Raw genomic sequence first — 41610 nt, forward strand, 5'->3', positions numbered from 1 at the left:
AGAGTATTTTGTCCTCGATATCGGAAATATCCCGACTGCCTTTAGGAACTGCCTGAGGCTGGAATGTACCAAGGCGATCACGAGGAATACGAAAAAGTTCAGACCAAACTGAGCGAAGAATACAATGCACTGGAAAACCCGGATGAAACGTTCGTTCTTCGCTACTCGCTCAGTGAAAAAAACAATCTGGCCAATACGCAGTACGAACCGAACACGGATATAAGTTCTCGATTACGTACCGCATCTGGATCGTCTGCTGATCTTCAACTCGCCGCAGGAAACGGACGCTTACTACAGTGCAGCTGCCAGGAGGAGGGTCATGCCGTTAAGCCGCTGTCGAGTTTTGTCAACGTAGCCAAACCAGTCAACCAGCCAAGAAGAGATACAGTTTCGATTCCTGTAGAAAAACAATGGAAGGGAACGAAACAGCAGGAAGTCAACATCGAACTTTTGAGGGATGGCGTGCTTCAGTTCAATACGCTGACTCTGAACGATAAGAACGGCTGGAAAGGCACGTTCGAAAATCTGGATGCGGTCTATGAAAACGGCAACGCGTACGTCTATACCGTTCAGGAAGCCGGAGAAGAACCGAAAGAAAAAGCGGATCATCCGCAGGTTCTGCTCGAAGGCGTCCTGTATGATGTCGAAATCGCCGGCGATGCCCAGAACGGTTTCGTCGTTACGAATGCCGAAACGCCGCACACACCGAATAACGACATCGAGGACAGTGAGGACAGTAGTCACTCCTCTTCTCAGAGCTCCGAGGATTCCAAAAAGGACCCATCCGACAGCAAGTCCCCTACAGAAGATAAGTCCAGCACATCGTCTTCTTCTTCCAAATCGACTTCGCAAAGCAGCGATTCCAGCCAGCGTGATCCAAAATCGAGTGCGAACGCTTCGAAAAACAGCGTTCACACCGGTGTAGGAAACGACGTATTCGACTATGCGGCCGCCTTTGGCGTCAGCGCAGCCGTCCTGGCCTTTGCGGTTGTCGCGATGAAGAAACACTAAATCAAAATACAGTTTTTGATGAAAACAGAGAAATGCTCTTCTGGAAAGAACCTCCCGCATTGGAGCATGAATCTCTGCTGAATCAAAAACCAGACCGAAAGCCCCAGTGCAGCCGCGCTTTCGGTCTTTTATAATGCTGGAGATCACAGAAAATGACTATGGTCGGAAAATCGTACGAATAGACAAAAAAGATTTAACTTCCATACATAAAATCGAAATGACTGTTTCAGTTTATAGACGCACCCCGGTATACTGTTTTCAGGAAAACAGGAACCGCTATGAAGAAGAACAGAAAGAAAATCATTTTATTTCTGCTGAGTGCCGTGATGATGACCGGCTGCACGTCGCCTTCTGCCAGAACGGACGATTCAAAATCGTCAGACCAGAAGAAAACCGAAGAACAGATCGATAAAACGACATCGAGAGACGCATCCAGTACGGAATCTAAGACGGCTTCAAACACGGAATCCAAAAATGCGTCCGACAGGGAATCGAATTCGAAAACGGAAAGTATCGGATCGGATGAAAACGAGCCAAGCGATATGGAAAGCCCGATCGTTACTCCTGACGTTAGAGAACAGCCTGCCTCCGCCGATTCGATCCGGCTGGCCGTCCCGCAGTTCGTTCAGGAAACGAATTATTACTGTGCGGTTGCCTGCCTCCAAATGGTCCTGGCGTATCACGGTATCAATGTCAGCCAGAGTACGCTGGCAGCCGGTCTGAATACGAGTCCGGTTTCCGGTACCGAATATGCGGATCTGGCAAGAGAAGCATCCAAATACATTTTTGGAAAAGCACCGGAAAATGACACGGAGCCCGGCTATCGTGCGCTCCTCTGGACGCGCAATGCGGGCACAGACCAGATGAAAGAGCAGTTCTTCGCTCGAGCTAACGCAGATCTGCGCTCCGGCGATCCAGTCTTTGTTTCCATCAACCCGCATCTGGCGTATGGAGAAAGCGTCGAAACCGTCCATGAACTCGTTTTATACGGTGCAGACTTTGATGAACAGGGAAACGCGACGCATTACTACTGCATTGATCCGTATGGAAAATATCAGGACAGCGCGTTTGGCGGCAAAAAAGTATTTACAGCCGATGAGCTGTGGAATGCCATGAACAATAACCCGGAACCAGGCTACGTCTGGTAAAACCGGGATGACCCACTTTCTCAATTTTCATAAAAACGATAAAAACCCGATCAGAAGCAGCGGATCCTCGTGGAAGGAGGCGTCGCTTCTGACCGGGTTTGTTTTATCTGAAAATAAATCGTGTGAGGACTGGATAGATCCTGTATCCCAGGCATACCTGCATGTATTGAATTACATGTGCAGGAGATTGATCAGGAAAATCCAGGCCAGACCATAGTAGGTGACTACGCCGACCATATCGTTGACGGTTGTGATCAGCGGTCCGCTGGCTACGGCCGGGTCAATGCCGATTTTCTTGAAGAAGATCGGGATCGTCGTACCGGTCAGCGAAGAGATGATCATCGCCAGCCAGAGGGAGAGGCCGATGCAAAGAGAAATCGCGTAGGCAGGGCCCCAGGCATAGCTCTTCGCAAAGTGAACGTACAGACCGAGCAGAAGGAAGGCGCACGTTCCGATAATCAGACCGTTCATGGCGCCGACCCGGACTTCTTTCCAGATCAGGTAAAGCTTCTGCTTGCGCTCGAGCGTATCGTCCATCAGGACGCGGATGGTAACGGCCAGCGACTGGGTACCGACGTTACCGGCCATGCCGAGAATCAGAGACTGGAACGCCATGACGATTGTCAGCTGGGCGACGACGGTTTCAAACATCGAAACAACCGTCGAAACGCAAAGGCCTAAAAACAGCAGGATGAGCAGCCAGGGAAGACGCTTTTTCAGCGACTGGAACAGAGATTCTTCCAGGTCTTCTTCAGCGGCCAGACCGGCGAGTTTGGCGTAGTCTTCGCCCATTTCCTCATCCATGACTTCGAGCAGGTCCTGCGAGGTGATGACACCAAGAAGCAGGTTGTCGTTGTTTAGGACTGGAATGGAGTCTTCGTTATAGTCTTTCAGTTCTTCGACGACCCGGTCGATCGGTTCGCCGGCGTAAACGTACGGATAGCTGGTCGCAATGATTTCATCGAGCGGGAGATCCGCACGGGAAATGATCAGATCCTTCAGGGAAATGGCACCGTAGTACATGCCGTTTTCATCGCGAACGTAAATCGTTGTGATGTTGTCGTTTTCCTTTGCCTGATTGATGACTTCGCGCGTGGCCTGCTTTACGGTCAGGGCCTTGTCGACCTCGATGTAGTTGGTCGTCATGCGCGAACCGATTTCGTCTTCATCGTAGGAGAAGATGACCGAAATCTTTTTGCGGACTTCCGGTTCGAGCAGTTCGAGAATGATTTCGCGTTTTTCCTTATCGATTTCCTTAAGCAGATCCGCCGCTTTGTCCGTCTCCATTTCGTTGATGATGGCGATCGTCTTGCGGATGTTCATTTCGCTCAGGAACTTAGCGGAATCGTCTTCATCCATGTATTCGAGAATTTCGGTCAGACGTTCCGTTCCGAGCATGCGATAGAGCTTTTCGCGTTCAAACTGAGTCAGTTCGGAGAAGGCTTCGGCGATATCGTTGGCGTGGTAATCGTCGAGCTTGTCGCGAAGCAGCTTGGGCGAGTTGACGGTCCGGATAATTTCCAGAATTTTCTGCTCGTAGCGCGGGCGGGAATGAACGACTTCTTCGGCGGATGTTTCCTGTACGGATGGGGCTTTGTTTTCTTCCATACTTCTCGCCCTCCTTTAAATGTGCAGCATCTGAATCAGGAAGATCCAGACCATGGAATAGTACGTGGTGGCGCCGATCAGGTCGTTTAATGTCGTAATTAACGGACCGGACGCGGCAGCCGGGTCAATGCCGAAATGCTGGAAAAGAATCGGGACGGCCGTACCCGTAAACGAGGAAATGACCATACTGACGATCATCGCAACCGCAATGCAGCCGGAAATCGCATACGATTCCATCCAGCCGTACCCGGCGGACAGGTGAATGAAAATGCCAAGAACCAGTGCAGAGCCGGCGCCGATGATGACGCCGTTCACAAAACCGGTACGCATTTCTTTCCAGACCAGAAAGAGCTTCTGCTTTCTTTTCAGATCCGGATCGGCCAGAACGCGAATGGAGACGGCCAGCGACTGGGTACCGACGTTTCCGGCCATGTCAAGAATCAGCGACTGGAAGACGACCGCAATCGTCAATGCCGCAACAACGGATTCGAACATGGAAATCACAGCGGAAACGCCAAGGGAAAGTGCCAGCAGCAGAAGCAGCCAGGGGGTACGCTTTTTCAGAGATTCAAACAGAGTTTCTTCAAGATCTTCTTCAGCAGAAAGACCGGCCAGCTTGGCGTAGTCTTCGGAGTTTTCCTTTTCGGCCAGCTCAAGAAGATCCTGACGGGTAATGATGCCTTCGATCTGGTTGTCGTTGTTGAGAATCGGGATCGAGTCTTCTTCGTAGTCTTTCAGATCGTCCATGATCGAGTCGATCGTTTCCGACGCGTAGACAATCGGGAAGTTGACTTCGATGATGTCCTCAAGCGGTGTGTCCGCACCGGCCGCAAACAGATCCTGAATGTGGATGGCGCCGTAGTAGACATTGTTTTCGTCTACGACGTAAAGAATCGAAAGGTTATCGGTATTGCTGATGCGGGCCTGATCGCGCAGGGAGCGCATCGCGGCTTTTACATCGGAATTTTTACGGATCTTAATGAAATCCGTACTCATTTTCGAACCGATCTCATCTTCGCCATAGGCGGCGATACGGGCCAGCTTGCTGCGCAGTTCTGGATTGAGCAGTTCAAAAATGACATCCCGGCGAGTGCGGTTCATATTGCGCAGGACTACGCCAGCATCCTGGGGTTCCATTTTGGAAAGGATGGCGATCGCCTTACGGATGTTGATTGCCGAAAGATAGTCGGCCTGTTCGTCTTCTTCCAGATACGGAATGACTTCAGCCAGACGCTCGACATCGAGAAGACGGAAGAGCTTTTCCTTGCGCGTATCGTCGAGATGACTGAAGGCATCGGCGATGTCGCTGGCATGGAATTCTTCCAGCTTGTAGTGCAGCGCTTTGGGAGAGAGATTCTGGTCCATCAGCTGCACGATTTCAACGTCGTAATCGGGACGCACGGCAGGCTCTGCCGTCGTCACGCGTTCGTTTTCGCTCATAAAAACCTCCTTGGGGCAGAAGGTCCATGGGGAATACAAAATGGTCAGTCGGTTTAGAATCCATCTGGGAAGAAAAGCAGACACGGCGAAATACCGCAAAGGAATTTTGCCTGGAAACGAAGTATTTCCGTGGCTGCAAAGATTAAAAATTCTCATTTTCCTCTGGAAAAACGTTTTGCGAAAAGCTGGAAAAAGACCGGACGGCTCAAAAATTATAACGGCAGCCGGACCGAAAAATGCGCGATTTTTCAGAGAAAAAAGGAAGGATCGGATTTATCGATCGTTGAACAGATGGAAAAAGACCTGAGGTTCTGCCCCTGAATTTGTCGTGACAGGAACAGGGGCCGGATCATCATTTGTCATGGGGCATCACCTCCTTTACGCTCTTTTCATTATAGGTCACAAAATGGGCAATTACGGGTAAATTGCCGGGCGGAAATTGTTCTTTTTCTTGCCAAACGTGCGATCAAAAGAGAGCTCATTCAGTACGAGATCTAAATCGCTTTCTGTGCACAGTTTTGACTCGAAAACCGGGCAGAACGCGGACGAATGCCTGCCATTGAAAGTCGGATCACCGTTTCATCCTCGTCTTCCGACCGGGTTACGGCAGAGAAAAGGGCTAAATGAATTCGATTTTCTGCATCTATGTCAAAATAAAATCGTCTGAACCTCAGAAACGGGGAAATCCCCCAAACTGCATGGCGAAAACGGAAGGAATCTTGCCTAGTATTCCTCCATCCATTTTTTCGGACCATCCAGTTTTTTCTATGCTTCAGGACAGAAACGATTCAAATCTGGAAAGGATGAATATCCAATGTTTAAATGTCCCGTTTCCAAACAGTGCGGCGGCTGCGAACTGCTGCACGTTCAATATGAAAAGCAGGCTAAGCTCAAGCAGGAGCAGGTGCAGGATCTGCTTGATCAGGCACGGCTGAAAATGACGGCCATGCCGCCGATCATGGCCGAAACTTCGATGTACTACCGAAACAAAGTCATTTACGGCTTTGCCAAGGATAAAAATAAGAAAGTGTATTCCGGCCTGTATGCGCCAAAATCCCATCGCGTAATCCGCACTTCCGGATGTGCGATGCAGCCAAAGCTGGTAAACGACATTCTCGATGAAATTACCAAGCTGGTCGATTCGATGAAAATCGAACTGTATTCGCCAAAAACCGGAACCGGTCTGCTCCGGCATGTGCTGATTCGCTACGCACAGGAAACCGATCAGGTCATGGTCGTTTTCGTTACGTCGCGCAAGGAATTCCCGTCGCGCAAAAATATGGTCCGGGCCCTTCGTGAAAAATTCCCGCAGATCAAAACGATTTTGCAAAACGTCAATCCGCGCGATACGTCCATCGTCCTGCAAAACGAAACCCTGATTCTTTACGGAACTGGAACGATTACCGATATTCTCTGTGGTCTGCAAATTACGTTTGGACCGTCTTCGTTTTATCAGATCAACCATGACCAGTGTCAGGAACTGTACACCAAGGCCAGCAGCATGCTGCAGCTGAAGAAAACGGATACCGTTCTCGATACGTACTGCGGCGTCGGAACGATCGGTCTGGTCATGGCGGAAGACGCAAAGGAAGTTACTGGCGTTGAACTCAATAAGGACGCGGTCGAAAACGCGCGTCTGAACGCCCATTCCAACGAAATCGAAAACATTCGCTTCCTGGCCATGGATTCCACCCGCTACATGCAGGAAGCTGTCCGCAATCATACCCATTACGATGTGATCATTCTTGACCCGCCTCGTGCCGGTACGACCAGAGACTTTATCCAGGCGGCATCCCGTCTGAATCCGGAAAAGATTCTCTACATTTCCTGCGATCCGAAAACGCTCGTCCGGGATCTGGTCTTCTTCAGACAGAACGGCTACACATCCAAAACGGTTGAGCTGGTGGACATGTTCCCAAATACCAGTCACATTGAATCGCTCGTACTGCTTCAGAAAGATCCAAAAGCTGCAAAGAAGCCGGAAAAAGCCGGAAACGCTAACGGAAGAAGAGCCCAAAGAAAGCCGGGTCCATCCTGCGGCAATACAAAACCGGAATCCCGTCCGGCAAGAGAGCTCAATCCGTACGAAAAGGCACTGGCCGAATATAAAGCGTCTTTACGCAATAAGCGAAAGAAATAAGAAAGAAATAAAAGGAAAGAAATAAAAGAAGGAACAGAAAAGGAACTGCAAAACGGAATACAGAAAAAGCCGAGCCGTTTTGCCGTTCTGCTTTGAACTGGAAGACAATTCCAGGTTTTCTTTTCGTCTTTATGGCGGCAGAATTTTTCACCTGCTTTTTTAGGAAAGGACAAACGTTCGTTCCAATACAATCAGCACGTTTTCTCGGACAGATCCTGCCTCAGATATTCTGGAAAACCGTGCAGGAAAATCCGAAAGATAAAGGCGTTATGTATGATAAAAGCCGCTTTTTTTGATATTGATGGAACACTGCTTTCGCACGAGCTTCATGATGTACCGCAGTCTGCCAGGGACACGGTAGAAAAAATGAAGGAAAAGGGCATTCACTGCGTCATTGCTTCGGGCCGTTCGATGGTCGAATACGAAGCACTGAAAATCGGAAATATGAAATTTGATGCCTACATCCTGCTGAATGGGCAGCTGATTCTCGATGCCGGCAAGCAGGTTCTTTTTGAACATCCCATTACAGGCGAAAGCAGGGAGAAGATTCTGAAGCTTTTTAACGCGAAGGAAATTCCGATGGTTCTCGTGGAAAAAGAGAGGATTTACATCAGTTTCGTCAACGATCACGTCCGCTTTGCGCAAAAGGCGATTTCCACGCCGGTTCCGGAAGTCCTCGAATACACAGGCAATCCGATTTATCTCGCAATCGCGTTTATTCCAAAGGAAATGGAAAACGAAATGCGCGCTAAACTGCCGGACTGCATGCTGACGCGCTGGAATGACTACGCGATGGATATCGTTTCGAAAGAAGGCGGAAAGAAAGCCGGCATTCTTGAGTATCTGCGCCAAATGCACATTGATCCATCCGAGACGATCGCGTTTGGGGACGGTGAAAACGATTTTGAAATGGTTGAAAGCGCGGGAATCGGTGTGGCCATGGGCGATGCGGAACCCCATATTCGAGAAATCGCCGACTATGTTACCGCAGCGGTCGAAGACGACGGCATTGAAAAAGCCGCTCTGCATTTTGGACTGATCGGTCCAGAATAAAACAAAACAGCGGGAGGAGATTTTTATGATTTATGTCACAGGCGATACGCATGGGCGAAAGAACAAATGGACAGAACAGATTGAACCGGTTCTACACGATGGCGATACTGTGATTGTCTGCGGCGATTTTGGCGTCGGCTTCTGGGCTGAAGACAGAGAAGGGGAAGAAGCCTTTTACGATCATCTGGCCAGTCAGAACTATACAGTTCTTTTTCTCGATGGAAATCATGAAAACTTTGATCAGCTCAATGACTATCCGACGCAAGTGCGGTATGACGGAAATGTTCACGTCCTCCGAGACAACGTTCTTCATTTGATGCGCGGCGAAATGTATGAGATCGAAGGGGTGCGGATTTTTGTCTTTGGCGGCGGTCATTCCATGGATCAGGCGTTTCGAAAGGAAGGCGTTTCCTGGTGGCCGCAGGAAATGCCCAGTCTGACGGAATACGAATACGCTAGACAAAATCTGAAAAAGGCCGAAAATTGCGTCGATTATATCCTGACGCATACCGCACCGTCTCAATCCGTTTATTACCTGTCTACCATCCGCTCGCTTGGCATCAAAAGCGTCAATCCAAACGAGATGGAACTGACGACTTTTCTCGATGAAATTCAGCGCAGCGTCTCCTATATGCACTGGTATTTTGGCCATCTGCACGTCGATTTCGATTTATGGAGGGAGCAGACGGCTTTGTTCAACACGGTGCGCGAAATGAAAAGCGGCTGGATCGTTCGTAAATGGTCCGCCTATGAAGAGCAGTAGCACCCGAATATCGCTGCTGCAGACCTACAGCTCATTCGATCAGAATCCCGAATCCATATTTGAATCCTTAAAAGAACAGACAGAAAGGCGCCGGACGGCACGCTTTTTCATTGGAAAGCGAGAAGTCGGACGCACGTTTTCGTCTTTGAAGGGCAAAGGCAAAAAGGACTTCTTTCGCACACTCAAAACGAAAGAAGTCCTGGAGAAAAATTATATAAAAAAATTATATAAAAGGGAACAGGCCGTCAGACAAGTCCCTCGTAAAAGGAGATCAAAGAAAGCTTTCAAAATCAATCCAAGAGATTTCGTAAGCTTTCGAATCGGACCAGGATTGGACAGATTGGTCCAGGGCAAGCCGTCGGTTCGGGCAAAACCGGACGGTTTAAATTGAAATCTTGCAGATGATTAAAGGAAAAATGAGAAATTAACAAATGAGAAACAGAAAGGGTGGAAACTTCCATTTACGCTGCGCTCGGGCAATTAGCGCTGTACGCGTCCGGAACCGTCTCCGCCAGCGAGTTTGAGTACTTCATCTTCGCTGACAAGGTTGTAGTCGCCTTCGATGGAGTGCTTCAGGGCAGAAGCAGCTACCGCGAATTCGATTGCCTTCTGATCGTCGAAGTCGCTCATCAGGGCATGGATGAGGCCGCCGCCGAAGGAGTCGCCGCCGCCAACGCGGTCAACGATGTTCAGGTCATACTTCTTGGAGAAAACAGGAGTTTCTGTTTTGCCGTCGAAGAGCATGGCAGACCAGAGGTTGCGGTTGGCGTTGATGGACTCACGCAGGGTGATCGCAACTTTGTCGAAACCGAACTGGTCTTTCAGTTTTTTCGCTACATCGATGTAGCCTTCGTGGTTCAGAGCACCGCTTGTGATGTCTGTGTTTTCTGCTTCAATGCCGAAAACGTCTTTTGCATCTTCTTCGTTGGCAATGCATACGTTTACGTATTTGCAGATTTCGGACATAACTTCATTGGCTTTGGCTTTTGTCCAGAGCTTGTTGCGGTAGTTCAGGTCGATGGATACAGGAATGCCTTTTTCCTGGCATTTCTTAACAGCTTCCAGGGTGATGGCTGCTGCGTTGTCGCCAAGAGCAGGCGTGATTCCTGTCGTATGGAACCATTTAACGTCCTTGAGAATTTCATCCCAGTTGAAGTCAGCTGGATCAGCAAGCGCCATAGCGGAGTTTGCACGGTCATAGATGACTTTGGAAGGACGCTGAGAAGCACCTTTTTCAAGAAAGTAGATACCTACGCGATCGCCGCCGCGAACGATATCTTCGGTGTTTACACCGTATTTGCGCAGAGAGTTTACTGCAGCCTGTCCGATTTCGTGAACAGGGAGTTTGGTAACGAAGTGCGCATCGTGACCGTAGTTGGCCAGGGATACAGCTACATTGGCTTCACCGCCGCCGTAAGTTGCTCCGAAACGGTCAGCCTGCACGAAACGCAGGTAGCCTTCCGGAGCAAGACGAAGCATCAGTTCGCCAAAAGTAACAACTTTATCTTTGTTGGACATGTTTATAAACCTCATTTCAGACCGGATCATTGCCGGGAATCGATTCAGACTGGGCAAGTCTGCTTAGAGTATACACAATAGAAGGTATTCAGACTTGCCCGATGCTGAATCACAACTGGATAGTTCCAGAAAATCCTGACGGACTTACTTGTTTACCGCTTCGTGAACGGTTTTGCGGATTGCGCCTTTGCCGTTGGTCAGAGCGGTTACGTATTCAACGACTTTGTCGCCGAGTACGGTTTCGGTCAGATCCAGACCGAAGATTTTTTCGTTTTTGAGCAGCGGTTCGATAATGGACGCTACATCCTGATCTTCTTCCAGGCTCAGCTGATCGACGATCGGCTTCACTTCAGAAATCAGTGGATCCGGGGAAAGGTCGAAGACGTTTCCGTTGTCATCGAGACCCATCAGGTAACGAATCCATCCAGCCTGTACGAGCGGAATCAGGTTCAGATCGTTCAGGTCGCGGTTTTCACGCAGGTAGGACTTGATGGTTTCGCCGAAGCGAACAGCCAGTTTCTGCGAAGTATCGGTAGCGATACGCTGCGGAGTATCCGGCATGAACGGGTTCGGGAAACGAACGTTGATTACGGTATCGATGAATTCTTTCGGATCGAGTACGCCTGGGTTTACAACTACAGGCAGACCTTCGGTGTAGCCGATGCCGGAGATCAGTTTGGTCAGATCTTCGTCTTTCATTTCTTCGCTGATCTTGTCATAGCCAAGCAGGCAGCCGTATACAGCCAGAGCGGTATGCAGCGGGTTCAGACAGGTGGTAACCTTCATCTTTTCTACTTTTTCAACCGTGTCGCGGTCGGTGTAGATGATTCCGCCTTCGTCGAGAGCCGGACGGCCGTTCGGGAAGGAGTCTTCGATTACGAGGTATTCGGTTTCTTCCGCGTTCGTGAACGGAGCAACGTAGGTGTTCTTGGATGTGATAACCGGTTCGAGTTCTTCGATGGCATCAGCAGCCAGCATTTTTTCTACGCCAGCGTCAGGACGCGGAGTGATTTTGTCGATCATGGTCCAGGGGAAGGAAACCATGTTCGGGTTTTCGAGGTAGTCTACAAAGCCCTGTTCGGCTTTGCCGTTTTTAACCCAGGCTTTTGCGTAGGCAAGGATGGCATCTTTCAGACGGTCGCCGTTATGGGAGCAGTTGTCCATGGAAACCATAGCCAGGGGGAGTTTGCCGTTCTGGTAGCGAACGTAGAGCAGAGCAGTAACTTTACCGAGGTAGGAAGCGGCTTTTTCCGGGCCATTTTCGAAGTCTGCAGCGATTGCCGGCAGGATTTCGCCTTTCGCATTGGTGAGCGAGTAGCCTTTTTCGGTAATGGTGAAGCTGGCCATCTGCAGGGAAGGCGCTTTGAAGATTTCCTTGAGACGATCGAACTGTTCTTTGTTTGTTTCGTCGAGAACAAGGGATTCAGCAACGGAAGCCACAACGTCCTTGTCGATGGTTCCGTCGGATTTCAGCGTTACGACCAGAGAAAGGCTGTCGTGCGGCCAGTTCATTTTTTCAACGATTTCGTAGTCGAAACCTTCAGCGGCAATAATGCCTTTGTCCATTTTGCCCTGGTTGAGCAGTTCCTGAGTCAGACGTGTGTGGAAAGCCTTGAACAGGTTTCCGGCACCGAAATGGATCCAGGTCGGCTCTTTACGGGTGCTTTCATGAACTTCAGTGATATTGAATTCAGGCAGGTTGTAGCCTTTTTCTTCCCAGGCTTTACGGTCCTGAATTCCTTCAAGATTAAGTTTCATTGGTAATCCTTCTTTCCAAGCCGGCAGACCGTTCCCAGACACAAATCACGATCTGGTCTGGAACGGCTATCGGCAAATGGCAATGCAGGAAGGAAGCGATACGCGATCGCTTCCTTCAAAGAGACAGGTTCAGAAGCTGCCCAAATTGGGGGAAGGCCGGTTCTGTTCCTGGTTTAAAACGTGTTCCTCTGATGGATGCTGCGCATCGATCGAGCGCTCAGACGGTTTGGGCGAGGTGACCATTTCAAAGCTTTTGTTCGGTTTCTATTGTCTGGATCCTTATCTGTACAGTTCGAGTAAGTTTCGACGGGGGCCTGTGCGGATCCAGATCGGGCGGTTCAAATTTCAAGCGGGAACACCATGGGGGTGATGTTCACTTTGCGTCCTGCGAAAACTTACTTGGAAAGTTTTGCAAGAGCGTCGGCGTTGGCGCCTTTTACATCCGCATGGTCTCTGGCTTCGGATTTGTCAACCGCTTCCCAGAGGCCGTTGATGTAGGTTGCACCGAGCGCGCGGTCATACAGACCGTAGCCTGGCATGCCGATTTCGCCCCAGATCATGCGGCCGTGGTCCGGACGGATCGGTCCGTCGAAGCCGATGTCGTGGAGGGCTTTTACGATTTCGTACATGTCGAAGTTGCCGTCTGTGGAAAGATGTGCAGCTTCTTCGAAATCATCCTCGGAGTTGAACTTCAGGTTTCTTACGTGCGCGAAGTGGATGCGTCCCGGGAGGGAGCGGATCATATCCGGCAGGTCGTTTTTCAGGGAAGTTCCGTAGGAACCAGCGCAGAAGGTTACACCGTTGTGCGGGTTGTCTACAGCGTTCATAACTTTCAGGATGTTTTCCTTGGAAGTGATGATGCGGGGCAGACCGAAGATTGGCCATGCCGGATCATCTGGATGAATCGCCATGTCGATGTTGTACTGATCGCATACCGGCATGATGCGGTTGAGGAAGTAGATCAGGTTTTCGCGCAGAGTTTCTTCGTCAACGTTTTTGTATTTTTCGAAGAGATCCTTAACGATTGCCATACGTTCTGGTTCCCAGCCTGGCATAACGGTTCCGTTCATGTCGCCGGCTACGGATTCAAACATTTCTTCCGGGTTCAGGTTGTCTACAGCTTCCTGGGTGTAAGCGAGAACCGTTGAACCGTCTGCTCTTTTACGAGCGAGTTCTGTACGTGTCCAGTCGAACACAGGCATGAAGTTGTAGCATACGAGGTGGATGCCTTCTTCACCGAGGTTCTTCAGCGTTTCGATGTAGTTGTCGATCAGCTGATCGCGGTTTGGACCAGCGTATTTGATTTCGTCGGCAACGTTTACCGATTCGATACCGGACAGGTTGAGACCGGCATCTTCAACGATTTTTTTCAGGTCGCGGATTTCTTCGCGTGTCCAGACTTCGCCAGGTTTTTTGTCGTAGAGCGTAGTGATTACGCCGGTAACGCCCGGGATCTGGCGGATCTGTTCAAGGGTAACCGTGTCATGACCAGGTCCGTACCATCTAAGTGTCATTTCCATGTGTATATCCTCCTGGCAGCCTTAGCGGCTGTCTGTTTTTCTGCAGGCAATGAGAAATACAATTCCATTTTTTTTCAAGACCTTTTTAACGGGGAAATCTGAAATTTCTGGAATTGGCTCTCATTGCTGAGATTTATCATCTGTTTAACGATGTTTATTATAGGAATCCGGTTTATTTCAGGGTATTTCTAAATTTGAGTTGTACTTTGCAAAAATTGCGTGAGCACGGAATGATCCCAAAATAAAGTCGGACTTATACTTGGGGTATGAAGAAAAACCTATCTACCCCCTTTTCTAAGAGGCAAACGATGCAGAAACCGCGTTATGAGGTTTACTACTACAGCGATAAATCGCTTTCGCATGTGGAAGTGCATAAGCACGACTTTTTCGAACTGACCGTTTTTCTCTCCGGCAAGGTTCGAATGAATATCGCAGGCAAGGAATACATCTGCCGCAACGGCGATACGGCGCTCATTCCGCCTGGACTAGTTCATGAAAACGCCATTGATCCAAGCGTTTCCTATGAGCGCTTTGTCATATGGCTTTCCAAAGACTATGTCGACGAGCTCTGTACCAAGAGCGATGACTTCAAAAAACTGTTTGATGCCTGCCGCAGTACGAGAAACTATGTGAAGCATTTCGAGTTCGCGATTTTCTCGACCCTCTGCAGCCTGATCAGCGCCATTCTGGAAGAACAGGTTCGATTCGGGTTTGGATCCCGCGAAATCCAGGACTGCTCGCTTGAGATTCTGCTGCTGTGGTGGAGCCGTTATTTCTTTGACTTCACCGCGCAGGTTCAACCCGATCGGCAGAACGTTCTCGTTTCCGGACTGCTTTCCTATATTGACGATCATCTGGGCGATGACCTTTCGCTCGATGCGCTGGCTTCGCGTTTCTTTGTTTCGAAGTACCATCTGTCCCATCTTTTCCGTTCTTCCATGGGAACGACCATCCATCAGTATGTTCTGAAAAAACGTCTGAAAGCGGCATCGGCAGCCGTTATGGCCGGCGATGATCTGAATAAGGCAGCCGTGGACTGCGGCTTTGAAGAATATTCGAGTTTCTATCGGGCGTTTTACAGAGAATTCGGCATGTCGCCGTCCAAATGGAGAGCAGAACAGATCGATCGCTACAAACGCCTCGATGCCATGAAAACCCAGACTCAGAAACTGGATCAGGAAGCCGAAACAGCCAAATAATACCGGCGTGGGTGCAATATACTGACTTAATCCTTTTCAAGTATAGATCGATTTGAATATCTGTACTAATGTGATGAATAACTATCCTTACTGCTTTATTTTGCAGGGCAAAGACAGGGATTCATCTTTTTTATTGCCCGAAAGAGAACTGCCCAGTCAGCTCACAGTACGGACTACACAGGACATTCAGTTTTCGGCCGGTTTCCTTTCCGCTTTTTGATTATGTCTTTCCTCTCTTGCAAAAAGGAAAAGCCGGTCTTCGTGAGCAAAACGGCTTCAGAAGACCGGCTTTGAATTTCTCCATTCCCATTTTGAAAATTCGGCGGAAATACAGGGTGCGGAATACGGAATACGGAATGCGGAATATGGAATATGGAATAGGGAATATAGAAAAAGAGAAAGGCGAGATGCGATATTCGGATTATGGAATCGAGATACGGATTAAGAAATATTAAAAAGAGCAGGGATGAACGAAGGCGACCCGCTCTAGCGGAAGGCGTTCGTATAAAATTCGTCGATTTTCGCGAACGGAATGATAGCCATCTGATCGTACAGATCGGTATGGGAGGCGCCTGGAATAATCAGAAGCTCCTTGTTCTCCCCTTTGAGATGCGAGTACGCTTCTTTGGAATAGGACAGGGAATGCGCCTTTTCTCCATGGATCAGAAGGACAGGGGCTTCAATTTCATCAATATACGTATTGAGCCGCATATTCAGAAAGGAAGCTGTACCGGTCACGTTCCAGCCGTCGGTACAGTTGCCGGAACGGGGGTGATAGCCTCGCGGCGTCTTGTAGTAGTCGTGATAATCCTTTATAAACTGCGGTGCATCTGTGGGAACGGGATTGACGACACCGCCGCCGCGTTTCTGGTCACGGTTTTTAAAATCGATCGTTCTCTGTCTTGCGATCGCGGCACGTTTCGCGTTGCGTGCTTCTTTGGAATCTTCCGTGTCGAAGTAGCCTTTCGAAATATTTTCGGACATGTTGTACATCGTGCTCGTTACGGCAGCTTTGATATGGGGATCATTGCTGGCGGCATTTAACGCCATACCGCCAAATCCGCAAATGCCAAGAATGCCGATCCTTTCTGGATCGACTTTGTCGGTATTGGACAGGAAGTCAACGGCGGTACTGAAGTCTTCCGTATTGATATCCGGGGAAGCCACACGACGCGGGAAGCCGCCGCTTTCTTTGGTAAAGGACGGATCAAAGGCCAGGGGGCAATAGCCCATTTCGGCAAGTTTCTGCGCGTACAGTCCAGAGGCCTGTTCTTTCACCGCCCCAAATGGGCCGCTGATGGCAATGGCAGGCAGTTTTCTCTCTGCCGTCTTCGGTTCATAGACGTCGGCAGCCAGAAGGATGCCGTAACGGTTTGGAAAGACGACTTTATGATGGTTTACGCGATCGCTTTCTGGGAAGACTTTGTCCCAGTCTTCGGTAAGCGTCAGTTCAGTACTGGATACTGTGTTCATAAGTTCCTCCTTGTATGATGACGAGCAAAGGGTATACCCTGAACCTGACTTCAGCTCAAGGAGGAAGTACTCGAAAAATGAAAAAGACAGAAGCATCGATTGGACAGGTCAGCGCAATGTTTGGGATACCAATTTCCACGCGGCACTATTATGACCGGCAAAACCTGATTCCGAATCTGTAAAAGACCAATGGAATCCGTTCATTTTCAGAAGAGAATATTGAAGCGATTCGCGTCATTCAGTGCCTGAAAGCGAGCGGACTGGAAATTCGGGACATTCAGACGTTCATGGAGATGGCTGGACAGGGAAGCAAAACGTTCGAAAAACGCAAAGCGCTTTTTGAAAAGCGAAGAAGCGTACTGGAAGAGAAAATCGCTGAACTTCAGCAGGAAATGAACATGATTCATTTCAAGTGCTGGTATTACGAGATGGCTCAGGAACTCGGCAGTGAAGAAGCGGTAAAAGCTATGATTCCCGATCAGCTGTCCGAAGAAGTCCGTACGTATTATGAAAACAGTCATGGACAGGAATTCATGAACCTCCCAGGACAGGGCAAACCAGAGGAAACCTCCGTCGTTTCAGTTTTAGACGCGGAAACTGTCGAATACAGTTAAAAGACAGCTTTGAACCAAACCGCAGACTGGAAAAGGCGAAAGGGGAAAAGCAGAAACCGGCAAGTCCAGAACCAATTAGAACAGGAAAATACAGAAAAACGGCCCGCAAAAATGCGAGCCGTTTCGTTTATATGGGGTGAGATTCAGTCCGTCTGCAGTTTGGATGGAGCGAAAACTCCCTTTGATTTCTTCTGATTACTTCTGTTCGAGATCGAAGCCGAAGTAGCGAAGGGTATTGTTGTAGGAGATGCCTTTGATGATCGGAGCAAGCAGATCATCGTCTGCCGGGAACTCGCCGTTTTCTACCCATCCGCCAACGAGGTTGCAAAGAATGCGGCGGAAGTATTCATGACGCGGGTAGGAAAGGAAGCTGCGGGAGTCGGTGAGCATGCCGATGAAGTTGCCAAGCAGACCAAGGTTGGCCAGGGAAGTCATCTGCTTGATCATGCCGCTCTTGTTGTCGTTGAACCACCATGCAGAACCCTGCTGGATTTTGCCGATGGCATCGCTGTTCTGGAAGCAGCCGATCACGGTGCCGATCATTTCATCATCGGCTGGATTGAGGGAGTAAAGAATGGTCTTGGGCAGGCCGCCGTTGGATTCCACATGGTTGAGGAAACTGGTGAGCTGGCTGGCCGGGGTGTAGTTGGAAATGCAGTCGTAACCGGTGTCGGCGCCAAGCTTTTCAAACATCGGGGTGTTGTTGTTGCGCAGGCAGCCGTAGTGCAGCTGCATCACCCAGCCGCGGTTTTTGTATTCTTTGGCCAGAGCGGCAACCAGAGCGGTCTTGAACTGATCCGCTTCCTGAGTGCTGAGCGCTTCGCCGTTTCGTTTCTTCGCGAAGATCGCTTCCACTTCTTCTTCACTTGCCGGCGCATACATTACGTAGTCCAGACCGTGGTCGGATACGGAGCAGCCGTTGGCAGCGAAGAATTCCAGACGCTTGGAGAGCGCTTCTTTCAGATCGGCATACGTTTTGATTTCCATTTTGGAAACTTCAGCTAGCTGATCGATGTAGCTGTTGAAGTCATCCTTGTTGATGTTGACGGCACGGTCCGGTCTCCAGGCGGGAAGAACCTGCACGTCAAAGCTTTCGTCTTCCTTGATCAGCTTGTGCCATTTGAGATCGTCGATCGGATCGTCGGTCGTGCAAAGCAGGGTAACGTTCGCTTTCTTGATCAGGTTGCGTGCGGACATTTCCGGGCTCTTGAGCTGTTCGTTGCAGAGCTCCCATACCTCTTTCGCGGTCTTTTCACTCAGTACGCCTGTGCAGCCAAAGAAGCGCTGAAGTTCGAGGTGAGACCAGTGGTAGAGCGGATTGCCGATCGCCTTGTCGAGAGTTTTCGCGTAGGCGAGGAATTTTTCCCAGTCCGATGCGTCGCCGGTGATGAATTTTTCATCGATGCCGTTGGAACGCATCTGGCGCCATTTGTAGTGGTCGCCGCCCAGCCATACCTGAGCGATATTGTCAAACTGACGGTCTTCGTAAATTTCCTGCGGATTGATGTGGCAGTGGTAATCCACAACCGGCATCTGCTCGGCAAAGTCATGGAAAAGATGTCTGGCTTCCGGGGTTTCCAGCAGGAAGTCTTCATCCATAAATTTTTTCATAGTGAACTCCTTTAATTCGTAATTCGAAATCGGGTACAGCATTCCTTGCTGCGCTTGAAACGATCCTCACCTTCAGACATAAGATCTCTCGATGTGAGTGTATCGCTTCAAGCGGCAGCGGCGAGGGCATCCTGCAGAAAACGGTTTGGAAAACCTTTTTGAAATGCGTTTCGGAAAGGCTTTCTTGAAAAACGTGTCCACTGGAAACGGAAAAATTCGAAACATCATCCGTTTTGCAAAGCGGCTTCTGACGGATCGACGCGATTTTCGCATGGCCCGTTTTGCCTTCCTTTGTCGCGGCAGCGAGCGGTCTGTACAAATTCGGCCATCGTTGCGTAGGAGGAAAACAATACATACGGGTACGTTTAAGCGCGTTTTTTTTGCCCTGTCTGCTGGTACTTACAATAAAAGGGCCGTTCAATGCCTGAAAGGGGCACGGATTTCTCTCGCAAGAATTTCAAGGCATCACGCAAAGAATGCGATGAATTTCCAAAAGGGAAATGAGTAGAATACAGACATTGCCAATGCCCGTAATACAGCCGGCAATCACATCAGGCAAGTTATGCGCGTTCACGATGTACTATTAGTACAGGCTTTTAGTACAGGCTTTCGAAGCCGGTGCAGGCGTGATTTGCCATGCTGGCTGTCGATGTTGGATAAAGAAAGAATCAGGTGACCCATATGAATGCAACGTTTGAAAAATTTGAACAGATCGGAATTATCCCTGTTGTCGTACTCGAAGATGTAAAAGATGCCGCTCCCCTCGGCAAGACTCTGCTGGCCGGCGGCCTGCCTGCTGCCGAAGTAACCTTCCGTACCGCAGCAGCTAAAGATTCCATTGCCGTTATGCGCAAGGAATGTCCGGAACTGCTCGTTGGTGCCGGAACCGTTCTCACAACCGCTATGGTTGACGAAGCTCTCGAAGCTGGTGCTCAGTTCATCGTATCCCCGGCGTTTGATGCAGACATAGTAAAATACTGCATCGAAAAGAACGTACCGGTTCTCCCAGGAACCTGCACCCCGACCGATATTCAGCAGTGCTACGTACTCGGTCTGCGCGAAGTAAAATTCTTCCCGGCTGAAGCTTCCGGCGGTCTGAAAATGATCAAGAACATCGCTGCTCCGTTCAACATGATGCGTTTCATGCCGTCTGGCGGAATCAACGAAAAGAACATGGAAGACTACCTCAAGGATGACTGCATCTTCTGCGTAGGCGGAAGCTGGATGGTTAAAACGGATCTGATCAAAGAAGGCAAATTCGACGAAATCGAAGCCCTCTGCAAAAAAGCCGCTGACAAATTCCACGAAATCAAGAAGTAAGCCTAAACCAGACCTGTAAATACAAAACCGAACCATAAGAACACGAAGACCTTTTCTGGATCCATATTTCCGGGAAAGGTCTTTTTCTTTATGCCAAAAGGCAGGGAAGACTCAGCTTTCTCTTTGTCCAAAAACCAGCTTCGCAACGCTTACGGGTTTACATAGATTTTACAAAAGCTTTTCCAAACGCAGATAGAGCCGAAAATGGGGATTTTTTACTATGGGAGTACAAGGAGGGGTCCAGGTGAAAGAAATGATCTTCGTGCTTGTCGTCTTTTCTGTGATCGGCTTTTGTGCTCTGCTCATTGAACTTCTGTATCGCAACGTAAAAAAGCAGGACCGGCTTCAGCGCCTCTGTCGCGAAAACGCGCAGAGCCGGCAAAAGGAAAAGCCAGACGGTGCTGTATACAAAGGAGCGCCGCAAAACAAGCTACCTTGTCATAAGGACGCCCTGCGGGCGGACCGAGGAGTGTAATTCATGAATTTAGAAATGATCAAGACCCTGCTGCTCTTTACGGGCGGTCTGGGGATGTTCCTGTATGGAATGGAACTGATGGGCGAAGGCCTGCAGAAAGCCGCGGGCGACAAGACCCGGCGCCTGCTCGAATCGCTGACTAAAAATCCACTGATGGGTCTGCTGGCCGGCGCGCTCGTGACCGCCATCATTCAGTCTTCTTCCGCAACGACGGTTATGGTCGTCGGTTTTGTAAACGCATCGTTGATGTCGCTGACCCAGGCGTGCACGGTCATCATGGGCGCTAATATTGGTACGACCATGACCGGATGGATCGTCTCGATGGGCGAGTGGGCTTCCTTTCTCAAACCGGAAATGATTGCCCCGATTCTGCTCATGAGCGGTGTCATTCTTTCTATGACGGTCAAATCGAGCCGTCTTAAGGACGGAAGCAAAATTCTGATCGGCTTTGGCATTTTGTTTCTGGGGCTTTCGTCGATGTCCGGATCGATTACGCCCTATGCCGATTCGCCGGTTTTCACCAAAGTGTTTGAAGTGCTCGGATCGAATCCGCTGCTCGGCGTTCTGGCCGGCGTTGGCGTTACTGCCATCATTCAGTCTTCTTCGGCTTCGATGGGTATTTTGCAGACGATGGCTATGGCCGGCGCGGTTAACTGGGGTTCTGCCGTATTTATCGCGTTAGGTCAGAACATCGGTACCTGCGTGACCGCTCTGCTTTCTTCGCTTTCCGGCGATACGAACGCGAAGCGCGCCGCGATGATTCATCTCGAATTCAACGTGATCGGGGCACTCATTGTCGGCGCTGCCGCGGTGGTATTTTTCATGTTCCAGCCGTCGCTTATGATGGCCGGGGTCAGTTCGTCTTCGCTTGCGCTGTTCCATACCGGCTTTAACGTGGCGGTAACGGCCATTCTGTTCCCGTTTCGAAAGCAGCTTGTGGAACTTTCCAAAATTCTGATCAATCCGGCCAAGCACCAGAAAAAGCATTCCGCCGCTCTGCTCGATCCGCGTCTGCAGTCCATTCCGAATGCGGCGATTCAGGCTCTGTTCGCCCAGCTCGACGTTCTGAAAGGCAAATGCCTCTCGTTAATTGATCTTTCCCGGGAAGTGCTGATCGATTCGAAAGACAACGGCAAGCTCCACGAAAAGGGTGCGAAAATTCTTGCCGACTGCATCAAGGTCAAGGAATACTGCAGCGGCGTCGATTTACAGACACTGAACGAATCCGAGCAGAAACAGCTGCAGCGCATTCTGCTTTCCGCCAGAGACCTGCACCAGATTGCCATGAACTGCATTGCGATCGGTACGATGAAAGAAGATTCTCTGGGCGATCACGCCCTCAGTGAATCGATGAAAGAAGATATCAATACGCTCTCCACACTGTGTAAAGAAGCGCTCTTTCGGCTGCAGATCGGCCAGGAAAAGAGTATGCAGACTTCGCCTGAAGCGAAAGAAGCGATTTTGCGCGTTCAGCAGGAAGTGGTTTCCATTCAGTCCAATATCGAAGAACGCCGGCGCGCCCATTTCCAGCGGGCACAGAAAAATAAGGAACATGCCGAAACGAGCTGGCTGTTCTTCGATGCTGCAGAGTGTTACGAACAGATCGCCCTGCGTACCCTGCGTCTGGCCGATGAAGATGCCTGGCAGAATACTCTGCATCGTCAGCCGGAGCTCGGAGCGAGCGCAGATTCTGCTGGACTGGTTTCTTCCGCATCGCCGGCGTCCTGTGCCCTCGTGCGCATCGAACGCTGAAATCATATAAACCGGTTCCACAAAGAATAAAACCGTATATCTGAATCGGATCTGAAAGAATACGCCGTACTGGATCCGTTTCTCTGCACTTTCTCACCTTTGGGAAAGTGCTTTTGCACGTTATGAACCCGCTCAACGGAAAGCCGGACGGCTCTCTGCCCATGGCCGTTTACCATACGCTTTATACTGAGAAATAGATCGGTTCTGGATTCGCGCAAATGCGATTTCTCTCTACCCGTGTTTATACAAAGCAAATCTGTACGCTTTCGATCTGCAAGAATGCAGAACAGCCCGTCCTGTTTCGGGGCAAAGGAGGAAAAATGGAACAAAACCGTATTTGGTGCGTCGAAGACGAAACCAGTATTCGAGATATTCTGATCTACACCCTGAAATCCTGCGGATTTGACGCCGAGGGATTTGAAGACGGCGCAGCGTTCTGGCAGGCGATGAACGAAGCCGAGACAAAACCGGATCTCGTGCTGCTGGACATCATGTTATGGCAGAGCGATGGCCTGACGATTTTGCAGCAGCTGCGCCAAAATCCGGACACCGCACAGATTCCGGTCATTATGACGACCGCCAAAGGGCGGGAAAGCGACAAGGTCAAAGCGTTTGAATATGGAGCGGACGACTATCTGGTCAAGCCCTTTGGAATGATGGAAATGGTTGCCCGGATCAAAGCGGTCCTGCGCCGCTGTCAGAATGCGGGTTCTGCCGAAAAGAAAAATTCGATTCTAGCGCTGGGGGATATCCGCCTCGATCCTTCGAGTCATAAAGCGTGGCTGGAAAAGAAGGAAGCGGAGGGAAAACCAGGCGAAGACAGGAAAATCGAACTCGAGCTGTCCCGCAAGGAATTTGATCTGCTCGCCCTTTTTCTGGAACATCCGCGAAAAGCGTTCAGCCGCGACGATCTTCTTTATGAAGTATGGAAAACGGATTTTGCGGGCGAAACGCGGACGGTGGACGTTCACATTCGATCCCTTCGCAGCAAGCTGCTCTGGGAAGGCGATCGAATCGAAACGGTACGCGGGATCGGCTATCGCATGAGGGAAGACGCATGACGCGCAAAATCTTTCAGTCGATTTTCGGCGCCTGTCTTCTCGTGCTCTCTCTGGCGGTTCTCATCTCGGTACGGATCATGTATCGCGGCTTTGTAGACGAACAGATCGGCACTCTCGACAGCGAAACCGCCCGGGTCGCTTCGGTACTCGACCGATCGGACGTGCAGGAACAGATCGATCTTCTGGATGAAGATTTTGAGCTGTTCAACCAGGGCGACCTGCGGCTGTGTCTGATCGATCCAGACGGGGAAGTCGTCTACGATTCCTTAAATATCGCCCACGAGAGCAATCATAAGGACCGTGAAGAAATCGCCGAAGCCAGAGAAAGCGGCAAGGGATTTTCGATTCGTCACTCCTCGACATCGAATACGGAAACGTACAACGCAGCCATGCGTCTGGCCAACGGAAGAATTCTCCGGCTGTCCCAGACCCATTCCTCGCTGATCATGCTTTTTGGACAGATGGTCATGCCGGTTCTGATTCTGATTCCGCTTCTGCTGCTTCTCAGCTATATTCTGGCTCGCCTTTTATCGCGGCACATCGTGACCCCGATCAATGCCATCGATCCCGCGAAACCGCTGGAAAACATTCCGTATGAACAGCTTCGTCCGCTTCTGGAACGTCTGGATGAAAACAACCGGCAAATTGCCGAGCAGATTGACGCGCTCGAAGAAAGCCAGATGGAATTTGATGCGCTGAGCGATTCGATGGATGAAGGGCTGATCATGGTCTGGAAAACGGGACGGGCAACGCTGATCAATCAGGCAGCCCGTGAGATTTTCGCTCTGCCCATGCAGGAAAAAAAAACAAAGGCTGGAAACGTAGCGTATGCAGCAGCTCAAAATCTTGATCCTTTAAACGATCAGTACACCCAGGCAGGAAAACAGACCGCCGAAGGGAAAGCCAAACCGAAAGGAAGGCTGAAAACGGAAGACGGTATTGATCTGTACGGTCACAGCCGTCAGCTCCGTCAGCTCATTCAGTGCGCGCTGGCAGGAGAAAGCCTGAAGGAACTTCGGCATAAAAAAGGAAAAATCTATTCGCTGGAAGCCCAGCCGATCTGGAAAAATCAGGAAGTGATCGGCGCCATGGTTCTCGCTCTGGATATTACGGACCGCCAGCAGGCAGCGATGCGCCGTCAGGAGTTTACAGCCAACGTCACGCATGAGCTCAAAACGCCGCTGCAGACGATTTCCTCAAGCGCAGAACTTCTGGCCAGCGGCATGGTCCGCAAGGAAGACGAATCCAGATTCCTTGGCTACATTCTTAAGGAATCCCGTCGTATGACGGAAATGGTCAGCGACATCATTACGCTTTCCCGGCTGGAAAACGAAAGAACAGAAGGCAATCCCAAATCCGATCTGTATGGGGCGGCCAAAGAGATCAGTGAAAATCTGAAAAGCGCAGCGGATCTGAAATCGATGACGATCGAATGCACCGGTGCATCAGTGGATGTCTGCGCCACCCGCACAGATCTGGAACGGATCCTGAAAAATCTGATGGAAAACGCGATCCGCTACGGCTTTGAAAACGGGCATATTCAGGTTTGCGTATCCGTACTGGACGCGAATACCGCCCTGGTCGAAGTGGCCGATGACGGGCCGGGCATTGACGAAAGTCTGCAGGATCGAATTTTTGAACGCTTTTTTACCGCCGACCCTTCCCGATCGAAAACGGGAACCGGTCTTGGTCTGGCGATTGTAAAACATACCCTCGAGAAGCTTTCCGGAACGATTCGTCTGGATTCCCAGCCGGGAAAGGGAAGCCGCTTCTTTGTGGAAATTCCGCGCTGGAAGCCGGAAGACGACATTCTGTACTGGTTCCGAACAATTGAGACCAGAAGAAAAGTTCTGTCCCTCGCAATCGACGGGCAGAACTTTTTTTGCGGCGGTTTTTCGATTTTTTTGAAGCGGCATTCTGGACGCAATCCGCCTGGAACAGGGAAGAAACGCTGGCCGGACGGAATCGCTCAGTCCAGTGAATCTCTCTTTCGTGCGATTCGTTTCTGTCTGAATTTCTCTATGCCGTTTTTGTAGACTATGTACATAAAGCCGTCTCCAGACTGCCAGGCGCATACTTTCAGAACGTTCAGACACTGCTCCAGATCGAACAGCAGGTCCTGGGATTCGAGTTCCTTTCGAACATCCAGCAAAATTACCAGAGCGTTCCAGGCGTTCTCTTCCGCATCGGCATATTCCTCCTGTTCAAGAGCAATTCTGGCGAGCAGATTCCATGTCCTGCCGGCCTGAAAATAGTGAAAGGAGGTTTTATTGATGTCATACATCATCGCGAAGAGACTGAGAGCCTGACTGGCGTGTTCATCGGCCTGCTCATACAGATGAAGATCGGTTTCGATGCAGACCTGCCGGTAGGTAATCCGGTCAAACAAAAAACAGTCCGCGTAAATCTGTGATCCCAGATTCAGTCATTCCGCCTGATCCAGGGCAATCCGATTGATGCGCAGCGCCTGTTCAAGATCGTTCAAGGACAAACACGCTTTGACAAGACGATCGAGCTGGATGCAGAGCGATCGGGTGCCTTCCACTGTACGGTTTTCTCCATAAAGCGACTGAAGAATCGTGCAGCTCTTCTGGTACAGTTCAATGGCTTCTTCTGTTTTCTGGCGGGCTCAAACGACATCCCCCAGTCCGGCGAGACTTTCTGCTTCATAACGCTGCAAATCCAAAGAGGGGCTGTTTCCCTTAAGCTCGTCGTACATCCGCAAAGCCCTGGAATAATACGCTTCGGCTTTATCCCAGTTTTCAGACAGCGCCTGGGCCTCGGCTGCCTGCAGACAGGCACAGGCAAATTCCTGTCTGGTTTTCAGACTGCAAAATTCTTCCATATTGGATTTGGCCATCTGCAACCCCCGGTACGCAAAATACGCGGACACGATGAAAAGATCCTGGTCCCTGTAAATCCAGCTGAGTTTAAGAAAAACTGCACGCAGTCGACGGAGCATCATGCACCGGGGATAAATCCGATGTTCGAGCAGTCTCTGATAATTCGAAAGCGCGTTCTCGTAATACGATTTCGCCTTGATCAGCATGTCCTCACGGTGCTGGACATACAGCGTCTCCCAGTAAAAATACAGGTCGCCAAAACATTCCTGAGCATACGAAAAATGATACAGAGCCAGAGAGGAACTGTCGTGTCCAAGTACAGTGACGCTAAGCTCATCCGCATGCCGATAGCTGCGTTCGGCTTCCAGATTTCGGCCGTTCTGGCGCGCAATTTCTCCTAAAGCGAGATATGTCGCCCACAAGTGCTGCCGGATTCGATCCATTTCCTCGTTATTTGGAACGATCAAATCGGCATTCTCTGGCCAGATGGACTTGTTTTGCCCATTCGACTCCCGGATCTTCAAGATTTCTTGATCCAGTACGAGCGACTGATTGATGTAATATTTCGAAACGGAGAAATCCTTCTGTCTCATGCAAAGTTCGGCGATAAAACGAAAAAGCCAGGAAGACTTCTGCTTCCATTCCAGAACGACCGGATCATCTTCTACAAAACGGGAATGGGGATCCGGATTAGCGGAGTCTAAACACGAGAGGGCATCCAGTGCGTGGAGAACGGCTTCATGAAGCTGGTCTTTTTCAGTTCGAAGCCGGGCTGCAAGCAGATGGGAAGGATAGTCGGGGTGCACCTCCACTCGTTTTTCGGCCCATTGTATCGCCTCATTGAGACTTGCCGGGACGCCTTTTCCTTAGAGATGAAGGAAAATCATTTCGTCCATTGCACTCGTGTGGTTCATTTCAGCTGCTTTTTGAAGGCAGGCGATGCCTTTTTCATAGTCGATCGGTCTTCCAATTCCGTTCATGCAGGCAAGACCCGTTCGGTAAAGCTGCTGAGCGCTGTCGGCAAAGGGATTTTTGGGGTCAGCCGGATTAAGTACAGGAAAATGGAGAGTTTCGTTTTCCTTTTGGTTCTGGAAACCGAAAGAGTCCTCCAGGCAAAAGATGCGGCAAGGATCTGCATCCAACATCTTTTTCTGGGTAAGCTGCCAGACGGGGATGAGCATTGCGTCCTGTTTCAGAAACGGGAAGCACCGCATTTCCCAGCCCGGATTTTTCTGAAAACGAAGCGAAAAAAAGGCGGTCGGAAATGGATCAGATAGAATCGTTTCCTGTGCAGCGGTGCGGCTTTCTGTCCTTTTGGCAAGGAGGTTCGAATACTTTGAATACAGGAAACGGGCAGCCTCAGGAAACCGATAGCAGAGAGTTTCGCCGGAGTCGTTGAATGGATCGGAACAGCCCGTATCGACATTTTGCATCCACAGATTTTGAGACAGAGCGGCCTGAACATCCTGGATCTGTCTGGAAGAAGGAAAAAGCGTATTGAGATAGTCCTGAAGCTTTTGTAAAAAGGACGGCTCTTTCGGATCTTCGCAAAAACGGGCGAGGGCGTGAAAAGCCGGAATATATTTCTGGAGAAAAGGAAAAACGTCCTGGTCGGCACAGATCGGAAGAAAGGGCAGGTGCAGCTTTTCAATCAACCGAAGAATCCAGTCTCGCGCAAAGCTTTCTTCACGTAAAAATTTCTGCGTGATCGGCAGGATAATCAGATTCATCTGCGAAAGATCCGAGACAAAACGGGAAAGGTCTTCGGGATGATCGGGATCTGGATCGTAATAAAGAATACATTGAGTAAGATCAAACAGATCTTGCCGGATGCTTTGAAAATGCGCCTGGAAATCTGCTGGATGCGCAGAAATATAAATCATTGGCCGGTACTCTCTCGAATAAACAAAATTTTGAATCGATTTCATGAAAATATCCTTTCTCCATTCCGCGCGCTTTCTCTTACAAAAGAATACCGATATAAACCATCAAAAATAAAGCCAGTTCATTTATGGATAATAAAGGATTAAGAATTGTCCTGTAATCGGAGGAAAGCGATCTGCACATTTCCAGAAAACAAAAGAGTCAGAAATTTTCATTTCATCAAAAAGAAAAGCACCAGATATCCAGTCCCGTCTTCCATTCACAACCTGCAGAACCGGTCTGCAAAGTCTTGAACAGAGACAGAGAAAGGAAATCTGGTGCTTTGTTTTGTCAGCGGCTAAAGGGCTGTTCCTCGTGCACAGGATCGATCGAGATTCCAGACCGTCTGGAAGGGAAAGCCGGTATTCTCAAAACAGCGTGTATGCCGCGTAAGCAGAAAGGAAATTAGAAGCGCAGACCGAATCCGTACTCGTAGTAGCTGCCTTCGGAATCACGGTAAGCGTATGCTTTTCCGTTTTCATCCTTGAGTTCTTCCGGCATGAATTCGTCTTTGGCATAACCCGGGATGTCGTTGTGGGAAATGCAGACACCTTCATTGTTTACTGCGATGACTTCATCGTTTTTCGGCAGCGTGATCGGCATTTTGCCAACCGGGCTGAAGCGGTTGAAGATGACATCGAGGTAAGCGCTGGTGTATGTATCGAATCCGGCGAGCAGAGCGTCACAGAACGGTTCGAGGTTCCCCGGCATCCAGGGCAGGGAAATGTTCAGCGTGCCGATGACTTTGCCGCCATGCGCATGAACGGCTTCAGCAACAGCCGGAATGCGGTTGATGCCGGCAGCTGTTGTTTCTTCGTGCGTGGTGTCGAGCGGTTTGCCGTCTTCGCTGAAGTCAGCAACAACTTTGCCATCGCAAAGATCGATTTCGAGCAGACCTTTGGTTGCGGAGAAGTAGTTGCCGGACTGCGGGGAAACCATCAGAATCGCGTAATCGGCTTTCGCATAGTCATCCGTAAGGGTGACGTTTTCCTTAGCGAATTCTTCTCTCAGGCTTGCGGTCCATTTTTCGCTGGCTTCAGCGGTCTGGTCGAAGCCTTCGATGTAGAACAGCTTGCCTTCGGTTTCCACAACGGGAAGGGTATTGTTCGTGTTCTTGAGCAGAACCACAGACTGACGGTGAACGTTCATCGCCTTGTCCCAGTCATTGCTGTGGGTGATGGCCTGTTCGGATACCTGCGGATCGCGGTATGGGTTTTCGAACATGCCCAGCGCGAATTTTTCTTCGAGCGTCTTTTCAACGGCACGGTTCAGTGCATCTTCACCGAGAGTGATCTGTTCGATCGTGTAGCCTTCTGGGATCGGGTGCGTATCGTAGTAGCCGTTTGTCGCGCGTTCCATCGCTTCTTTTGCGTAGGAAACGCCGTAGGATTCGGAAATCATATCTACGCCGTTGTTAATGGCCAGCGCAATACGTTCCGGACGGTCGAGAGCTTCTACGCCCCAGCCCATGTTGTCGATGATACCGGAGTCGGAGTTGATGTAGCCTTTGAAGCCGTGCTGATCTTTGAGCAGGTCGTTGATCATGTAGTCGTTGAACGCAAAGCCAACAGGAATCCAGCGGATTTCCTTGCCGTCCTTGCCGTACTGCGGTGCGCTCTTCTCTTTAGAAGGCTTCGCGTAGTAAGGCATGATCGAGCCGGCGTTGTAGCGAATGGCTGGGCCAAATCCTTTTGTGTGGTACTTTTCGAGAGATCCTTCGGTTGCGTATACGTTCCACTGACCTTCTTTGTAGTGCGGGTCGAAGCCGTTTTCACGAGCTCCGCCGCCTGGCCAGTGCTTGATCGTGAGCGCTACGCCATCCTGGGTAACGCCTTCCTTGGATCCCTGAACTGCAGGTACGAGTTCTTCGAAGATGGACTCGATCAGTTCTGGATTTTCGCCAAAGGTACCGTAAATACGCTGCCATCTTGGATCGGTAACGACGTCAGCCATGTACATGTAGCCTTTGCGCAGACCGGCTGCGTACCATTCCTTGCGGATGGATTCGCCAAATTCTTTTGCGATGCCCGTATTGTCGGTGCCAAGTACGGCAGCGGCAATACCCATTGTTCCAGGCCATGCCGGGAACGTACCAACGGAATCGTTCATACCGAATACGACTTTACCGTTTTCGTTACGGGAGTTTGTGGTCACCAGAACCGGGATAAAGTGTTCGTTGTTTTCCGCCTTGTTCTGCATCTGGTTGAGCCAGTCGGTCAGCTGTGCCGGTGTCGGGTTCGTACGCAGGATGAAATTTCTCATTCTGTCCTGACGTACGGCCTCGGTGGTTCCTGGCAGACGGTAGCCGGCGAAAATGGATACATTTTCGAGAATGTTTTCATCGAGCAGTCCGGTTTCGTCACTGAGGTTTTTCCCATCGGAACCGCCGGCAGGACGGCCCATGTACCCTTCGGTCGTGTACGGGTTGCGGCTGGTAACGAAAATCTGGCCGATTTTTTCCTCAGTGCTCATGGCATAGGTGAGGGCTTTGGCACGGGTTTTCGGATCAAGACGCCAGTCGGAGAAGGCTTTGAGCTCGCCGGATCCGTCAACGTCCTTAAAGAAAAGTCCTTCGGATTCGATGACCGGCTGATCGACAGTTGTGATGTCCGGTCCGTTTTCGTTATGGAAAGTTCTGATTTGTTCTGTTGCTTTCATTTTTACTGTTCCTCGCTTTCCGCTCTCCTGCAAGGGCTGCAGAAGAGTTTTATTCTGGCAAGACCAGAACTGAATCCGGAGTTTTACAAAGCTGCCAGAAGATTAAAGACAGCTAAAGAAGCCGTCGATATACGTTCTGTACAGCCTGAAAAATCCCTGAAAAAATGAATGATTCCTGAGATCCAGACAGCTGAGAATGTCAAGAAAATACTGATTCATCGGATTCGCTTTCATTGTAGACATTCACGGGCAGAATCTCTTTTTGCAAGCCTGCTCGAAGCAAGAAATGCAAGGTTTTGAGCAAGTCTTTACAAGTGGAAAACGCGAACGAATTTCCATTTTCGGCTGCGGATTTTCCACAAAGGGACGGAACTGGAAAGTCAGAGAACGGAAGGCGGAAAGACAGCGGACAGGATGTCAATTCGAATGTTCTGGAAAAAGAAACCGATTTCCGTAGTGAAGTCCGGTCTGGACTTCTCATGAGATTCACATAGTTCAACCTTGCAGAAACGGCTCAATTGTTTGGAAAAGCAGTCGAGTCGTTTTGCTTATATATAGATCAGCAAACGGAGCCATTTTCTTTTCGTAAAGTCAATGTGCTCGACACATGCCCGACTTTGTGGAAAGCAGGACGAAAGAAGGAAGATGACCTGTGCAGCATGTAAACGGGCAGTCGTAAGCAGGGAAACAATAGAACAAAAAATAATGGACTTGTTCGATTCGAATAACGGGATTTCAAAATACTGTTTAAGAGATCGGATGATATCCAATCCCAATCCGCAGACAGTAAATAAAATTCAACGCTTGTATTCCTTTTTTTGGCCCAGAACGCATGTCCGATCAAAAGGGGAATTCTGGAAAGCCAGACGGAATCGGCGACATTTCTTCAGGAGACTGGATATCCTTTTTCCGATCATAAGTTCTCGAAGAAAATGGGAGGTGCTGTGTCCGACGGCAAAAAATGCCTCCTGTATGAAAGGGGAAACAGGAAACTGTAAAAGCCAGGAATCCATATCAGCAGACGCTTGGAAGTGCGCAGGAACCGCAATATACACAACAGGAAACACAAACCCGAAAATTCGCGAAAAGACGCCAAATCCGCCTTCTGCACGCCTGCAGAAGACGGATTTTTTCAGGTGCGGTACTGGACTTTTTTCGAAGGATTTCAAAAGCCGGTCTGCAGCCGGGGCTTCGTTGACAAAACGGAAACAAGGGAATCCCCTCCAGGAATGCCCGCAGCAAAATTCCCTTGATCCGTTTTTTTCTGTACTCAAATGGTTTGACGGTGGGATAGCACAATCTGAAACAATTTAATTCACAATCTCATAACAACAATAAAGTATGTAAATAAATTAAGTTTTATAAACGGAGCGACTATAATCGGAACCGCAGGAAAATGAAACGATCGGCACAAAATGCAGTTCGTTCTGGGAAGGACATAACCCCCAGAAAACGGCACAAACGTTCACATTTTTCAAAAATGACAAACCCTTTCATTTCTTTCCCTGGCCAGCACCGTTCAACTTCGGCGGCATGGCTGTGCAATCCGGATATCAAACAACTCGAATAGAACTAATTAAAATTCAAAACGTCGACAAATACGGAAATCCAGTGGGAATCCCGCCTTAGCTAGCGCAAGAAATTCAATGTTTTGCACAATTTAAACAATTTCGATAAAGCGTTTGCACTTTTAGAATGTGAACATAAAGTTAATGAACAGGAATAATAAAAGCGGTTACAAGGCTGTTTCACTCAGCAGCATTCAGCTTTACTTCTCTTTAACTTTTTAGAACAAGTACAGACGTACAGAAAGGACAGAACATGAGAAATTACCTCACCTTAAACGAAGGCTGGCAGTTCTCTAAAGAAGCTCCCAAAAATTTTGTGGAAGTTTCCGAAACTGCTTACTCGGTAGATCTGCCTCACACTTGGAACAAGTATGACGGAACAGACGGCGGTTCGGATTATCAGCGTGGAACTTTCTACTACACGATTGATGTTCCGACATTCGAAATGAAACCGGGAAGCCGCGTTTACATCGAATTCAAAGGGGCAAACTCCTCGGCAGACATTTATGTCAACGGAACGAAGGCCGGACGTCATGAAGGCGGCTACTCCACTTTCCGCTTCGACATCACAGATCTGCTCAACAAGCAGCTCGGTGCTGACAACATCATCACCGCTGCAGTGGACAACTCCGCAAATCACATCTACCCCCAGACAGCGGACTTCACGTTCTACGGCGGCCTCTACCGCGGTGTAGATCTGATCGTTGTGGAAGACACTCACTTTGATCTGGATTACCTGAGCGGACCTGGCTTCGCAATGGATTCCAAAATCCTCAACGAAAACAACGATGCAAAAGTCAATGTAACCACTTATGTAACGAATCCGAAAAAGATCAACCGCGTAGAAGTAACCATCTACGACGAAGAAGGAAACATTGCTGCAACACAGACCAAACCGGCGAAAGAAACGACTTCCTTCGAGTTTGATCTGAAAAACGCGCACCTCTGGAACGGCGTAAAAGATCCTTACCTCTACACCGTTGTATGCCGCGTGATGGAAGACAACGAAACGGTTGACGAAGTTTCCGGCCGCCTCGGTATCCGTGAATTCCACGTAGATCCGCTGAAAGGCTTCTTCCTGAACGGTGTTCTTACTCCGCTGCGCGGCGTGAGCCGTCACCAGGACCGTGCCAGCAAAGGCAACGCACTCGATTACGAAGATCATCTGGAAGATGCGCTTCTGATCAAGGAACTCGGCGCCAACACCATCCGTCTGGCTCACTACCAGCACGCTCAGGAATTCTACGATCTCTGCGATGAACTCGGTCTGATCGTATGGGCAGAAATTCCATTCATCTCCGCGGAAATCGCAGGCGAAAACGCCTTCGAAAACGCGAAAGAACAGATGAGAGAGCTGATTGTTCAGAACTACAACCATCCTTCCATCGTTACCTGGGGCATTTCCAACGAAATCACCATCGGCGGTGAAAACGAAGGTCTCTACGAGCACCTCTGCGAGCTGAACGACATCGTTCACGAAATGGATAAAACCCGTGTTTCCACAATGGCACAGGTTTCTCCGCTTCCTATGACGAGCAACCACAACCAGCTCACGGATATCCTCTCCTACAACCATTACTTCGGCTGGTACGGCGGAACCGTGGAAGACAATGACGGCTGGTTCGACACATTCCACGCAAACTACCCGGAACGTGCCCTCGGTATTTCCGAATACGGCTGCGAAGGCAACATTTCCTTCCATTCCGACAAGCCTTGCCGCGGCGACTACTCCGAAGAGTATCAGGCTCTGTACCACGAACACATGGCCAAAATGATCGACGAGCGTCCATGGCTGTGGGCTACTCACATCTGGAACATGTTCGACTTCGGTGCGGACAACCGTGACGAAGGCGGAGTAAAAGGCCGCAACAACAAAGGTCTGATGACCTTCGATCGCAAAACCAAGAAAGACTCCTACTTTGTTTACCAGGCGTACTGGTCTGAAACACCGATGATCCACATCGCTTCCAAACGTTTCAGAAACCGTGCAACAGACACCATCAATATCAAGGTTTACACAAACCAGAATGCTCCGGTTGTTCTGCTGCGCGACGGCGAAGAAGTAGCTTCTCTGCCTGCTGCGAAAGTTGTTGAGTTCAAGGACATTGCTCTGCACGACGGCGAAAACCATTTCACGGTTCAGTGCGGCAATCTGACAGACCGTGCTGTCTTTGAAAAAGTGGCTGAACCGGAAGAAAGCTACATCTACGTGGATGAAAACCCAGGCGGCGTAACCAACTGGTTCGACGATCTGAACCTGGATGAAGTAGAAGCCGTAACCATCAACCCGGACTTCTACTCCCTCGAAGACACCTTTGGCGACATCCTCAAAAACGAAGAAGCTACGCTGGTTCTTTCCAACGGACTTTCTTCCCTGGCCAACATGAATATGAAACCGGCTATGCTCGGCATGTTTGTAACGAAGAAATTCTCGGATCTTGCCACGATGATGACTGGCTTTGGAGGTCAGGCACCGGATCCAAAAGTGCTCGAAGGCAAGATCAACTACATCAACTCTCAGCTTCAGAAAATTAAGAAATAAGGGTAATCCCGCAGTTTCATTAATGCGCACGTTTTACCGCTTTACGTCTGCCGTCCTGGCCGGAGCTGCTGATGACTCCAGAACTCTAGTCAGGAAAAGGCGGGCTTACAGATTGATTCAATCCGCATCTTAAATACGAAAGGTTATATCGCATGAAAATTGAAAATCCTGCAAATATTACCCTGAAGCCGTTCGGTCTGAAAGACAAAATCGGCTACATGATGGGTGATTTAGGCAACGACTTCTTCTTTATCATGGCGTCCAGCTTCCTGACGATTTTCTACACAAACGTCCTGGGTGTATCGGGAGCCATTGTCGGAACTCTGTTCCTCGTAGCACGCTGTGTTGATGCCTTCACCGATATCGGTATGGGTCAGCTCGTAGACCGCGCTGTCGCTCACGCTGACGGCCGCTACCGCGTTTGGATCAAACGCATGATGATCCCGGTTGTATGCTCCGGTATCCTTCTGTTCGTACCATGGGTAGCTAACCTGCCTATGGCATGGCGAATTGTTTACATCTTCGTTACTTATATTCTCTGGGGAAGCTTCATGTATACCTCCATCAACATTCCTTACGGATCGATGGCTGCTGTACTGACTGACGATCCTGTTCAGCGTTCTTCTCTCTCTACCTTCCGCTCCCTTGGCGCTGCGTTCGCCGGTGCTATCGTTGGTTCTCTGACACCGATGATCATCTACGACAAGCTGCCAGACGGCGATCAGGTTATGAACGGCAACAAAGTCTTCATGGTTGCCTGCGTATTCGCGGTACTGGCTCTGATCTGCTACTACCTCTGCTACTCCTGGTCCACAGAGCGCATCGTTGTAGATAAGCCGGAAGGCAAGAAACAGACGATGGGTGACATTGTTAAAGCGCTCGCTACAAACCGCGCGCTCGTTTCCATCATCGCTGCAGCCATTCTCCTGCTGCTCTCGATGCTTCTGACTCAGTCTTTCAACATGTATCTTTACCAGGACTACTTCCGTGATATCACGGCAATGTCCACTGCCGGTCTGCTTTCCACAGCCTGCACGCTGATTCTGGCTCCGTTCTCCGGAACGCTGACCAAAAAATTCGGTAAGAAAGAATCTGCATCCGCTGCCCTGATTTTTGCCGGCGCCCTGTATCTGATCATGTTCTTCCTGAAGATTTCCAACCCATGGGTATTTGTTGGATTCCTGCTCTTTGCAAACATGGGATCCGGTCTGTTCAACCTGATGATCTGGGCGTTCATCACCGACATCATTGACTACCAGACGTATAAAACAGGCCACAACGATGGCGGTACCATCTACGGCGTATACTCCTTCGCTCGTAAAATCGGTCAGGCTCTGGCCGGCGGCCTTGGCGGTTTCGTACTGACCTGGATCGGCTACCAGTCTTCCACAGCTGGTCAGGTTGTTACGCAGACTCCGGAAGTTCTCAACAGCATCTACAGCGTTGCGACTCTGGTTCCTGGCATCTGCTACATTCTGATCGCTCTGATCCTCATCTTCTGGTACCCGCTGGGCAAGAAGAAAGTACTCGAAATCAAAGAAGCGCTCCACGAAAGAGCACAGGCTTCGAAGTAATTCGATTGCACAAACTGAATTCTCACTGAAGGCGTTCCCTGAAAAGGCGAATGCCTTTTTTGGATCTCCAGAACTTCGCAGCAGGTTTACCTGCGGCTGTGAATGTTCATGCCTTTTCCTCTAGCCTGTCTTCTTGTCGCGTTTAGTGCGTTGTCCGCCTCTCCGGTCTGCTTGCTTTGCCGCTTGTGGCCCGTCTTTGAGCGAAACTTCGGACGCAATTCGAAAAGGTCAAAGTAAAGCAAAAAGTCAGATGGGCGATTTATCATAGAAGACAGGAGGGAAACCAGGATGGAACAAATTCAAAAATCAATTCGCGAAGCTTTAAGTGAAGAGATCTTAAAGCAGGTCATCGCGGATACGTATAAAGCGATGGAAGCCAATTACAAGGCGATCAGCTCCAAAGCTTCCGGCATGGCGGATGTGCACACCTATCAGGAACTTCTTGATTACTGCTACCAGCAGGTCGGTCTGTATCTCGACAACCCAGATAATATGAAAAAGGTACTGCTCGAGACCAATAACATTCCGACTGCCTATCATTCCATGACCGAAGCGGAAGCCTTCAAGGAAATCTGTACCGAAGAATACCGCGGCTTTCCGCGTGTCATTATGATGACGGTTCTCGCCGGCAGCGAAGCCGCAGCAGCGTATGCGGCTGCGCAGTACTTCGAAGACAACGGCTTTGATCTTTCCTTTGTCGAATACGAAGACCGCATGGGCGCCACCTATCAGAAATACGTGAAAGATGCGATTGCCTACGGCCGCGGCGACGACAAGAAAGTCGTTTTCACCGGAGAACAGCAGTAAGAAGAAACGATCGGCATGCCGGAACTGCCTGCCGGATCCCGCTAAGAAGTTAAACAGCGAAGAGCGTACGCAAACCGTCTCTTCGCTGTTTTCGTTTCTGTTCAACAGACAGAAGATGCCCGCAAATACAACCCGGATCCAATCGAAAAATACGGGTTTGCCTGATCGTCGGACCAGGGCAGGAAAAGCAGATCTGTCCATGGGAGATTATCGGTTTCCATTCGGTATGCAAAAGTGAATTTCTTTGACTGAAAGGTCTGGAAATTCCTTTAGATTCCCTGTAAACTCTGAACCCTGACCGTTATTTTTCATCGCCCTGCGTGTATGATTTTCTTTACATTTTTCGGTGGGTTTCCTCTGAAAAAATGAGGGGGTTCCGTTATGGAATTTATGAAAGATTTATCCTGCCGTAAGAAAAAAACAGACTCCGGGCGTCAGAAAATTTTCTTTTTGTCTATCTATACTGAACACTGCCAGTGAGGCAAAAACAGCGGTTCAAATCGTCCAGTTCAGAAAAAGCGTTTTCTGAATTCAATTCTTTTACAGAATAATATTCAGTAATCCGTCGTTTAAAATAATCCAAATCCGTAATGTTTTCTTTTCCTTAGGAAAGCGCGTCTCATTTCTGCGAAAATCATGATTCCTGAACGGGAAATACGCATTTTTCTTAGATACCGGCATTTTGACCGTCATTTTATGGCGTCTGTAATAATTAAAGATTATATTGAATGTAAAGAACGGATAAAAACTGGAAGGAAGAAAAGGAGGGGTGGCAATGAAAAAGTCCAGCAGCCCTGCCGTTCAACGCTTTTTTCAGGTTCTGGTCACTCTGGCTGTCTGTGCGGCAGGCATTCTGATCGGACAGCTGCTTCGCGAAACCGGCGCCCCGGCAGAAACCATCGTCTGCATTTACATGCTTGTCGTCGTGATCTGCGCTTCCGTTAGCACCGGTTACGCGTATGGAATTCTCTCTGCGCTGATCTGCACGTTCGCCTATAATTTCTTCATTAGCGTACCGCATTACTCTCTGGCTCCGATTTCTCCCTATTTCATTCTGACCGCCAGTGTCGTCTTTATCGTTTCCATACTGATTTCTTCCATCACCAGCAAAGTCAAGGAAGGGGAAGTCCTTGCCCGCAAACGGGAAGAGGAAACGAACGTTCTCTATCATCTCGCCAGAGACCTTTCCGGCGAGATGTCCATCGATGCTGCCATCGAAATTACCCTTACCAATATAGCCAGCGTATTTCAGACCGACTGCCGCATGCTTCAGTTTGACGAAAACGAAGTTCCGCTGCGCACGTTTGTTCTTCTTGAAGACTCCCGACTGAATAAGGAGGCTGTGACGAATGTCGATCGCGATTTTGCGGAATATAAAAGCCGTCCGGCAAAAGGCTATTACGTTAACGAAACACAGTACGAATGGCCGATGTATTCCCAGAACGGAAAAGTCATCGCCGCGGTCGCCATTCCCGTCGAGACGATTCATCGCATGACTCCTCTGGACATTCAGATGGTTTCTACGATGGTCGAAACAGCCGCTATTGCCTTTGACAAAATCATCCTGGCGCGTATTCAGCAGCACGACCAGCATCTGGTCAGCCAGGAACGCTATCGCACCAACCTGCTGCGCTCCATCTCGCACGATCTGCGAACGCCGCTGGCCGGCATTTCCGGAACCGCGGAAGTACTTATGGAAGAGCTCGAACCGGGAACATCGCCGTACGAGATGGCCCATAACATTCGAAAGGAAACAATCTGGCTTTATAATCTCGTCCAGAACGTTCTGTCCTTAACCAAGCTTCAGAACAGCAACTTCGCCATCAAGGCACAGGTCAACATTTTGGAAGAAGTCGTAGATTCGGCTGTGGAAACGATGGAAATTCGACTGCCGGAACGCAAGCTCAACAAGATTTATACCGACGAGCTGATCGCCTGCAAGCTCGATCCTTCGCTGCTCAAGCAGGTCGTGATCAACCTGATCGATAACGCCAACAAGTATTCGCCGGTCGACATGCCGATCGAAATCGTCATTCGCCGCTCAAAAGGAAATCCAGCGATGGCCGAAATTCTCATCCGGGATTTTGGCGATGGTCTTTCCCAGGCGGAACTCGATAAGATTTTTGAAATGTTCTATACGACGAAGGCGAAAAATAAGAAAGCCATTCGCGGCTATGGACTTGGTCTGCCGATCTGCGATTCCATCATGAAAGCGCATGGCGGGTCGATCCAGGCCCGCAACCGGGAAGACGGAAAGCACGGCGCTGTGTTCATTCTTGAACTGCCAGTCGCCGATCTTTCTGGAACAGTCGCTCAGGCCTGAGTCGCTTCTTCGCCGCTTTTCTCTTATTGTGAAACAAAACAGCCGCTCGATTTGCGCGTGCATCGTCTCTTGACGATCTGCATTCGGATCGAGCGGCTTTTTCTATGCTACAGATTCCATATGAATCGGCGTCAGAAATTAAAACGAGAATGCCGCTGAAACAAAAATAGGGTGAATTATAAACAGGATTGGACAAAAGAAATATCGCAGGCAATCTTCAGGAGAATGTAAAGTGTTTTCATAAATTTATGTATTTTTAACGAGTTCTTTAAAGATCCCAAGTAAAATGAACTCATCCTATAATTATTCGTCCTGAGATTTAAGGACAAGAAAGGTGTTTTATGACGAGTTTCAAATCCGCCTGGAATCAGGCGATGAAACAGAAGAAAAGTTTCTTCCTGTTTATTGGACTGGCCGTTGCAGTCAGTTTTCTCATGGGCCTGTGGAGCCTGCTGCTGAACTGGATCTTTGGCAAGTCCAGCTTCTTAACGTTTTTTCTGTCTGTGCTGAACTTCTGCGTCAGCTACTTCCTGGTTGTATCTGCCTTCCACATTCTCAAGGAGACCGTTGTGGATCAGAAACCGATGGATTTTCAGCAGATGATTACTGCGTTTTTCGAATATCCGTGGAAAAATCTGAAAACGTTCGCGGGTACCTATCTGATCTGGTTTCTCGCAATTCCGTTTGTGGTCGAACTGCTGATCGGCGTATTCTGCGGCGTGTTTATCGTCCTGATTGCCTCCCTTCTGGGCTATGGCTCGATCGAATATTATCTGTATTACTTTTTAAATGATCCGTTTTCAGGAATGCTGGGCGGAGCGACCGTTCTGATTCTTCTTATGGTCTTCCTCTTCCTAGCGCTGAATATTTTCACCGTGACGATCGAGTATTACGGTCTGTATAAGCTCGGTGCCATCGCAAATGAGAATAAAGGCTATAAGCCGTCCGTCTCCGAATGCCTGAAGCTTGGCCTTGTTCCGCTGGCTATAGTCGCGATCAGCGTTGCGCTTGCCGTCGTACTGATTCTGCTTGCAGCTCTTCTGGGCCTGCCGGCCGTACTGGTCGTTCTGATCATGTCATTTCTCATCGTCCTTTGCGTGGCGATCTGCGTATTCGCGCTGATCTATCGCTACGCTGCCATGGTAAAAATTCTCATGGACACAAAGCCTTCCACAAAAGCTCCAATGGCTCCTCCAGTGATGAATCCGAATCATCCTGTTCCAAACGGCGGACAGGCCGTTCCTCCAGTCAGAGAAGAAGTGAATTCTGCTCCGGCTTCGAATCCTTTACCGGTTATTCCCACATCAGACCATGCGGCATCAGAAAAGAAAGCGACGCCGGTTTCTGAAGAGAAAAAGCCGGAATCCATCAATCCGTACGCGCTGCACGCACAACCTGCTGCAAACAATCCGGCTGCAAACAATCCGGATCCAGACAAACCAGCCAAATCGGATGGAAAACCGGATCTGACGAAAACGGCCGAAGAAGAAACAGATGTCGCTGCAGTAGAGCAGACCGATCTGGAAACTCTGACCAGCGGCAAGGAAATTGAGATCGAAGAATCGGCAGCTGTCAAAGAAGAGACAGAATTCAGCCATCCTGCAGAAGATCCAGAATCGGGAAATTCTTCCAAACACGAGCAGCACGCTGCACGTCTTGCACCGCGCGATGAAGCAGCCAACGCCGCTGCAAGTTCCTTTGGTCTTCATAACGATCAGGGAAACTGATTTCAGGCTTAAAACTTGTTACTAATCCTTGTCGAAGGATCGAAATTCCATTTCAAAACCAAAGCGGGCGGCTGGCCAGTAAACCAGTCGCCCGCTTTTCTTATGCATTGGGAAAGAATGCCTCCTTATGTAAGTGTCAAACAATCGACGGGTATACGCGAGACTGAATATTAGATACGCT

29 protein-coding genes are annotated in these 41610 nt (G+C 49.5%); 18 read left to right on the plus strand and 11 right to left on the minus strand.

All coding sequences use genetic code 11. The features are described 5' to 3' along the window. Positions 1-63: 63 nt before the first annotated feature. Together Q2J39_RS03070 and Q2J39_RS03075 are read left to right on the plus strand one after the other, a co-directional pair. Positions 64-1011: a Cna B-type domain-containing protein gene (locus Q2J39_RS03070; protein WP_288339101.1), complete on the plus strand. Its 948-nt coding sequence runs from the start codon at positions 64-66 to the stop codon at positions 1009-1011. A gap of 278 nt (positions 1012-1289) precedes the next feature. Beyond that, positions 1290-2159 (plus strand): C39 family peptidase, encoded by an 870-nt coding sequence (locus tag Q2J39_RS03075; protein WP_288339100.1) that lies wholly within the window; start codon positions 1290-1292, stop codon positions 2157-2159. Between the two features lie 171 nt (positions 2160-2330). Here the strand turns inward: Q2J39_RS03075 and mgtE (Q2J39_RS03080) are convergent, their stop codons facing one another. Together mgtE (Q2J39_RS03080) and mgtE (Q2J39_RS03085) are read right to left on the minus strand one after the other, a co-directional pair. Continuing rightward, a complete protein-coding gene (mgtE, locus tag Q2J39_RS03080) occupies positions 2331-3767 on the minus strand; it encodes a magnesium transporter (RefSeq protein WP_288339099.1) in 1437 nt (478 codons plus the stop codon). A 15-nt stretch (positions 3768-3782) separates the two neighbouring features. Next, the gene (gene mgtE, locus Q2J39_RS03085) at positions 3783-5207 is read right to left on the minus strand and encodes a magnesium transporter (RefSeq protein WP_288339098.1); all 1425 of its coding nucleotides are present in this window, start codon (positions 5205-5207) and stop codon (positions 3783-3785) included. A gap of 814 nt (positions 5208-6021) precedes the next feature. Between mgtE (Q2J39_RS03085) and rlmD the strand changes: the two genes are divergently transcribed. From rlmD to Q2J39_RS03100, 3 genes are all read left to right on the plus strand, one after another. After that, complete coding sequence (gene rlmD, locus Q2J39_RS03090; RefSeq protein ID WP_288339097.1) at positions 6022-7347, plus strand: 23S rRNA (uracil(1939)-C(5))-methyltransferase RlmD; 1326 nt, start codon at positions 6022-6024, stop codon at positions 7345-7347. Between the two features lie 273 nt (positions 7348-7620). After that, positions 7621-8400, plus strand: a complete 780-nt coding sequence (locus tag Q2J39_RS03095) for a Cof-type HAD-IIB family hydrolase (protein WP_288339096.1) — start codon at positions 7621-7623, stop codon at positions 8398-8400. Between the two features lie 25 nt (positions 8401-8425). After that, positions 8426-9163 carry a metallophosphoesterase gene (locus Q2J39_RS03100; protein WP_288339095.1) on the plus strand — a complete coding sequence of 246 codons (738 nt, stop codon included), beginning with the start codon at positions 8426-8428 and terminating at the stop codon, positions 9161-9163. A 480-nt stretch (positions 9164-9643) separates the two neighbouring features. Here Q2J39_RS03100 and Q2J39_RS03105 read toward each other — a convergent pair whose 3' ends face one another. From Q2J39_RS03105 to uxuA, 3 genes are all read right to left on the minus strand, one after another. Then, a complete protein-coding gene (locus Q2J39_RS03105) occupies positions 9644-10681 on the minus strand; it encodes a sugar kinase (RefSeq protein ID WP_288339094.1) in 1038 nt (345 codons plus the stop codon). Positions 10682-10825: 144 nt separating this feature from the next. Further along, a complete protein-coding gene (locus tag Q2J39_RS03110; RefSeq protein ID WP_288339093.1) occupies positions 10826-12439 on the minus strand; it encodes a mannitol dehydrogenase family protein in 1614 nt (537 codons plus the stop codon). A 395-nt stretch (positions 12440-12834) separates the two neighbouring features. Continuing rightward, positions 12835-13959, minus strand: coding sequence for a mannonate dehydratase (gene uxuA, locus Q2J39_RS03115; protein ID WP_288339092.1), 1125 nt, complete (start codon positions 13957-13959; stop codon positions 12835-12837). A gap of 308 nt (positions 13960-14267) precedes the next feature. On the opposite strand from uxuA, the gene Q2J39_RS03120 reads away from it, so the two are divergent. Beyond that, positions 14268-15158 (plus strand): AraC family transcriptional regulator, encoded by an 891-nt coding sequence (locus Q2J39_RS03120; RefSeq protein ID WP_230267103.1) that lies wholly within the window; start codon positions 14268-14270, stop codon positions 15156-15158. A 486-nt stretch (positions 15159-15644) separates the two neighbouring features. Here the strand turns inward: Q2J39_RS03120 and Q2J39_RS03125 are convergent, their stop codons facing one another. Then, positions 15645-16631: an alpha/beta hydrolase gene (locus tag Q2J39_RS03125; RefSeq protein ID WP_288339091.1), complete on the minus strand. Its 987-nt coding sequence runs from the start codon at positions 16629-16631 to the stop codon at positions 15645-15647. Positions 16632-16708: 77 nt separating this feature from the next. On the opposite strand from Q2J39_RS03125, the gene Q2J39_RS03130 reads away from it, so the two are divergent. After that, positions 16709-16813, plus strand: coding sequence for a MerR family DNA-binding transcriptional regulator (locus tag Q2J39_RS03130; RefSeq protein ID WP_230267101.1), 105 nt, complete (start codon positions 16709-16711; stop codon positions 16811-16813). A gap of 12 nt (positions 16814-16825) precedes the next feature. Continuing rightward, entirely contained in the window at positions 16826-17245 is a 420-nt protein-coding gene (locus Q2J39_RS03135; RefSeq protein ID WP_288339102.1) for a MerR family DNA-binding protein, read from the plus strand. A 195-nt stretch (positions 17246-17440) separates the two neighbouring features. Here Q2J39_RS03135 and uxaC read toward each other — a convergent pair whose 3' ends face one another. Next, the gene (gene uxaC / locus Q2J39_RS03140; RefSeq protein ID WP_288339090.1) at positions 17441-18856 is read right to left on the minus strand and encodes a glucuronate isomerase; all 1416 of its coding nucleotides are present in this window, start codon (positions 18854-18856) and stop codon (positions 17441-17443) included. Between the two features lie 681 nt (positions 18857-19537). On the opposite strand from uxaC, the gene Q2J39_RS03145 reads away from it, so the two are divergent. The 5 genes from Q2J39_RS03145 to Q2J39_RS03165 all read left to right on the plus strand — a co-directional run bounded on the left by Q2J39_RS03145 (position 19538) and on the right by Q2J39_RS03165 (position 25500). Continuing rightward, the gene (locus tag Q2J39_RS03145; RefSeq protein ID WP_288339089.1) at positions 19538-20176 is read left to right on the plus strand and encodes a bifunctional 4-hydroxy-2-oxoglutarate aldolase/2-dehydro-3-deoxy-phosphogluconate aldolase; all 639 of its coding nucleotides are present in this window, start codon (positions 19538-19540) and stop codon (positions 20174-20176) included. Positions 20177-20420: 244 nt separating this feature from the next. Further along, positions 20421-20651, plus strand: coding sequence for a hypothetical protein (locus Q2J39_RS03150; RefSeq protein WP_288339088.1), 231 nt, complete (start codon positions 20421-20423; stop codon positions 20649-20651). Between the two features lie 3 nt (positions 20652-20654). Further along, positions 20655-22403 carry a Na/Pi cotransporter family protein gene (locus Q2J39_RS03155; protein ID WP_288339087.1) on the plus strand — a complete coding sequence of 583 codons (1749 nt, stop codon included), beginning with the start codon at positions 20655-20657 and terminating at the stop codon, positions 22401-22403. 320 nt (positions 22404-22723) lie between these two features. Beyond that, positions 22724-23464: a winged helix-turn-helix domain-containing protein gene (locus tag Q2J39_RS03160; RefSeq protein WP_230267096.1), complete on the plus strand. Its 741-nt coding sequence runs from the start codon at positions 22724-22726 to the stop codon at positions 23462-23464. Then, positions 23461-25500 carry a cell wall metabolism sensor histidine kinase WalK gene (locus tag Q2J39_RS03165; protein WP_288339086.1) on the plus strand — a complete coding sequence of 680 codons (2040 nt, stop codon included), beginning with the start codon at positions 23461-23463 and terminating at the stop codon, positions 25498-25500. Before Q2J39_RS03160 ends, Q2J39_RS03165 begins: the two co-directional genes overlap by 4 nt. Here the strand turns inward: Q2J39_RS03165 and Q2J39_RS03170 are convergent. From Q2J39_RS03170 to Q2J39_RS03185, 4 genes are all read right to left on the minus strand, one after another. Then, positions 25434-25853: a hypothetical protein gene (locus Q2J39_RS03170; RefSeq protein ID WP_230267094.1), complete on the minus strand. Its 420-nt coding sequence runs from the start codon at positions 25851-25853 to the stop codon at positions 25434-25436. The genes Q2J39_RS03165 and Q2J39_RS03170 overlap by 67 nt on opposite strands. 240 nt (positions 25854-26093) lie before the next feature. Further along, positions 26094-27119 carry a hypothetical protein gene (locus Q2J39_RS03175; RefSeq protein WP_288339085.1) on the minus strand — a complete coding sequence of 342 codons (1026 nt, stop codon included), beginning with the start codon at positions 27117-27119 and terminating at the stop codon, positions 26094-26096. Between the two features lie 54 nt (positions 27120-27173). Continuing rightward, entirely contained in the window at positions 27174-28235 is a 1062-nt protein-coding gene (locus tag Q2J39_RS03180; protein WP_288339084.1) for an SEL1-like repeat protein, read from the minus strand. Between the two features lie 400 nt (positions 28236-28635). Next, positions 28636-30888: a glycoside hydrolase family 3 N-terminal domain-containing protein gene (locus tag Q2J39_RS03185; protein ID WP_288339083.1), complete on the minus strand. Its 2253-nt coding sequence runs from the start codon at positions 30886-30888 to the stop codon at positions 28636-28638. Positions 30889-32709: 1821 nt separating this feature from the next. On the opposite strand from Q2J39_RS03185, the gene Q2J39_RS03190 reads away from it, so the two are divergent. The 5 genes from Q2J39_RS03190 to Q2J39_RS03210 all read left to right on the plus strand — a co-directional run bounded on the left by Q2J39_RS03190 (position 32710) and on the right by Q2J39_RS03210 (position 41429). After that, positions 32710-34998: a glycoside hydrolase family 2 protein gene (locus Q2J39_RS03190; RefSeq protein ID WP_288339082.1), complete on the plus strand. Its 2289-nt coding sequence runs from the start codon at positions 32710-32712 to the stop codon at positions 34996-34998. Between the two features lie 152 nt (positions 34999-35150). After that, on the plus strand, positions 35151-36572 hold the full coding sequence (locus Q2J39_RS03195; RefSeq protein WP_230267089.1) for an MFS transporter: 1422 nt from the start codon (positions 35151-35153) through the stop codon (positions 36570-36572). A gap of 288 nt (positions 36573-36860) precedes the next feature. Then, positions 36861-37379 (plus strand): hypothetical protein, encoded by a 519-nt coding sequence (locus tag Q2J39_RS03200; RefSeq protein WP_230267088.1) that lies wholly within the window; start codon positions 36861-36863, stop codon positions 37377-37379. Between the two features lie 775 nt (positions 37380-38154). Further along, on the plus strand, positions 38155-39702 hold the full coding sequence (locus tag Q2J39_RS03205) for an ATP-binding protein (RefSeq protein ID WP_288339081.1): 1548 nt from the start codon (positions 38155-38157) through the stop codon (positions 39700-39702). Between the two features lie 341 nt (positions 39703-40043). Next, positions 40044-41429: a hypothetical protein gene (locus Q2J39_RS03210; protein ID WP_288339080.1), complete on the plus strand. Its 1386-nt coding sequence runs from the start codon at positions 40044-40046 to the stop codon at positions 41427-41429. Positions 41430-41610: the final 181 nt, after the last annotated feature.

The organism is uncultured Allobaculum sp. (assembly GCF_948576815.1).
GTDB lineage: Bacteria > Bacillota_I > Bacilli_A > Erysipelotrichales > Erysipelotrichaceae > Allobaculum > Allobaculum fili.

Bases quoted from the DNA above. Each gene is read 5' to 3' on its own strand.
- mgtE (WP_288339098.1), bottom strand. From the start codon at position 5,207: ATGAGCGAAAACGAACGCGTGACGACGGCAGAGCCTGCCGTGCGTCCC.
- Q2J39_RS03075 (WP_288339100.1), top strand. From the start codon at position 1,290: ATGAAGAAGAACAGAAAGAAAATCATTTTATTTCTGCTGAGTGCCGTG.
- Q2J39_RS03195 (WP_230267089.1), top strand. From the start codon at position 35,151: ATGAAAATTGAAAATCCTGCAAATATTACCCTGAAGCCGTTCGGTCTG.
- Q2J39_RS03165 (WP_288339086.1), top strand. From the start codon at position 23,461: ATGACGCGCAAAATCTTTCAGTCGATTTTCGGCGCCTGTCTTCTCGTG.
- Q2J39_RS03155 (WP_288339087.1), top strand. From the start codon at position 20,655: ATGAATTTAGAAATGATCAAGACCCTGCTGCTCTTTACGGGCGGTCTG.
- Q2J39_RS03120 (WP_230267103.1), top strand. From the start codon at position 14,268: ATGCAGAAACCGCGTTATGAGGTTTACTACTACAGCGATAAATCGCTT.
- uxaC (WP_288339090.1), bottom strand. From the start codon at position 18,856: ATGAAAAAATTTATGGATGAAGACTTCCTGCTGGAAACCCCGGAAGCC.
- Q2J39_RS03185 (WP_288339083.1), bottom strand. From the start codon at position 30,888: ATGAAAGCAACAGAACAAATCAGAACTTTCCATAACGAAAACGGACCG.
- Q2J39_RS03095 (WP_288339096.1), top strand. From the start codon at position 7,621: ATGATAAAAGCCGCTTTTTTTGATATTGATGGAACACTGCTTTCGCAC.
- Q2J39_RS03210 (WP_288339080.1), top strand. From the start codon at position 40,044: ATGACGAGTTTCAAATCCGCCTGGAATCAGGCGATGAAACAGAAGAAA.
- Q2J39_RS03070 (WP_288339101.1), top strand. From the start codon at position 64: ATGTACCAAGGCGATCACGAGGAATACGAAAAAGTTCAGACCAAACTG.
- rlmD (WP_288339097.1), top strand. From the start codon at position 6,022: ATGTTTAAATGTCCCGTTTCCAAACAGTGCGGCGGCTGCGAACTGCTG.
- Q2J39_RS03100 (WP_288339095.1), top strand. From the start codon at position 8,426: ATGATTTATGTCACAGGCGATACGCATGGGCGAAAGAACAAATGGACA.
- Q2J39_RS03130 (WP_230267101.1), top strand. From the start codon at position 16,709: ATGAAAAAGACAGAAGCATCGATTGGACAGGTCAGCGCAATGTTTGGG.
- Q2J39_RS03110 (WP_288339093.1), bottom strand. From the start codon at position 12,439: ATGAAACTTAATCTTGAAGGAATTCAGGACCGTAAAGCCTGGGAAGAA.
- Q2J39_RS03105 (WP_288339094.1), bottom strand. From the start codon at position 10,681: ATGTCCAACAAAGATAAAGTTGTTACTTTTGGCGAACTGATGCTTCGT.
- Q2J39_RS03205 (WP_288339081.1), top strand. From the start codon at position 38,155: ATGAAAAAGTCCAGCAGCCCTGCCGTTCAACGCTTTTTTCAGGTTCTG.
- mgtE (WP_288339099.1), bottom strand. From the start codon at position 3,767: ATGGAAGAAAACAAAGCCCCATCCGTACAGGAAACATCCGCCGAAGAA.
- Q2J39_RS03160 (WP_230267096.1), top strand. From the start codon at position 22,724: ATGGAACAAAACCGTATTTGGTGCGTCGAAGACGAAACCAGTATTCGA.
- Q2J39_RS03180 (WP_288339084.1), bottom strand. From the start codon at position 28,235: ATGAAATCGATTCAAAATTTTGTTTATTCGAGAGAGTACCGGCCAATG.
- uxuA (WP_288339092.1), bottom strand. From the start codon at position 13,959: ATGGAAATGACACTTAGATGGTACGGACCTGGTCATGACACGGTTACC.
- Q2J39_RS03125 (WP_288339091.1), bottom strand. From the start codon at position 16,631: ATGAACACAGTATCCAGTACTGAACTGACGCTTACCGAAGACTGGGAC.
- Q2J39_RS03145 (WP_288339089.1), top strand. From the start codon at position 19,538: ATGAATGCAACGTTTGAAAAATTTGAACAGATCGGAATTATCCCTGTT.
- Q2J39_RS03190 (WP_288339082.1), top strand. From the start codon at position 32,710: ATGAGAAATTACCTCACCTTAAACGAAGGCTGGCAGTTCTCTAAAGAA.
- Q2J39_RS03200 (WP_230267088.1), top strand. From the start codon at position 36,861: ATGGAACAAATTCAAAAATCAATTCGCGAAGCTTTAAGTGAAGAGATC.